The organism is Bacillus cereus group sp. BfR-BA-01347 (genome assembly GCF_022663835.1).
Classification (GTDB): Bacteria; Bacillota; Bacilli; order Bacillales; family Bacillaceae_G; genus Bacillus_A; species Bacillus_A thuringiensis_K.
This window is the reverse complement of sequence record NZ_JAKUGG010000022.1, coordinates 57,672-102,249: the sequence shown is the minus strand read 5'-3', so window position 1 is coordinate 102,249 and position 44,578 is coordinate 57,672. Positions and strand designations below refer to the sequence as shown.

The following is a 44,578-nucleotide window of genomic DNA, read 5'->3' as shown; positions in this document are numbered from 1 at the left end:
CCACAGGAAAAACAAGAAATTCTCGCTAAACAAAAGGCTGAAGAAAAGTTAAAAGCCGAAGAAAAGCAAAAGGATAAAGAGCAAAAAGAGGCTGAAGAAAAGCTAAAAGCCGAAGAGAAACAAAAAGCTAAAGAGCAAAAAGAAGATGAAGAAAAGCTAAAAGCCGAAGAGAAACAAAAAGCTAAAGAACAAAAAGAAGCTGAAGAAAAGTTAAAAGCCGAAGAGAAACAAAAAGCTAAAGAGCAAAAAGAAGATGAAGAAAAGCTAAAAGCCGAAGAGAAACAAAAAGCTAAAGAACAAAAAGAGGCTGAGGAGAAACAAAAAGCTGAAGAGAAGAAATTAGCTGAGGAACAAAAAAAGGCTGAAGAAAAACAAAAAGAATTTACTTCCTATGCCCAAAACATTAGAGGCGGAAATTTTATTAAGGATATGAAACTTAATAATAAAGATGCTGAAATTACATTCCATGATTCATTTGCATCTTATAAATCAGCAAAACCAGATAGCAACGTTACTGAAGAACAATATAAACAATATTTTTCAACAGGGGATGCTATTGAAAAAATGTTTGTAAGCGAACCTGCGAGATTACTAAGACAATTTCCAGATTTGAATGCTGTAAAAATGACTCTTCCATTTGAAGGAAAAACATACAATATCAACTTAGATAGAAAATCATTAAATTCACACTTAGAATTTAAAATTGAGGATTTAAAAGTTGAAGATAAATCTTGGGTCAAGAAATTTAATGATCCATACGTATATAATAAAGCAAAACGTAAAGCGTTCTTTACAAAGTTTGTTATTGTTCAATGATTTTTAAGTTCATGCTATAATTATGAACTTTTCTCTTTCAATATTTAAAGGAGTATTTTTATGTCTGTAGAAAAAATTTATGATTTATTAAAAATTATAGCTCCACTTCTTGTGTTTCTATGTACTGTAATTGGTTTCTTTTATAATATGTATTTTAAAGTAAAAGTTATTAAAGATTATGATAAAATCTTTTTAAAAAAAGATGAAGTTCAAAAAATTAATTTTATGGATTCTCTTTTTAATTATTTTTTATTTGTTATTGGTATGTATGTAGCACCTGCTACAGGAATTAGTATGTATGTTACAGAAAGAACCGAAGATATTTCCCAGCTTTCCAAAAATATTTTACTTTCATTTTTATTTTTATTGCTAATTATATTTATCATTTCCATAGCAATTTACGCCTATATCTTTTTCTTTTCTAATATTCGTAAAAAACTTAAACATAAAAAAAGAAACCTAATAATTACTTTTATAAGTATAATCTCTAGTAGTATTTTATATAGTTCTATGCTTACCACTATATTTTTTGAAAAACAAAGTGAAGAATTCATGCTTAGCATTATATTATGGCCTATTATTTTAAGCCTTGTTTATTCTTCCATACTAAACTTTTATAATAACAAAGCAGTTAACACGTATCTGGTAAGCACAATAGAAAAAAAAGAACTTGATAAATTAAGCTTAATTCAAAGTCACATGCTGGATAATGATAAAATTGTATTATATGAAAGAAATACATCTATAGAAGATACATTTTATATGTGTGACTATTCCTCCGAAGTTTATTTAAAGTACCAGAAGCAAAACATATATAAACCTGACGTAATACGAAAGAACCCCCAAAATAAATTTTAGAAATAGCTCCAGAATGGGGCTTTTCTTTTGTTATTAACTATCTTTACTTCTTATGCCTATATACCTATCGTATAATAAACCATAACAAGGAGGTTTCCACAATGAAAACCGCACTCTACCTAAGAAAATCCCGTGCCGATTTAGAAGCCGAAGCACGTGGCGAAGGCGAAACTTTAGCAAAGCACCGGTCTACCCTACTGAAAATTGCCAAGGAAATGAACCTAAATGTTTTATCTGTTCGTGAGGAAATCGTTTCTGGTGAGAGCTTAGTGAAACGCCCTGAGATGTTAGCGCTACTTGAAGAGATTGAAGATAATAAATATGACGTTGTTCTTTGTATGGATATGGACCGTTTAGGTCGTGGTGGTATGAAAGAGCAAGGAATCATTTTAGAGACGTTTAAACGCTCGAATACGAAGATTATGACACCTAGGAAGACTTATGACCTTAATGATGAGTGGGATGAAGAATATAGCGAATTTGAAGCGTTTATGGCTCGTAAGGAGTTAAAGATTATTACACGACGTATGCAACGAGGTCGTGTCGCTAGTGTAGAGGCTGGGAATTACCTTGGTACACATGCACCATTCGGATATGATATACATCGTTTAAATAAGCGAGAGCGTACTTTAACGATTAATTCAGAAGAAGCTTCTGTTGTAAGGATGATATTTGATTGGTATGCAAATGAGGATATGGGCGCTAACGCAATCCGAAGCAAGTTAAATGATCTTGGTTACAAAAGTAAGTTAGGGAATGAATGGAACCCCTACAGCATCTTAGATATATTAAAAAACAATGTGTACATCGGAAAAGTAACATGGCAAAAGCGAAAAGAAGTAAAACGTCCTGACGCTGTAAAAAGAAGTTGTGCAAGACAAGATAAATCGGATTGGATTATTGCAGATGGCAAACATGAGCCAATCATAACTGAAAGTTTATTTGAACAAGTACAAGAAAAATTAAACTCAAGATATCACGTTCCTTACAATACGAACGGAATTAAAAATCCTCTAGCTGGCATTATTAAATGTAGTAAATGTGGTTATAGCATGGTCCAACGTTATCCAAAGAATCGAAAAGAAACGATGGATTGTAAACACCGTGGCTGTGAAAACAAATCAAGTTATACTGAATTAATTGAGAAGCGTTTACTCGAGGCATTAAAAGAATGGTACATCAATTATAAAGCTGATTTTGAAAAACATAAGCAAGATGACAAATTAAAAGAAACACAAGTCATTCAAATGAATGAAGCTGCATTACGCAAGCTTGAAAAAGAATTAGTGGATGTCCAAAAACAAAAAAATAATTTACATGATTTATTAGAACGTGGCGTTTACACAGTCGATATGTTTTTAGAACGCTCGAATGTAGTTTCTGATCGTATAACTGAAATTACTTTCACTATGGAAAACTTAAAGAAAGAAATTAAAACCGAAATTAAGAAGGAAAAAGTCAAGAAAGATACAATACCTCAAGTGGAGCATGTTCTTGATCTGTACTTTAAAACAGATGATCCAAAAAAGAAAAACAGCCTCCTAAAGTCGGTTTTAGAAAAGGCTGTTTATAAAAAGGAAAAGTGGCAAAGGCTCGATGATTTCGAACTTGTGCTTTACCCTAAGCTCCCTCAAGATGGCGACATATAAGCGTTTATGCTTTGTCGTCACCTTGTTGGTGTAATTAGATTTACCCCATTTAATCCTAAAGCATCATTCGTCGAAACTGCCAATACGACAGGCTTGCCATTTCTTAGCGTCGCTTTTGCTGCCATTAGTACTGGAGAGTCTGTCATTGCATTTGCAAATTTACTCATAGAATTTCCTGTTAAAGGAGCGATTACCATGCAGTCTAATGGAATTTTAGGTCCAAGTGGCTCTGCTCCAACAATTGAATTAATTGCTTTAAAACCTGTTATTTCTTCAATCTTCTTAATCCACTCTGCTCCTTCTCCAAATCTAGTATTTGTTGATTGAACAGTGTATGAAACAACAGGACGTACTTCTGCTCCTTCAGCAATTAATTTTTCTAAATGAGGCATTACTTCTTCGTACGTACAATGTGAACCTGTAAATCCGAAACCAATTCGTTTCCCCTTCAAACTCATTTCTTTTCCTCCTCCTTTGCGATTGCATCTGCTGCTAATAACTGAGAAAGAACATTTGCTAAAATTTGCCCAGCCGTTTTTGGGGCAACAATACCTGGTAATCCAGGTGCTAGCAATGCTTTGACTCCTCTTTTTTCCGCATATCTAAAGTCGGTACCGCCTGGTTTAGAAGCTAAATCAATCACTAGCGTATGAGCTGGCATTTTTGCAATAACATTCGCTGTTACAACGAGGTGCGGAATCGTATTAATTACAATATCGACATTTCCTACTTCTTTCTCTATGTCTTGCATATGAAAAGGAGAAAACATCATTTCTGTAATACGTGCAATATGTTCAGATCGTCTTGCTCCAACTTTGACATGGGCTCCTAATGATTGAAATGCTCTCGCAACACTCATTCCTGTTCTACCAAATCCTAGAACCATTACATTGGACCCATGAATTGTATAGTCGGTATGTTGAATTACCATCATTAATGTACCTTCTACCGTTGGAATAGAATTGTATATTGCTACATCATCACGATCAAATAATTTAACAAGTTTTCGGTTCGTAGTAGATACGAGATTTTCCAAGTAAGGTGTACCAATACCTGAATATATAGTAAAGTGTTCTGGTGTATTTTCAATTTGTTCTTTCGTTATTGAAACTTTTTCATTTGAAAAAATAGTATCTACTTCTCCTTTGGCATTTGTACCTGCAACCGGCAAAATAATTGCGTCTACAGAAGTGAAATCTAAATTTTGTATACTTTCTTTTGCTGCCCCTGTGAAACCATGATCTAACTGATCAAAACCTATCAAAGAAAGTTTCGCATCCAATTCAACTAGCTTACGAATTACTTCTAGCTGCCTTGCATCTCCTCCTATGACAGCAATATGCATCTCAGTCAACATTCCCTAATTCACCTTCTTTTTCTGTCATTTATAAGAAAAGTGCCTACTTTTTCTTTTTCCTCCACATCATATGTAATGTACGAGTTTATGGTGATTGAAAATCCAAATGCACATATGATTTATCAGGTTTCTATGTAGATACAAAAAAAGATGACCAAAATGGCCATCCTTCACTCCGAATTTGAATGATCTATACTATCACAAAGAAGCATATCATGTCCGACTTTCTTTATTTGACTCCATGCCACCCTTACTTCTTGTGGTTCCTTTTTAAAGCCTCCCCACTTCCCTACAGGTATTATAAGTGTTTGTATTTGCCCGTCTTTCTCATTAATCTCTAAATCCATATAACCTAAGACTCCCATTTTTTCCGCTTTTTCTATATCTACAACCTCTTTACCACTTAATTCACTTAATCGCATACACACTCCACTCCCCCTACTGAATTTTTCATTTGCATTGTCTATAATTAGTACCTATTCTATATGTATAAAAAAAATAACCTTCTCTCTTTTAAAAAGAGAGAAGGTTATTTTCAGGTACATTGTAAAAGTTGATTATAGTTTTATTCCTCTTGGAAGTTTTCCGTCTGGACTAATAAGTGCCGCAGAGAACTCGTCAGTAAACATATTGCGAATTAATCCGTCCACATTTTCTTTTGTTACAGTGTTTACACTTTCAATAATCTCATCAAGTGAACGATGTTTACGAAGAAGCAATTCATTTTTACCGTTACGGCTCATACGGCTATTCGTACTTTCTAAACTTAACATTAAGTTTCCTTTTAGTTGCTCTTTACTATTAATAAGCTCTTTTTCTGTAATACCTGTATTTTTCAATGTTTCTAATGTTTCTTGCATTGTTTCATACAGTGTATCTAATTGTTGGCTACCTGTTCCACCATACAGTGTTAACATACCTGTATCTTCATAAGAAGAATGGTAAGAAAATACTGAGTACGCTAACCCACGTTGCTCACGTACTTCTTGGAATAAACGGCTACTCATACTACCGCCTAACACGTTATTTAATACGATTAAGTTATAAATATCTTCGTGTCCCATTTGTAAGCCTTTATATCCTAAACATAAATGAGCTTGTTCTGTTTCCTTTTTACGTGCTACCTTATTAAAATGGAAAATTGGGCTATGTACTTGTTCACGGTTTGTTGTTCCTTCATAACTACCGAAATATTGCTCTACCGTTTGTAAGAAGGCTTCATCAATATTTCCTGCAACTGAAACAACTACATTTTCAGGTGTGTAATGATCCTTAATATATTGGCGTAGTGTATCACCTGTAAACGTATTAAGCGTTTCTTCTGTTCCTAAAATAGGATACCCAAGCGGATGCGTTTCATATGTTGCTTTCGTTAACATATCATGCACAATATCATCTGGAGCATCTTCGTACATTTTAATTTCTTCACATACAACATTCTTCTCTTTTTTCAGTTCTTCTTCATCAAATGTTGAATTAAAGAACATGTCTGCTAATACATCTAAAGCATATTTAGCATGCTCATCTAGCACTTTTGCATAGTAACAAGTGTATTCTTTTGAAGTAAAAGCATTCACTTGCCCACCAATGCTATCAAATGATTCTGCAATTTCGCGTGCACTACGTGTTTCCGTCCCTTTAAAGAACATATGCTCTAAAAAGTGAGAAATCCCGTTATTTTTTTCATTTTCATTTCTTGATCCTGCATGGATCCAAATACCAATCGCAACCGATCTTACAGTTGGTATATTCTCCATAACTATTCTTACACCATTTTTACAAGTATATTTTTTAATCAAAAACTTTCCTCCTACTGCCAGTTTCTCTAAATAAGTGCTATTATTTAATGATAACAAGTTTAAGGATGAATGTCATGCAAATGTATTTAATCCACACGTTTTTCATCCAGTAATTCTGTTATATTCCCTACTTTATATCCTTGTTCCTTTAATTTTGTAATCATTGTATCTAATGCTTCTGTTGTTGACGAAGTAGGATGCATTAATACGATAGCACCAGGATGTATTTTTCTCATTACTCTCTGCAATAGTACATCTGGCTCAGGGCGCTTCCAATCGATTGTATCAACAGTCCACATGATCGTTCCCATTTGGAAATCATCTGCAATTTTCACGACTTCATCTCGAAAACTTCCACTCGGCGGTGCAAACCATCTCACCTTTTGATTCGTAGCTGCTTCAATCATTCTATTTGTTCTTTGTAACTGATCTCGTATTTCATCAGACGATAGCGTTTTCATATTAGGGTGTGTGTACGAGTGATTTCCAACTTCTTGTTTTGCATCGACAATCATTTTTGCAAACCGCAAATTTTCTTTCACCCAACGTCCTTCTAAAAAGAAAGTGGCCTTCACATCATGCTTTTTCAATATCTCTAATATGCGAGGCAAATACTCATTTCCCCATGCCACATTTATTGTTAATCCTACCATCTTTTTATTTGGATGCCCTCTATAAATTGGAGCTGGTGATAAATCTTCTAAATGAACACTTGGTGAGACTTCTTTGAATTCAAGATATTTTTGATCAAATTTCTTTAGCTTCTTCATATTATTATACGATGCTTCAATATCCACTTGTCTTCCATTATATCCAGGTGTTGCCTTCCATATTTTATCAATCATCGCATTTTGAGGTGCAATCTCATACTGTTTTGCATGCTTTTGAATTTCTTCGTGCAAGTTATCTTGTGCAAAAACAGAATAAGAGCCTAAACTGACATATAAAGAAAATATACATATGTATGCCAATATACGAACTTTCATATAAACCCTCCCAAATTAACTATATAAAAACATTTTCTTCTTATCTTTGTTAATTTGAGCGTTATAATGAAAACTATACCTATACCGACATAAAAATATATTGAACAACATGTTTTTTACATAACAAAAAAAGCCAGTTAAACTGGCTTTTACTTATTGCTGCTCTTGTTTGTTTTCTTCTTTAGCAGCTTCTTTTTCTTGCTCTTCTTTTAGCAATACTTTTCTAGATAGATTTACGCGACCTTGCTTGTCAATCTCGATAACTTTAACTGTAATTACATCACCGATTTTCACAACGTCTTCTACTTTACCTACACGCTCAAGTGCAAGTTCAGAAATGTGAACTAATCCATCTTTACCGCTGAATAATTCAACGAAAGCACCGAATTTCTCAACACGTTTCACTTTTCCTTCGTAGATTTCACCTACTTGTACTTCGCGAACGATATCTTCGATAATTTTCTTAGCTTTGTCGTTCATTTCTTGGTTTATTGAAGAAATGAATACTGTGCCATCTTGCTCGATGTCAATTTTAACGCCAGTTTCTTCAATAATTTTATTGATTTGTTTACCGCTCGGTCCGATAACGTCACGGATTTTATCTGGATTAATTGTCATTGTAATAATCTTTGGAGCGTACGCTGATAATTCAGTGCGTGGCTCTGGAATAACAGATAACATATGATTTAGAATGTGCACACGACCAACTTTCGCTTGTTGTAATGCCTCTTCTAAAATTTCACGAGATAGACCATCGATTTTAATGTCCATTTGTAGTGCAGTTACACCTTGTGCTGTACCTGCTACTTTAAAGTCCATATCACCTAAATGATCTTCCATACCTTGAATATCAGATAAAATTGTGTAATGCTCACCAGTTTTAACTAGACCCATTGCAATACCTGCAACTGGAGCTTTAAGTGGAACACCAGCATCCATCATTGCTAAAGTACTACCACAAATACTTGCTTGTGAAGTAGAACCATTTGATTCTAAAACTTCAGATACAAGACGTACTGTGTATGGGAAATCTTTTTCAGATGGAATTACAGGCTCAAGTGCGCGTTCTCCTAGTGCACCGTGACCGATTTCACGACGACCTGGTCCACGCATTGGTCTAGTTTCACCAACACTAAATGATGGGAAATTGTAATGGTGCATAAAGCGTTTTGATTCTTCTACACCAAGACCATCTAAAATTTGCACATCGCCTAATGCACCTAATGTACAAATACTTAATGCTTGTGTTTGTCCACGAGTGAACAAACCAGAACCGTGTGTACGAGATAAAATGCCAACCTCTGATGCTAATGGACGGATTTCGTCACCTTTACGGCCATCTGGGCGGATTTTTTCAACTGTAATAAGACGACGTACTTCTTCTTTTACAATTTTATATAAAATCTCATTTACTTGTCCTAATGTATCAGCGTCAGCTTCCTGCGCTTCGTAATGCTCAATAACACGCTTTTTCACTTCGTTAATTGCATCTTCACGTGCATGTTTCTCATGTACTTGAATTGCTGAATGCATATCTTCTTCAGCCATTTCACGTACAGCTTGGTTAAGATCAGCGTCAACTTCATAAAGTTTCACTTCTGATTTCTCTTTACCTACAGCTTGTACAATCTCTTCTTGGAATGCAATTAGACGTTTAATTTCGTCATGACCAAACATAATTGCTTCTAACATTGTTTCCTCAGGCACTTGATCTGCTCCTGCTTCAACCATGTTAATTGCATCTTTCGTACCAGCTACAACAAGGTGAATATCACTTTGTTCTTGCTGTTCTACTGTTGGGTTGATAACGAATTCGCCGTTAATACGACCAACTGTTGCACCCGCGATTGGACCTTCAAATGGAATATCTGAAATCGATAACGCTAATGAAGAACCAAACATAGCTGCCATTTCAGAAGAACAATCTTGATCAACACTCATTACGATGCTGACAACTTGTACTTCGTTACGGAAACCATCTGCGAAAAGTGGACGGATTGGACGGTCGATTAAACGACTTGCCAAAATTGCTTTTTCACTTGGACGACCTTCACGTTTAATGAAACCGCCAGGAATTTTTCCGACTGCATATAAACGCTCTTCATAGTTTACTGTAAGTGGGAAGAAATCTACATTTTTTGCTTCTTTTGATGCAGTTGCTGTAGATAGAACCGCTGTATCGCCATATCTTACTAATACTGCTCCGTTCGCTTGTTTTGCAAGCTGACCAGTTTCAACTGTTAGCTGGCGACCAGCTAAATCTATCGAGAAGACTTGCTTTTCTTGACTCATTTAAGTACCCCTCTCAATTTAAAGTATTCAATTCTTCTATGTAAATGGATAGTATATCACAATATTCTACCTCTAGTATTGCCTAAAATTAAGTAAGCTATAAAGCGTAGAAGATATATTTTTACCTAACAAAAAAGCGGGAATATTCCCGCTTCTTTGACTATCGACGTAAGCCAAGCTTTGTGATTAATTCACGGTAACGTGTGATATCGCTATTACGAAGGTAAGTTAGTAAGTTACGACGTTTACCAACCATCTTTAATAGACCACGACGTGAATGATGATCTTTCTTGTGAGTACGTAAGTGCTCGTTTAGAGTGTTAATTTGCTCCGTTAGGACAGCAATTTGAACCTCTGGAGAACCAGTATCAGTCTCATGAGTTCTAAATTGTGCAATGATTTCATTTTTACGTTCTTGTGTTAAAGCCATCCTATTTCACCTCCTATTAATTAAACCCCCAATTACCTAGCAAGCGTCGGTGAGTCGCAATGCCAAGCAATGGTTGTCATAAAGTACATAACATAGAATACTACTTTTCATTTGAAAAAGCAAGTATATTCTTTTCGCTCATAAAATATTCTTGTGCTGTCTTCTTATCTTTTGCGATTTGTTCAACTAACTCATCAATACCGTTGAATTTCTTTTCTGCTCTTATACGCATATGCCACTCTACTGTAACATTTTGATCGTATATATCTTTGTTAAATTCAAATAAGTGCACTTCAATTGATAATTGACGCTCATCTTCTTTAAAAGTCGGTTTATATCCAATATTACATACACCATCGTACCATTCATCGTGAACTTTTAATCTCACTGCATAAACACCTACAGGTGGCAATAAATACTCATCACTTAAACCTACATTAGCTGTTGGGAAACCAATTTGACGCCCACGTTTGTCGCCGTGTATAACTGTTCCCGCTACAGTATAGGCTCTACCTAAAATAGATGGAATTTGCTCCATTTCGCCATTTCGAATTAACTTTCGTAATGCTGTAGAACTTACTTTCTCTTCTTGAAATTCAACTTTTTCAATCACAGTCTGTGTAAACTCCCCTCTTGCATGAAATGGTAAAGTCTCCATCTTTCCTTTTCCTAAACGTCCATATGAATAATCAAACCCTGCTACTACATGCTTTACATTTAAACCAATAATATAATCATCTACAAATTGTTGCGGTAATAACCCTGCAAATGATTCATCAAATTTAATCACATATAATATATCGATTCCTAAGCTTTCGACTATTTTTTCTTTATCGCGCATTGGTGTAATATACTCCACATGCGCATCCTTTTTCCCTAAAACAACAGATGGATGAGGATGAAATGTCATAACTGCACTTTTATATCCTCGTTCGTCCGCTATTTTTTTCGCAGTTCGAATTACACATTGATGTCCTAAATGAATGCCATCAAAAAATCCTAATGCCATTACAGTAGGTGGTAATTCTAATTTATTTTGTTCATGTGGATGAGTTAAATGAATAAGTTTCACGCTTGAATTCACCTTTTTCTGTAATAATCCTTCCAATAATTCATTATAGCTTTAGTTCTTGATTATTCACAAGTACTTTCATCGGCTTTAACATGCCAGGATGTTTCGGATGATGTTCATAAATTGCTAAGCAACGATCATTTTTATCAAACACTGTAATAAATGGTGCTGTTATTTCTAATTCATTCTTTAAGAACATACCATTCTTTATTTTCTCTGCTTGCTTTTCATCTACAACCATTTTTGGAAACTTGCTTAATGCTTCATCAATTGAAATGAAGATAGACTCTACTGTTCCATTTTGCACGTTTTCTTCAATTTCTTCAAATGATATGCAATCTTCTAATAAAAATTCACCAGATGCCGTTCTTACAAGGTGAGACATATGTGATGGGAAACCAAGTTTCTCCCCTATCATTACAGCTAACGTTCTTACATATGTTCCTTTACTACACGTTACACGGAAACGGAATGAAATATTTTCTCCTTCAAAAACTTCACGATCATCAAGTAATACGAATTCATGAATTGTAATTGTACGAACTGGACGTTCTACCTCTTGTCCTGCTCTTGCATATTCGTATAATTTTTTCCCGTTTACTTTTACAGCCGAGAACATTGGTGGCATTTGTTCAATCGTGCCTGTTAATTCCGCAAGAACTTTCTCTACTTCCTTACGAGTAATAGTACGATCTACATTTTTCGTTTCAACAACCTCACCAGAAGCATCTTCGGTTGTCGTTGAAAACCCTAATGTTACTTCACCTTCATATGTTTTCGTTTCACTTGTTAAAAATTGTGCAATTTTCGTTGCTCTTCCAACGCAAATTGGTAATACTCCTGTTACATCAGGGTCTAATGTTCCCGTATGACCAATTCTCTTTTCTCGCAATATCTTTCTTAATTTAAATACACAATCATGTGATGTCATGCCTTTTGGCTTATGTAATAATACTACACCTTCCATATATGTTCACCTCATCATAATTCTCTCGTAGTAAATATCCAAAACTTATTTTGCATTGAAAAAATGGATAGACAAATGTCTATCCATTATTCTTCACGTTTACCGTCTTTATTAATTTCATGTAAAAGTGTATCAATTCGATGACCATATCCGATAGACTCATCAAACTCAAAGGTAATTTCTGGTGTTTTACGAAGACGAATACGTTGACCAATTTCTGAACGAATAAAGCCTTTTGCCTTCGCTAAACCTTTTAAAGTATTTTCTTTCTGTTCTTCATCACCTAAAACAGAAATATATACTTTAGCAATTTGTAAATCACCACTCACTTGTACATCAGTTACTGTAACAAATCCAATACGTGGGTCTTTAATTTTACGACTGATAATGTCGCCTAATTCTTTTTTCATTTGCTCGCCCACACGGTTCGCACGTAATTTCATAACTCTTCACCTCATTCAATACCATTCCAAATGTGTTATTGTACGTTCAATTTCAGGAAATGAATCGATGTACTCAAGTACACGATTCATTTCTTTCTCACAGATAACACGATTTGAGGATACGGAAACAATTGCAATTTCTGTACGTTGCCATACATCTTGGTGCCCAACTTCAGAAACAGCTACATTATAGCGCTGTTTTACACGAGTTAACACACGTTGTAAAATTGCACGTTTCTCTTTTAAAGAATGCACATTGTAAATCATACACTCGAATGAGAGTGAAGCGATAATCATCGCTTCACTTCTTCCATAATGTACGCTTCAATGATGTCCCCTTCTTTAAGATCATTATATCTCTCAATTGTAATACCACACTCATAGTTTTGTGCAACTTCTTTTACGTCGTCTTTGAAACGTTTTAACGTATCAAGTTGTCCTTCGAAAATTACTACGCCGTCACGGATAATACGTACGCCACTATCACGCGTAATTTTACCGTCTGTTACGTAACAACCTGCGATTGTTCCAACTTTTGTTACTTTAAACGTTTGACGAACTTCTGCTTGACCGATTACTTTTTCTTCGAATTCTGGATCAAGCATACCTTGCATAGCTGCTTCAATCTCTTCGATTACTTTATAAATAATACGGTGTAAACGAATATCAACGTTCTCTAATTCAGCTGTACGCTTCGCGTTCACATCTGGACGTACGTTAAATCCAATTACAATTGCATTAGATGCAGAAGCTAAAATGATATCAGATTCTGTAATCGCACCTACACCAGTGTGAATGATTTTAACTTTTACGCCTTCAACATCAATTTTACGAAGTGATGCTGCCATCGCTTCAACAGAACCTTGTACGTCTGCTTTTACGATTAAGTTAATTTCTTTTACATCGCCCTCTTGGATTTGTTGGAATAAATCTTCAAGGCTTAATTTAGATTTCTCACCACGTTGTGCAACTAACGCTTCTTGTGCACGTGATTCACCAATTTGACGAGCTTTCTTCTCATCAGCAAATGCCATGAAACGATCTCCAGCCTGTGGTACTTCGTTTAAACCAGTAATTTCAACAGGAGTTGATGGACCAGCAACTTTTACACGACGACCAATATCACTTACCATTGCACGAACACGTCCGAATGAAGTTCCAACAACGATTGGATCTCCAACTCGAAGCGTACCATTTTGAACAAGTAATGTCGCGATAGTTCCTTTACCTTTATCAAGCTGTGCTTCGATTACTGTACCAGTTGCATAGCGGTTTGGATTTGCTTTATATTCTTCTACTTCACTTACAAGAAGGATCATTTCTAGTAAGTTGTCAATGCCTTCGCCTTGAATTGCAGAAATTGGTACGAAAATAGTATCTCCGCCCCAAGCTTCTGGAACTAATTCATATTCAGTTAGTTCTTGCATTACGCGATCAGGGTTTGCAGCTGGTTTATCCATTTTATTCACAGCAACAATAATTGGTACTCCTGCTGCCTTCGCATGGTTAATTGCTTCAACCGTTTGTGGCATAACACCGTCATCCGCTGCAACAACAAGGATTGTAATATCCGTTACTTGTGCCCCACGAGCACGCATCGTTGTAAATGCTGCGTGACCAGGTGTATCTAAGAATGTAATCTTCTTATCGTTTACTTCAACTTGATATGCACCGATATGCTGAGTAATTCCACCCGCTTCGCCTGCAGTTACTTTTGAGTTACGAATAGAATCCAGTAATGTTGTTTTACCATGGTCAACGTGTCCCATGATTGTAACTACAGCTGGACGTTCTTTTAAGTTCTCTTCATCATCTTGCTCATCAATGAATGTTTCAAACTCAGTCTCGCTTACAATTACTTCTTCTTCTACTTCAATACCGTAGTCGTTAGCAATTAACTCAATTGTATCTTTATCCAAGTCTTGGTTAATTGTTGCCATAATTCCAAGCATGAAGAGCTTCTTAATAATTTCAGATGGCTCTTTGCTTAATTTTTTAGCAAGATCTCCTACTGTAAGGCTTCCAGAGAAAGTAATTTTATCTGGTGTTTCTACAATTTGAGTTTGTTGTCTACCAGCAAAGTTCTCTTGACGTTTGTCTTCGTTTCCTTTGCCTTTTTTCTTTTTCTTATTGCTGTTCTTTTTACTGCGAACAACTTTTTCTTCTACTTCAAACTCATCTGCAACAGAAGGTTTTTCAGTTTGATATTCATTATCTAATTTATTTACTACTTCATCGTCTAACATTGTCATATGATTCGAAACCTCGATATTCATTTCTTTTAGTTTTGTCATAAGATCTTTACTTGAGATATTATGTTTTTTTGCATATTCATGCACTCGAATTTTACTCATACCTTCACCCCCGGTAATTTGTATCGAGCATGCTACGCAGCTTTTTCGCAAAGCCTACATCTAACACAGCTACAACGACTCGCTCATCTCTCCCAATCGCATGCCCTAATTGTTGTCGATTTTCGACCTTTCTCATTGGTACGTTGTAGTACGTAGTTTTATCTGTGATGCGTTTTGTAGTATTTACTGACGCATCTTCAGATAGCAATACAAGTTTTGCTTTGCCACTTCGTACTTCTTTTAAAACGAGTTCTTCACCCGAAATAATTTTCCGAGCCCGGTTTGCTAGTCCTAAAAACGATTTCCAATCGGACACTTATTTCGACTCCTTCTCAACAAGCTCAAGAAGCTCTTCATATAAAGAACCGTCGATTTTCGCTTTTAGATGATGTTCCAAAACATTTTTCTTTTGAGCTTGAAGAATGCTCTCCTTGTCCTTCGACAAGTAAGCACCTCGTCCTGATTTTTTCCCAGTTAAATCAATGGACACTTCTCCCTCTTTGGAACGAACAATGCGAACGAGCTCTCGTTTTGATTTCATTTCTTGCGTTGCAACACATTTTCGTAACGGAACTTTTCGATTGCTCATACTCATCACCTCTATTCGATTTCGTCTTCCACTGAATCGAATCCAAATGCGATTACGCTATCTTCTTCTGTTACAATACCAAGTTGTTTCGCATCAGACTCACTCTTAATATCAATTTTCCAGCCTGTTAATTTAGCTGCAAGACGTGCATTTTGTCCACGCTTACCGATAGCTAATGATAATTGGTGGTCTGGAACAACTACTGTTGTCGCTTTTTCTTCTTCATCTACAAGTACTTTAACAACTTGTGATGGGCTTAATGCATTTGCAACATATTCAACTGGATCATTTGACCAGCGGACGATGTCAATTTTTTCACCTTTTAATTCGTCTACAATGCGTTGTACACGTTGCCCTTTTGGTCCTACACAAGAACCAACTGGATCAACATCAGTGTTCTCTGCATATACAGAGATCTTAGAGCGATCGCCAGCTTCACGTGCTACAGAACGAATTTCTACAGTTCCATCATAGATTTCAGGAACTTCCATTTCGAATAAACGTTTTAAAAGACCAGGATGTGTACGTGATACGTAAATTTGTGGTCCTTTTGTCGTTTTTTCTACTTTCGTAATGAATACGCGAATACGATCATGTGGTTTGTATTGCTCATTAGGCATTTGCTCACTTACAGGTAATAAAGCTTCTACTTTCCCTAAGCTTACATAGATGAAACGAGCATCTTGACGTTGTACAATACCTACCATAATATCTTCTTCACGGTCACTAAACTCAGAGTAAATAACACCGCGCTCTGCTTCACGCACTCGTTGTGTGACAACTTGTTTTGCAGTTTGTGCTGCAATACGACCAAAGTCTTTTGGTGTTACTTCAATTTCTAATACGTCACCATCTTGGTAGTTTGGATTAATTTGTCTTGCTTCCTCTACAGAAATTTCAAGACGTGGATCAAACACATTGTCTACTACGTCTTTACGTGCTAAAACTTGAATTGTTCCCACTTCTGGGTTAAAGCTCACACGAACGTTTTGTGCTTGATTAAAATTGCGCTTATAAGCAGAGATTAAAGCTGCTTCAATCGCATCAATAATAATGTCTTTGCTAATGCCTTTTTCAGATTCTAATACGAGCAAAGCATCTAATAACTCAGTGCTCATGAAGATCCCCCTTCTAACTAAAACGTAACAGCAAGTCGCGCATTTGCGACTTTATCCATCGAAATTTGGATTTCTTTTTTACGTGTTTTAATTGTTAATAATAATGTTATTGTTGTACCATCGTAAGAAAGCAGTTTTCCTTCAAACATCTTTTCACCATCAATCGGCTCATATGTTTTAATTGCCACTTGTTTTCCTACCGCTTGCTGGAAGTCTTTTTCTTTCTTTAATGGGCGTTCCGCTCCAGGAGATGATACATCCAAAAAGTAAAGATGAGGAATTGGATCCTCTTTATCTAAAGCTTCGCTTAAACGTTCACTTACCGCACCGCATTCTTCAATGTCGACTCCCTTTTCAGAATCGATGAATACGCGTAAGAACCAGTCTTGTCCTTCTTTCACATACTCTACATCTACAAGTTCAAGATTTAACTCTTCAACGATCGGCTGCGCAAATGCTTCTACAACTTCTGTGACTTTCTTATCCATAAACAGCCTCCTTCCTGCCGTCATGTACCATTTAAAAGAAGAAGACCCCGCCACTTTAAAAACGGTCTATCTTATTCTTTCTCGTTAGCTAACAAAAGCCCCTGCTGTTCAGCAGGGATTATCTGTCTTAGTATTACCAAATTTAAGAAGTAAAACTTGTAACAAAATATGTATATACGACAGAAATCTTTTACCTATCTACGTAGAGAAAACATAGATAGTAACACGAAAGAGTGGGTTTCCCCACTCTTTTCTTTACACAATATACATGACATGGTTATCTCGGTTAATAGTATATCATAGGAAATGTTGATTTGCAAAGACTTTTCCTACCTACTAGAACAGTGATAACTGGTTTTGATCCGGTAAATCTCCTAAACAACCTTGACTATCTAAATACTCAATAATTGTTTTCGAAACCTTACTACGCTGCTGCAAGTCCTCTTTTGATAAGAAGTCTCCATTTTTGCGTGCTTCTACAATACTTAAAGCTGCGTTTGTACCAAGACCAGGTACCGCATTAAATGGAGGGATTAATGAGTCTCCATCAATAATAAAGTCTGTTGCATGCGAACGATACAAATCAACCTTTTGGAATGAGTATCCACGCTCACACATTTCAAGTGTCATTTCTAATACCGTTAATAAACTCTTCTCTTTCGGCGCTGCATCTAAACCTTTTTGCGCAATTTCATCAATTCTTGCACGTATAGATGCTGAACCTTTCGCCATTGCTTCTACGTCAAAGTCATCTGCTCGAACTGTAAAATATGCCGCATAGAATAACAGTGCAAAATGTACTTTAAAGTATGCGATACGTACAGCCATAAGCACGTAAGCAGCCGCATGGGCTTTAGGGAACATATACTTGATTTTCTTACATGAATCAATATACCAACCTGGTACATTATTACTTTTCATGTCGTCTTCCCATTCTTCCGGTACACCTTTACCTTTACGTACCGACTCCATGATTTTGAAGGCTAATGATGGATCTAGACCTTGATAGATTAAATATACCATGATGTCATCACGACAACCGATAACTTCGCTCAGCGTACATGTACCGTTATAAATTAACTCGTTTGCATTACCAAGCCATACGTCCGTACCATGTGATAGTCCAGAAATTTGGACTAACTCTGAGAATGTCGTTGGTTTTGTCTCTTCTAACATCTGTCTTACGAATTTCGTACCGAATTCTGGTATACCAAGTGTACCTGTTTTACAGTTAATTTGTTCTTCCGTTACGCCTAGCGATTCTGGACCTGAGAAAATTTTCATTACTTCTGGATCATCCGTTGGGATTGTTTTCGGATCAATACCACTTAAATCTTGTAACATACGAATAACGGTCGGATCATCGTGTCCGAGTATATCAAGTTTCAATAAATTATCATGAATCGAGTGGAAATCAAAATGCGTTGTTCTCCATTCAGCACCAATTGAATCTGCTGGATACTGTATTGGTGAGAAATCAAAGATATCCATGTAATCTGGCACAACGATAATACCGCCTGGATGCTGTCCAGTTGTACGTTTTACACCGGTACATCCTGCTACTAAGCGATCAATCTCTGCATTTCGAATCGTTAAGTTATGATCATTTGCATAACCTTTTACATATCCGTAAGCAGTTTTTTCCGCAACTGTACCAATCGTTCCTGCACGATATACATAGTCTTCACCGAACAGTACTTTCGTATAGTTATGGGCACGTGGTTGGTACTCCCCGGAGAAGTTCAAATCGATATCGGGTACCTTATCTCCTTTAAATCCAAGGAACGTTTCGAACGGAATGTCATGTCCATCTTTTACATACGGAATATTACAAGCAGGACATTCTTTATCTGGTAAGTCAAAACCAGAACCTACAGAACCATCATTAAAGAATTCTGATTGCTTACACTTCGGACATACATAGTGTGGTGGTAATGGGTTTACTTCTGTAATTTCCATCATCGTTGCAACAAATGATGACCCTACCGATCCACGCGAACCTACTAGATATCCGTCTACTAACGATTTTTTCACAAGCTTATGTGAAATTAAATAAATTACGGCGAATCCATGCCCAATAATACTTTTTAATTCTTTTTCTAAACGTGCTTCTACAATTTCCGGTAGCTCTTCACCATAAATGCTACGCGCCATTTTATAACTCATATCACGCGTTTCATCATCAGCACCTTCAATTTTCGGTGTGTATAGATCGTCTTTTACTGGATGCACATCACCAATTAATGACGCAATCTTTTGTGTATTTGTTACAACAACTTCTTTCGCTTTGTCTTCACCTAAGAATGAAAAACATTCTAACATTTCATCAGTTGTACGGAAATGTACTGGCGGTAATGAATGTCGATTTAACGGATTGGCTCCGCCCTGCGAACTGACTAAAATTTTACGATACATTGCATCCTCAGGGTCTAAATAATGCACGTTTCCTGTAGCAACAACTGGTTTATCTAACGTCTCACCTAGTTTTACTAAGTTAGAAATGATTGTTTTTAATTGACCTTCGTCTCGAACAAGCTCACGTTCTACTAAATGACGTAACACCTCTGGAGGCATTACTTCAATGTAGTCATAGAACTGGGCAATTTCTTCTACCTCTTCAGGTGCCTTTTGCATCATTGCCTCGAACACTTCACCTTTATCACAAGCCGTTCCTACTAAAATTCCTTCACGGTATTTTTTTAATAGTGACCTCGGCACACGTGGTACACGGTAAAAGTAATTAAGGTGAGAATATGAAACAAGTTTATATAAATTTTTCAATCCAACATCTGATGTGGCAAGTAACGTCATATGACTTGGACGGCCACGCTTATACGCATCCCCTTGTCCCATGCTATCATTTAATTGATCGTGATATTCAAATCCCTTTTCAATTACGTCTTTCAACATTTTCACAAGTAAATATCCCGTCGCTTCTGTATCATAAATCGCACGGTGATGTTGTGTTAATTCAATATCAAGTTTTTTACACATCGTATTTAATCGATGATTTTTCATTTCTGGGAATAAGAATCGTGCAAGTTCTAACGTATCAATAACGGGGTTATTCGTTTTTTCTAACCCAGCCTTTTTAAAACCTACGTTAATAAAGCCCATATCGAAGCTCGCGTTATGGGCAACAAGTGTATGATCGCCCATCCATTCCTCAAACTTTTTAAACACTTCGTCCACTTCAGGTGCATCAGTTAACATATCATCTGTAATACCTGTCAATTCAATAATCGTCGCTGATAATGGTTGATGTGGATTTGCGAAAGATTCAAAGCGATCAATAATTTCGCCACCCTTTACTTTTACGGCAGCCAACTCAATGACTGTATCGTATACAGCTGATAAACCTGTCGTCTCAACGTCGAAAACAACATACGTTTCCTCTGCAAGTAAACGATGCGCTTCATTATACGCTATCGGTACACCATCATTAACTAGATTTGCTTCTACACCATATATAACTTTAACTCCAGCCTTTTTCCCCGCAGAATACGCCTCTGGGAAAGACTGAGCCACGGCATGGTCTGTCACCGCAATAGCCTCATGTCCCCATTTACCAGCTTGAGCAACAAGCTTAGAAACTGGAGTGACAGCGTCCATTTGACTCATCGGAGTATGGAGATGAAGCTCTACTCGTTTTTCGCCTTCTGGCGCTTTATCTTTACGAGACGGTCCTGTTATTTCATTAATATCATTTGCAATCATTACTAAATCTCGAACAAATGTATCGTTTTGAACAGAACCACGCGCTTTCACCCACATTCCTTTTTTCAAGGATTGCAGCATTGGAATATCTTCTTTGTCACGCGAGAACATTTTGATCATAATAGAATCCGTATAATCCGTTATTTTTAAAGTTAATAACGTACGTCCACTACGAAGCTCTTTTGTTTCTACATGGAAGACATATCCTTGAACCGTTTTTCTTCTTTCTTCATCTTGAATTTCTCGCATTGGTGTAATCTCTTCATCTGGCTTAATAAGATACCCGAGTGTAATCGGTCCTTCATACACAACGCTGCTTTCTTCAGCTTGCTTCTTCGCCATTTCTTCCATAGCTTGTATAACACGCTCGCGGTCTTCTTGCTGCGTTTGTTCACGAAACTTTTGCATTTCTTCTGTATTTTGCTGTATATGTGTGTCTAACTGAAAACGCGGGAATCCAAAAACTTCGTATTGATCCCCTACTGGTTTCGCAACGTTTTTCTTTAAAGCAGTAGACTCCAGCTCGTTATTCACATTTATTAGCAACTTCACTCCATTCACCTGTGGAAGCTGCTTCTTTAAGTATGCGAACATAGGTGAAAATGTAATTCGTTCCGTACAAAGCGGCCAATACGCCCTCACTTCTTCTTCTGTAAATTGTTTATTCTCTGTTTCTAATGCAAATGTTGTTCTTGCAATATGAGAAAATGATTGCTTAAGCTTTGTTTCTAGCAATTCATATAATTCTGTAGGCAAAATACGTGGCACTTGTAAATCAAAATGCCAACTCTTATTCGCTTTATCAATAACGAGCCTTTCAATACCACCGCCTTGTAAATATTGATTTATAAGGTCGTCTGGTATTTGCAACTGCTGGAGCAAAATTTGAAATCGCTCTTGTTGTTCATTTGTTAAAGACATAAGCACTCTCCTTCCATTTGCTATTATAAATTGAAACGTACCACAAAGAAAGATTTCTCACTTCTTCTTTTACAAAATACGTTTACAAAGAAAGAGAAGGTACCCCATTACGAGGTACCTCTTCTTATTTTAAAATATTTGCAATATATGTTTGAAGTTCTTCTACTTTTACTTCTTCAGACTCACCTGTAGCACGTACTTTCACTTCTACAATACCTTCGTCTGCTTTTTTACCGACTGTAACACGAACTGGAAGACCGAATAAATCTGCATCTGCAAATTTAACACCTGCACGTTCTGCACGATCGTCTAATAACACTTCATAGCCTTGTTCTTGTAATGAGTTGTAGATATTTTCACCCATTTCACGTTGTGCATCAGATTTCATATTTACTGGAATTACATGCACATGGAACGGTGCTACAGCTTTTGGCCAAACTAAGCCGTTCTCATCGTTAAACTGCTCTGCAATTGCTGCAACTGTACGAGATACACCGATACCGTAACAACCCATAATAAGTGGTTGTGTTTTTCCGTTTTCATCTAGGAATGTTGCGTTCATTGCTTCACTATAACGAGTTCCTAATTTGAATACATGACCAACTTCAATTCCGCGTGCGAAAAGAATTGTTCCGTTTCCATCTGGAGATTGGTCTCCTTCTTGAATGAAGCGTAAATCTGTATATTGATTTACTTTAAAGTCACGTTCTGGATTTACATTTACATAATGGAATCCTTCTTCATTCGCTCCTGAACATCCGTTAACAATTGATGCTACAGCATGATCAGCAATAATTTCGATATCACCTGTTACATTAATCGGTCCTAATGAACCAACTTCACAATTTAATAATGCTTTTACTTCTTCATGAGAAGCAAGCTCAACAACTGAAGCGCCGTATACATTTTTCACTTTCACATCGTTTACTTCGTGATCACCACGAACAAGTACAACTACTAATTTCTCATCTACTTTAAATACCATAGACTTAATGCACTTGTCAGCTGCAATGTTTAAGAATGCAGATACTTCTTCAATTGCTTTTTGGTCTGGTGTTGCTACTTTTTTAAGTGCTTTTTCGGCTTCGTCACTCTTCGTATACGTAGCTACAACAGGAGCCATTTCGATGTTTGCTGCATAATCAGATGTGTCAGAGTATGCAATTGTATCTTCACCAACTTCAGATAATACCATAAATTCATGTGTATCTTTTCCGCCCATTGCTCCAGAATCAGCAATAACTGCACGGAAATTCAAGCCACAGCGAGCAAAAATGTTAGAGTATGCTTTATATAAGCGATCGTATACTTCATCTAAGCTCTCTTGTGTAGCATGGAAAGAGTATGCATCTTTCATTAGAAACTCTCTTCCACGTAATAAGCCGAAACGAGGTCTTTGCTCATCACGGAATTTTGTTTGAATTTGGTATAATGTTAACGGTAATTTTTTATATGATTTCACTTCATCACGCACAAGGTCCGTAATTACTTCCTCATGTGTCGCTCCTAATGCGAATTCACGAGCGTTACGATCTTTCATACGCATTAATTCAGATCCGTAAGAATACCAGCGACCTGATTCTTGCCATAATTCTGCAGCTTGCATAGCTGGCATTAATAATTCTACAGCTCCTGCGCGCTCCATTTCTTCTCGAACGATACGTTCTACTTTGTGTAATACTTTTAATCCAAATGGTAGAAAGCTATAAATACCAGAAGCATTTTGACGCATAAAACCTGCACGAAGTAATAGCTGATGACTCTTAATTTCAGCATCAGCTGGAACTTCACGTAATGTAGGACTGAATACCATACTTTGTTTCATTTATTTGCACCTCTTCATTTTACTCTTACACGCAGTAAAACCCCTCACCTCGAGTTAGGTGAGGGATTTTATTCTACGAGCTCTATTTCATTATAAGTTTCACTTTATTTTACAAGAAAAACTTACGAATGTCATTCCAAGTTACAACTAACATAAGTAACATTAATAATGCAAAACCAATAAAGTGAACCATTCCTTCTTTTTGGCGGTCAATTGGTTTCCCTCGTAACGCTTCAATTAAGAAGAAGAATAAACGGCCACCATCTAAAGCAGGAACTGGTAATAAATTAAATAAACCAAGATTAATGCTTAGAACTGCAGCTAAACTTAGTACACGCGTAAACCCATAATCTACAACTTGATCTGTTAGATTATAAATTCCTACTGGACCTGACAACTCATTAATAGAAAATTGACCAGTTACTAATTTAACAAGAGATTCAAAAATTAGTTTCGTCCATTGGTACGTTTGTTCAAATCCTGATTTAATAGAACCCATTACTGTTTTCTCTACAGGAGAATAAACACCGATTCTACCAACTTCGTCTTTTCCTTCTTTATCGAGTGTTGGCGTTACTTTCACATTAAACTGTTCATTATCACGCTTTACTTGTAACGTAATTTCTTTATTTGGGTTTTCACGTACAATAGTAACAACATCTTTCCATGTACTTGTGTTTTTCCCATCAATAGCTTGAATTGTATCATTCTCTTTCAATCCAGCTTGCTGTGCTGCACTGTTATCCATCACTTTTCCGACCATTGGTTTGTCAATAGGAACCCCTTGTACAAATCCAAGAATCACAAAAATAACAAATGCTAAAATGAAGTTCATTGCAGGACCCGCAAAGATTGTTAAAGCGCGTTGCCCTAGTTTTTTCGAGCCAAATTGTCTATTATACGGAGCAATTTGAATTTCTTCCCCCGCAGTAATAATACGAGCCTTTTCATTCACTCGGAACGTTTGAAGCTCTTCCTCGTACTCTTCATAGCCCGAAATTGTTAAATTATGCTCCAAATCAGCTTGTTCGACTTCAATAACACGAACATTTGGATACTTTTCATATCCATCAAAAACTAATTTCACAACTTCGTCTTTTTCATTTAATACAAGGCCAACCTTTTTCCCAGGCTTTAACTCAACTGTGTCCGCATCCTCGCCAGCCATTCTTACATAGCCACCAAGGGGCAGTAATCGAATCGTATACACCGTTTCATTCTTTTCAAATGAGAATATTTTCGGACCAAAACCAATCGCAAACTCGCGGCATAAAATACCTGCTCTTTTTGCGAAATATAGATGCCCTAGCTCATGGAAAAATACGAGTGCACCGAAAATTAATATAAAGGCAATCGCTGTATTCAATTCCATAACCACCTTTGCTAAATTTGTTCCATCACAAACCGTCTTGTGGCCGCATCAATTTCCAAAATTTCCTCTAAGCTCGGTCGTGCAATGACATTGTGATGGTTCATTGCTTTTTCAATGAGGTCTTCCACTGTTAAGAAACCAATTCTCTTTTGTAAAAAGGCTTCAACAGCTACTTCATTCGCTGCGTTCATTACAGCTGGCATACTTCCACCTGCTTTTCCAGCTTCATACGCAAAACGTAAACAACGGAATCGTTCTTGGTCCATTTTCTCAAAATGCAACGTCCCTATTTCCCATAAGTTTAACTGTTTTGTGTCTGAAAGAGGCAATCTATCAGGATATGTAAGTGCGTATTGAATTGGTACTCGCATATCAGGTGAACCAAGCTGCGCCATTACACTACGATCTTCAAATTCAACCATAGAATGGATAATACTTTCTTTATGTAAAACAACATCGATTTGCTCATAAGGGATACCAAAAAGCCAATGTGCTTCAATTACTTCTAGTCCCTTATTCATCATTGTAGCAGAATCAATTGTAATTTTCGAACCCATTGACCAGTTTGGATGTCGAAGCGCATCTTCTACGGTCACATGATGCAATTCATCCCTCGTTTTATCACGGAAACTTCCACCAGAAGCCGTTATAATAAGACGAGAAATTCTTTTTTCATTTTCACCATTCAAGCATTGAAAAATAGCCGAATGTTCACTATCTACTGGAAGTAACGAAACATTATGTTTTCGTGCTGCTTCCATTACAAGATGTCCTGCAGTTACTAACGTTTCTTTATTTGCAATTCCAATTGTTTTTTTCGCCTCGATTGCACGAAGTGTTGGTAACAACCCTACGCTACCTACAACAGCATTTACTACAATCTCCGCATCTGGATGTAATGCTACTTCTAAAAGTCCTTCACTACCATATACAATTTTTGTATTACCAGAAACAGATTGTAATTTTAAAACATCTTCCTCTCTTTGCACAGAGACGATTTGCGGAGAAAATTCTTGAATTACCTTTACTGCGTAGTCAATATTTTTCCCTACAGAAAAAGCAACGAGACGGAATTGGTCTGGGTGCGAGCGTAATACATCTAAAGTTTGTGTACCAATTGATCCGCTTGCACCTAATAAACTAATGTTTTTCATGACTCCAACCCCTCGTTCATTTATTAATTGTATTGTAATAAGAAGTAGAGAATTGGTAAAACGAATAACCAACTATCTGTTCGGTCTAATATACCACCATGCCCAGGTAAAATTGTACCTGAATCTTTTACGCCATAATGACGTTTAAATGCAGATTGTACCAAATCACCAATTTGTCCAAAAATAGAAATGATAATTGTCAGCACAATTAAAATTACTACATTCGATTCGACTGGGAAGAACACATTGTAAACAAGTGCCACAATAATTCCACAAACGATGCCACCTAATGAACCTTCAATCGTTTTATTTGGACTAATTTCTGGCCACAATTTTCTCTTGCCCAATGCTTTTCCTACGAAATATGCGCCTGAATCAGTAGCCCATATAACAAATAATGCGCAAAATACATATTTAATTCCTAATATTCTCGTTTCATTTAAATATAAGAATCCCATTGCCACATATGTCGTTGCCATCAGTAAAAATGAAGCATTATCAAAAGTAAATGTATTCTTAGAAAGGACTGTATATGATAAAAGTAATAAAACAATCACAAATGTGATTTCCAATTTACCTAATCCAATCCATGTAAACAGTTCTGATGCACTACTTGGAATTAAAAGAATCCACAATAATACTGCAGCTAAAACTGTCGGTACTGAAATAAGCGTAAGCTTATTCATACGAATTAATTCATATAAACCTATAGAAGCAAGTGCATACACTAAAACCGTAAAAGGCACGCCACCGTATATTACGATGGGAATGAATAGCGCGGCAGCAACCACTCCAGTAATAATTCTCTGTTTCACTACCAAACCCTCTCTTTCTACACGCCTCCGAATCTGCGCCCTCTATGTTGAAAGTCAGTAATCGCATTTAGCAAATGTTCTTCTTTGAAGTCTGGCCAATACACGTCTGTAAACCAAAACTCCGAATATGCAATTTGCCACAACATGAAATTACTAATACGTAGCTCTCCGCTTGTTCGGATTAACAACTCTGGATCAGGTAAAGAACTCGTCATTAAGTAGGAGGAAAGCATTTCTTCACTTACCTCTTCAGAACGAATTTTTCCTTCCTCATTATCTTTCATCATATGTTGCACAGCAGAAACGATTTCATCTCGACTCCCATAGTTTAACGCGAAATTAAGAATTAATCCCGTATTCTCTTTCGTATCTTCCATGGCTTTCTCCATCGCTCTGCGTGTATGCGTAGGAAGACGATCTTTTTGCCCTATTACTCGGACTTGTACGTTTTCTTCAATCAATTCTGGTAAAAATGTACCTAGAAATTCTTCTGGAAGCTTCATTAAATAATCAACTTCCTTTTTCGGTCTTTTCCAGTTCTCAGTTGAAAAAGCATAGAGAGTTAACACTTTCACATTAAGTTTACTTGCAAATTTTGTAATTTTCTTTACAACTTGCATACCTTCATGATGTCCCGCAATACGAGGCATTGCTCTCCTCTTTGCCCATCTTCCATTCCCATCCATAATGATGGCAATATGTTCTGGGATATATCCTTTTTTCACTTCTTCAACGAGATGATCAAACGATGTGTCCTTTTTACCTTTAAAAAAAGGAAAGTTTTTAAACATCATTCATACCCTCCAGCAAGCAGACGTATGCCTAAAAGTGTAAAAAGACCCCCTTAAGAAGAGGGTCATATTTGCGAAGTTATCGCTATTACACTTCCATGATTTCTTTTTCTTTGTTTTTTGCGATTTCGTCAACTTTTGCAATATATTTATCTGTTTCTTTTTGGATATCTTCAGTATATCCTCTTAAATCATCTTCTGTAATCTCGCCAGCTTTTTCAAGCTTCTTAAGATCATCATTTCCGTCACGACGTACGTTACGAACAGCAACTTTTGCTTCTTCAGCATATTTTTTCACAACTTTTACAAGATCACGACGACGCTCTTCTGTTAATGCAGGGAATGCAATACGAATTACAGTTCCATCATTAGAAGGGTTTAAGCCTAAATCTGCTTTTAAAATTGCTTTTTCAATATCACCGATAGAAGTTTTATCATAAGGTTGAATTACTAGTAAACGCGCTTCTGGAACTGTAATGTTCGCTAATTGCACAACTGGTGTTGGTGCACCATAGTAATCAACTTGTACCTTATCTAATACAGACGCGTTTGCACGGCCAGCACGAACTGTTGCTAATTCACGAGAATAAGCAGCAACTGCTTTTTCCATTTTTTCATTTGAAGACTTCAATACTTGTTGTCCCATATTTATTTCCCCCTTACCACTGTTCCGATATTTTCGCCTAAAACGGCACGTTTAATATTACCTTTTTCCATAACTGAGAATACAATTAATGGAATATCATTATCCATACATAGAGAAGAAGCTGTAGAATCCATTACACCTAAACCTTCTTTTAATACGTCTAAGTAAGTAAGCGTTTCGTATTTCGTAGCTGTTGGATCAATAGATGGATCCGCATTATATACACCATCCACATTGTTTTTCGCCATTAAAATTACATCTGCTTCAATTTCTGCCGCACGTAATGCTGCTGTTGTATCTGTAGAGAAGTATGGGTTACCTGTACCTGCTGCAAAGATAACAACACGTTTTTTCTCTAAGTGACGAACTGCTTTACGACGAATGTAAGGTTCTGCAACTTGACGCATCTCAATTGAAGTTTGTACACGAGTTTGAATTCCGATATTCTCCAAGCTATCTTGAAGAGCTAATGAATTCATAACTGTCGCTAACATGCCCATGTAATCTGCCCCTGCACGATCCATGCCCATTTCACTTCCAATTTTCCCACGCCAAATGTTACCGCCACCAACAACAACAGCAACCTCTACATCAAGTTCTGCAATTTCTTTTACTTGTTCCGCAACTGACTTAATAACAGTTGGGTTAATTCCAAATCCTTGCTCTCCAGCTAAAGCTTCTCCACTTAGCTTTAAAACGACACGATTATATTTCGGTTTACTCATAATGAACCTCCAATTGCTTACATCTTTATTTTAAAAAAGGGAACACAATGTGTTCCCTAATCTGTATTAGTTACTACCTTTTACTTGGTTCATTACTTCTTCAGCAAAGTTGTCTTCGCGTTTTTCGATACCTTCACCAACAGCGTAGCGAACGAATCCTTTTAATGTTCCGCCTTTAGACTCAACGAACTGACGAACTTTCATATCAGGGTTTTTAACGAATGCTTGGTCAAGTAAGCAAATCTCTTCGAAGAATTTGCCTAAACGGCCTTCAACCATTTTCGCAACGATTTTCTCAGGCTTGCCTTCGTTTAATGCTTGTTGTGTTAATACTTGACGCTCATGCTCAACTTCTTCAGCTGTTACAGCATCGCGGTCGATGTATTTAGGGTTAACTGCAGCGATGTGCATTGCAACATCTTTAGCAGCAGCTTCATCAGTAGAACCTTCAAGAACTGTTAATACACCAATACGTCCACCCATGTGTAGGTAAGCGCCGAATGCATCTGCATCAGTTTTTGATACGATTTCGAAACGACGTAGTGTAAGTTTTTCACCAATTTTAGCGATTGCTTCGTTGATGTGCTCTTCAACTTTTTTACCGTTTTCCATTGTTTGAGCCATAGCTTCTTCAACGTTAGCTGGTTTGTTAGTTAATAAGTGAGCAGCTAATTCTTTAATTAGTGTTTGGAAACCTTCGTTTTTCGCAACGAAATCAGTTTCAGAGTTTAATTCTAAGATTAAAGCGTCATTACCGTTTGTTTCGATGAAAGTTAAACCTTCAGCAGCAATGCGGTCTGCTTTTTTAGCAGCTTTCGCAATACCTTTTTCACGTAAGAAGTCAATTGCCTTCTCCATGTCGCCGTTAGTTTCTGTTAAAGCTTTTTTGCAGTCCATCATACCTGCGCCAGTTTTTTCACGTAATTCTTTTACCATTTGAGCAGTGATTGCCATACTTTTCATCCTCCTAAAATATGTATTTATACCTTTTATAAAGGTGTTTATACCTTAAAAAAGGTGATAAAAGGCCGAACCCCTTATCACCTTTCCAACTTTGTTACGCAGTAACAGTTTCTTCACCTTGTTTTGCTTCAAGGATCGCGTCTGCCATTTTAGATGTAAGAAGTTTTACAGCACGAATTGCATCATCGTTTGCTGGGATAACGTGATCGATTTCGTCCGGATCACAGTTTGTATCAACGATACCGATGATTGGAATGTGTAATTTGCGTGCTTCAGCAACTGCAATACGCTCTTTACGAGGGTCTACTACGAATAATGCACTTGGAAGACCTTTCATATCTTTAATACCGCCTAAGAATTTCTCAAGACGCTCTAACTCTTTTTTAAGTTGAACAACTTCTTTCTTAGGAAGTACTTCGAAAGTACCATCTTCTTGCATTCTTTCGATGTCTTTAAGACGCTTGATACGCTTTTGGATTGTTTGGAAGTTTGTTAAAGTTCCGCCTAACCAACGTTGGTTAACGAAGTACATACCAGCACGAGTTGCTTCTTCTTTAATAGCTTCTTGTGCTTGTTTTTTAGTACCTACGAATAAGATGTCTCCGCCTTCAGCAGCGATGTCGCGCATCGTTCTGTAAGCTTCCTCAACTTTTTTCACAGTTTTTTGTAAGTCGATGATGTAGATACCGTTACGCTCTGTGAAAATGTAACGCTTCATTTTTGGGTTCCAACGACGAGTTTGATGTCCGAAATGAACACCAGCTTCAAGCAATTGCTTCATAGAAATTACTGACATAATATAGTTCCTCCTAAATGGTTTTTGATATCCTCCGTTTACTTCATCTCTAAGCGAAACTACAAACGTAGCACCAACACTTAAATCAGTAAACGTGTGTACTTTGTACTGACACCACTGCTTACTATATCATACTGAAATATTTCAATCAAGTCGAAAATGCGAACAATGTAAAACTTTCTTTGTTCATACTCGAATTCTAGTATTACCAACCTTCATTTCTTTTAAGCAAAAAAGTAAATACAATTAATAGTTTTCCCAGAAAACACGCTTATGACACTTTTCACAAGCACCATCTATACATTGCACAAAAAAACTCTCCTCAATCGAGGAGAGTTTTTTATAAATTAGTTTGTTTTTAATTTAGCAAGTTCCTGTAGAAACTTGTCGTTTAGCACTTTAATGTATGTTCCTTTCATACCTAAAGAACGAGACTCAATAACACCAGCACTTTCTAATTTACGTAGTGCATTTACGATTACAGAACGAGTAATTCCTACGCGATCAGCAATTTTACTTGCAACAAGTAAACCTTCTGTTCCATTTAATTCTTCGAAGATGTGCTCAATTGCTTCTAACTCACTGTAAGATAATGAGCTGATCGCCATTTGAACAACAGCTTTACTACGTGCTTCCTCTTCAATTTCTTCTGCTTTTTCACGCAAGATTTCCATACCAACAACAGTTGAGCTGTACTCAGCAAGGATTAAATCATCATCTAAGAACTCTTGACCAAGACGAGCTAATACTAATGTACCTAGACGCTCACCGCCACCAACGATTGGTACGATTGTAGTTAAACCTTGACCAAATAATTCTCTGTTTTCTACTGGGAATGCTGTGTAAGCACTGTTCACATCTAAGTTTGAAGATGTTTCTGTAATGTTGAATAAGCTTTGTGTATATTCTTCTGGGAATTGACGTTCTGCAAGCATTTGCTTCATGCGTTCGTTTTCGATTTGTTGGTGAATTGCATAACCTAGTAATTTACCACGACGGCTAACTACGAATACGTTTGCTTCGATTACTTCACACATTGTGTCAGACATTTCTCTAAAGTTTACAGGCTTCCCTGCTGCGCTCTGTAATAACGCATTTAATTTTCTCGTTTTTGCTAATAATTCCATTTCAAAAGTTCCTCCTACATGTTACTCACATATTTTTTCATCACTTGGAAACTAGGGCGAGTCACCTGATGACACTATTACAAAATAAACTGGCTCACATCTTTATTTTTAGCAATTGTTGCTAATTTCTCCTCAACGTATTGAGGTGTTATCGTTATTTTCTCTAACGTAATTTCAGATGCTTCAAACGATAAATCTTCAAGGAGCTTCTCCATAATCGTATGAAGTCTTCTTGCTCCAATATTATCTGTATCCTGATTAACTTGATAAGCAATCTCAGCAATCTTACGAATAGCTTCGTCTGAAAATTCAATTTCTATACCTTCAGTCGCTAATAATGCCATATATTGTTTAATTAACGCATTGTCAGGCTCGATTAATATTTTAACAAAATCGTCTGTCGATAATTTTGTTAATTCTACTCGAATCGGAAATCTCCCTTGCAATTCCGGAATTAAATCCGACGGTTTAGACATATGGAACGCTCCAGCTGCAACGAATAAAATATAATCCGTTTTTACTGATCCGTATTTTGTCGCAACATTCGATCCTTCTACAATTGGCAAAATGTCACGTTGCACACCTTCACGTGATACATCTACGCTATTCGACTGCTTACCAGCAATTTTGTCAATTTCATCAATAAAAATAATCCCGAGCTGTTCAGCACGATAAACAGCCTCTTGTGTAACTTCATCCATATCAATTAAGCGCTGTGCCTCTTCATTTGTCAAGAGTTTTCTTGCTTCTTTTACAGAAAGTTTACGTTTTTTCGTTTTTTTCGGCATAAAACTTCCTAGCGCATCTTGGAAATTCATTCCCATTTGTTCCATGCCAGTTCCTTGTAACATATCAAACATGGAAGACTGTTGTTCAGTCACTTCAATCGATACAATTTCTTCTTCAAGAAGCCCTGCAGCAAGCTTTCTCTCCACATCTTGACGTTTCTTTTCGATTTCAACATCTTCTTGTGTATCAGACGTTTGATTCGAATTTTGAGCGCCTCCAAAAAGCATCTCTAATGGATTTTTAAATCCAGATTGCTTCTCCGGACTCGGCACTAAAATTTCAACAAGACGTTGATTCGCTTGCTCTTCTGCTTTATCTTGAACTTTCACTACCATTTCTTCTTTTACAATACGAACCGATGTTTCCACCAGGTCACGTACCATCGACTCTACATCTCTACCCACATATCCAACTTCTGTGAATTTTGTAGCCTCAACCTTAATAAAAGGTGCTCCAACGAGTTTCGCCATTCGTCGTGCTACCTCTGTTTTCCCAACACCTGTCGGTCCAATCATTAAGATGTTTTTAGGTGCAATTTCGTCACGTAAATTTTCAGCTAATTTACTGCGACGATATCGATTTCTCAACGCTACAGCAACCGCTTTCTTTGCGTCTTTTTGACCGATGATGTATTGATCTAATTTTTCCACAATTTGGCGCGGAGTAAAATGTAAATGCATATAAAATGCCTCCCTTACGATTCTACAATTCTTCAACAATTATGTTGTGATTCGTATAAACACAAATATCGCCAGCAATCTCTAAACTCGCTTTCGCAATTTGCTTCGCTGTTAAGTGTTCACTTGCATATTGCTTTAAAGCACGACCTGCAGAAAGTGCATAATTCCCACCAGATCCAATTGCTAAAATACCATCATCCGGTTCAATCACTTCTCCTGTACCTGAAACAAGGAGCATAGTTGTTTTATCCATGACAATGAGCATCGCTTCTAGCTGACGTAACATTTTATCGCCACGCCATTGTTTTGCCATTTCAACAGCAGCACGTTGCAAGTTGCCATTATACTCTTCTAATTTCCCTTCAAACATTTCAAAAAGAGTAAATGCGTCAGCAACTGATCCTGCGAAACCAGCTAAAACTTTACCTTGGAAAAGCTTACGAACTTTACGAGCTGTATGTTTCATTACAACAGCATTTCCCATCGTCACTTGGCCATCTCCAGCCATTGCACATTCTCCATTATGATGAACTGCAAATATCGTTGTAGCGTGGAAATTTCCCATAGAAAAAACTCCTTTATTTGTTTTTATAGCTTTTAAAGCAATTTATGCCCGCGGGTGATGCTTCATGTAAACAGAACGCAATCTTTCTTTAGAGACATGCGTATAAATTTGTGTCGTCGACAAATTCTCATGGCCTAATAGCTCCTGTACAGTACGTAAATCTGCCCCTTCATCTAGCATATGTGTAGCAAATGTATGCCTTAACATATGGGGACTTATCCGCATTGTCAGTGAAGCCTTTTTAATGATTTCATTTAAAACATAACGAACTCCACGACTTGTTAGCGGTGTACCTTTCGCATTTAAAAATACCATATGAGAGTCTTCGTCAGTCTTATTAACTAACTGTTTTCTCCCATTCTCTATATAAGTAATTAAAGAATCTTGCGCATAGCTTCCAAATGGAATATACCTTTGTTTTTTTCCTTTTCCCATTACTAAAATTGTTCCCACCGCAAAGTCAATATCGGTAAGTTGTAAATTGACACATTCACTCACACGGATCCCAGTCGCATACATCAACTCTAATAAAGCTTGATTCCTTTGACCTAATGGCGTTTCCGTGTCAGAAACTTCGAATAATTCCTCTAACTCTTCAGCATATAAAAACTTTGGGATTGACAATTCTTTTTTGGGGAGTGACGCAAGTGCAAACGGATTATCCTTTCGATAACCTTCACGCATCAAAAAACGATATAAACTTCGTAAGCTTGATACTTTTCTTGCGACAGATTTACGGGCTAACTTTTCATCGTGCAACGTCGTTAAGTACAAACGAACATCCGCGTATGTAACGTCTAAAAAAGAGGATATGCCTTCTCGTTCCATAAATTGCACAAAATGTTCTAAATCATTTTGATAACTTGCAATTGTATATTTTGAATAATTTCTTTCAATTTGTAAATATCCAACGAATAATTGTAACAATTTCTTCACATTCACACAACTCACCTCAATAAAGGCTACTAAATCGTATCACAACTTAGTAGCCTTTGCAAGAAATTTAACTAAATATTTACAAAATTTCGAATCGTTTCTAAAGCGCGTGCTGCGTACGCTTCATTTCGTTCAGCTTTCTTTTTAATCTTCTTCTCTAACGGTGCAAATAGACCGAAGTTCGCATTCATCGGTTGGAAGTTTTTAGCGTTCGTTGCCGTAATGTAATTTGCCATGCTACCCATTGCAGTTACTGGTGGTAATACAACTGGTTCTTCACCTTGCACAAGACGCGCAGCATTAATCCCTGCTAATAATCCTGATGCTGCTGATTCAACATATCCCTCTACTCCAGTCATTTGACCAGCGAAGAATAAATCATCACGTTGTTTATATTGATATGTTGGACGAAGCAAATTGGGTGAATTAATAAACGTATTACGATGCATTACACCATAACGTACAATCTCTGCATTTTCCAATCCCGGAATTAACTGTAGCACTTCTTTTTGTGGTCCCCACTTTAAATGTGTTTGGAAACCTACGATATTGTATAAAGTTCCCGCTGCATCATCTTGACGTAACTGAACAACAGCATATGGCGTTTTCCCTGTTTTTGGATCTTCCAATCCAACAGGTTTCATAGGTCCAAATACTAACGTCTGTCTCCCTCTACTTGCCATAACTTCTACTGGCATACAACCTTCAAAGAAAATTTCTTTTTCAAACTCCTTTAAAGGCACTGTCTCAGCAGCAATCAGAGCCTCATAAAAACGATCAAACTCTTCTTCTGTCATTGGGCAATTTAAATATGCAGCTTCCCCTTTGTCATAGCGCGATTTTAAATATACTTTATTCATGTCAATGCTGTCTTTTTCTACGATTGGGGCTGCAGCATCATAGAAGTAGAAATAATCTTCTCCTGTTAATTCTTTCAATTTTGCAGAAAGATCAGGAGATGTTAATGGACCTGTAGCAATAATTGTCGGTCCCTCTGGAATATCTGTAATTTCTTCATTCATTACAGTTACATTTGGATGGTTCTTTACGTATTCCGTTACTTTAGCTGCGAACTCATGACGGTCTACAGCTAAAGCACCTCCAGCTGGTACAGAGCACTCATCCGCCGCACGAATAATTACAGAATCCATTAAGCGCATTTCCTCTTTAATAACTCCAACTGCATTTGTTAAAGTGTTTGCACGAAGTGAGTTACTACATACTAATTCAGCGAATTTATCTGTGTGATGAGCTGGCGTTTGCCTTACCGGTCTCATTTCATATAATCTAACTTGGACACCACGTTTTGCAATTTGGTAAGCTGCTTCACTTCCTGCAAGACCTGCGCCAATGACGTTTACTACTTGTGTTGTCATTTATATCACCTTTCCTTTTCTTCCCGAAAAAAATGTGAGCAGTTACGCTCACATTTGTTGTTCTTCTTCATAATCGCACGAAATACATTGTACTTGCACGCCTTTTTTCAACTTTTTCTCTACAAGCATGCCTTCGCACTTCGGACACTTACGACCAATTGGCTTATCCCAAGATACAAAGTCGCATTCCGGATACGTACCGCACCCATAGAAAAGACGTTTCTTTTTATTACTACGGCGTTCAATAATTTGACCCTTATCACACTTTGGACAAGTAACACCGATTTCTTTCACAATCGGCTTTGTATTACGACAATCTGGGAAATTCGAGCAAGCCATAAATTTCCCGTATTTACCCATTTTAAAGACCATTGGGTGATTACATAATTCACAATCTTCCCCAGCTGGTTCATCTTTAATTTCCACTTCACGCATTTCTTTTTCCGCTTTTTCTAAACGCGGTTCAAAACCTACGTAGAAATCATCAACAATTTTTACCCAATTCGCATTTCCTTCTTCTACTTCATCAAGGCTTTGCTCCATATTGGCAGTAAATTCAATGTTAATAATTTCTGGGAAAAACTCTAAAATAAGTTCAATTACTATTTCACCAAGTTCAGTCGGAACGAAGCGTTTATTATCTAAGCCTACATACCCACGCTTTTGAATCGTTTCAAGTGTAGGTACATATGTCGACGGTCTTCCAATTCCAAGTTCTTCAAGTGTTCTTACTAGACGAGCCTCTGTATAGCGCGGAGGAGGTTGTGTAAAATGTTGCTTTGGTTCTAAATCCTTTGAAAATACAGTTTCCCCTACTTCTAAAGGCGGCAACATCTTATCCTTTTCTTCAGCACCATCATCTTTTGACTCTACATACACTTTCATAAATCCTGGGAACTTTACAACCGATCCACTTGCACGGAACTGAACATTGTTATTAATGAGTCTCGCTGTCACAGTATCCATTATAGCAGACGCCATTTGACTTGCAACAAATCGCTCCCAAATCAATTTATATAATCGAAGTTGATCACGACCTAAGAAACTTTTTAGTTCCTCTGGCTTTCTCATTACCGAAGTAGGACGAATTGCCTCATGCGCATCTTGTGCATTTGACTTTTTCGTTTCTTTCTTCTTTTCTGTTCCTATGTATTCCGTACCATACGCTTCAGTGATATAAGTACGAGCCTCTGTTTGAGCTGTTTCTGAGATACGTGTTGAATCAGTTCTCATATACGTAATAAGACCTACAGTTCCTTGTTTTCCAAGATCTATCCCTTCATACAATTGCTGTGCAAGCATCATCGTTTTCTTTGCTCGCATGTTTAACTTACGTGCTGCTTCTTGTTGCAAGGAAGATGTTGTAAACGGTAATGCAGGATTACGTTTTCGCTCTTTGCGCGTTACATTTTCAACTGAAAACGCATTGTCTTTCATCTGTTCAATTATTTCATTCACTTGCGTTTCATTTGTTAATTGAACTTTTTCACCATCTACACCGTAAAAGCTTGCTTCAAATGTGTCTTTTCCTTTTACAAATTCTGTTTTAATTGTCCAGAATTCTTCAGGTTCAAAGTTTTGAATTTCCCTTTCACGCTCGATGATTAAACGAACTGCTACAGATTGTACACGTCCTGCACTTAATCCTTTTTTTACTTTCTTCCATAATAAAGGACTAATATTGTAACCAACAAGACGATCAAGTATACGTCTTGCTTGTTGTGCATCCACTAAATCCATATTAATTGCACGAGGATGTTTAAATGATTCTTTGATTGCATCTTTCGTAATCTCATTAAACACAACTCGACAATCTGATTCAACGTCCACATTTAACGTATTCGCTAAATGCCAAGCAATTGCTTCCCCTTCGCGGTCTGGATCGGCCGCGAGATAGACTTTCTTTGCTTTTTTGGCCGCTGATTTTAAATCTTTTAAGACGGGACCTTTACCACGAATGGTAATATACTTCGGGGTGAAGTTGTTCTTTACTTCTATCCCCATTTGACTTTTTGGCAAATCGCGAACATGTCCCATAGACGCGACAACTTTGTATTTTTTCCCTAAATATTTCTCAATGGTCTTCGCCTTAGAAGGCGACTCCACGATTACGAGGTAATCTGACATGCTAGTGCCTCCTTAAGAGGTGGATTCAAGTCTTCATTAATCTTATTGATTTCTCTTGTTTTTGTCAATCAAGAATGAATATACCATACAGTGCCAATCTACCATTTGTCAATAATTGTTTAATAAAAACATAAAAATATAAGGTTAATTTAAAATCTCTTCCAAGATATCTTCTGCATTTCTTACTAGTTTTGCTCCTTGTTGAATAAGATGATTCGTTCCCGATGCCCCCTCTATAAATATAGGTCCAGGAAGCGCAAACACCTCCCTATTTTGCTCTAACGCAAGGTCTGCAGTAATAAGTGTTCCACTTCTTGATTTCGCTTCTACAACTAAAACACCTTTACTTATGCCACTAATAATCCGGTTCCTTTTTGGAAAATACCATTTTTTCGGTGCATAGTGCGGCGGATACTCTGTCAATAACAATATATATTCCTTCCACATTTCATATAAATGTCTATTTTCTTTCGGATACATAAAAGACAATCCGTGCCCTAATACCGCAATAGTCGGGCAATGATGCCTTACTGTAATCTCATGAGACATTGTATCTATCCCTTTTGCAAACCCACTGACAATAAGCCACTCTCTTTCTAATAAAGGGTGTAAAATAAACTTCAAACTCTCATGACCATATAATGATGGTTCTCTCGTTCCAACAACCGCTAATTTATTTACTTTATTCAGGAAATTTTCCTCTCCTTTTCCATATAAAACGAAGGGGGGGTCTTGTATTTCATGTAATAATTGTGGATAATTTTCATCCCATATCGTTATATAAAAAATACGATTTTTCTCTAAATACGATATATATTGCGGAAGACTTGAACTTTGAAGAAATTTTACTAGTTCTGCAGATTTTTTCGAGGATATTCCAGTGTAGTATTCCATTTGTTTTTCGTTAAAATTATATATGTTCTCTAATTCTGGATCGACATATAGTAGCCTCTCCATCGCTTTCCAATAATCTGCTAGCAAGTAATGAAGATGTAATAATCTCTCTCTTTTCATCTTGATTCTCCTTACCCATAATTTTTATTATGTAAACAGAAAAAGTCTAAAAAGACACCCTCAAGTAAGAAGGTGTCTTTCAACAGATTAATAGTTTTTACAAGTCTCAAATAAACCTTTTTCTTTTAAAACAGAGATTAGCGTTTCTCCCATAACTGCTGGAGTTTCAGCTACTTTAATGCCACAAGCTTCCATTGTTTTAATCTTTTCAGCAGCAGTCCCTTTACCGCCAGAAATGATTGCACCAGCATGGCCCATACGTTTGCCAGCAGGCGCTGTTTGACCACCAATGAACCCTACAACAGGTTTTGTCATATTAGCTTTTACCCATTCAGCTGCCTCTTCTTCTGCTGTACCGCCGATTTCACCAATCATAATTACAGCATGTGTTTCTTCATCTTCATTAAATGCTTTTAAAGCATCAATAAAGTCTGTACCGTTAACAGGGTCTCCGCCGATACCTACAGCAGTAGATTGGCCAATACCTTCTTGTGTTAACTGATGTACAGCTTCATACGTTAATGTACCAGAGCGAGATACGATACCAACATGACCTTTTTTATGAATATATCCTGGCATAATACCAATCTTACATTCATCCGGTGTGATTACACCTGGGCAGTTTGGTCCAAGTAAACGTGTATGTTTACCCGCCATATACCTCTTTACGTTTACCATATCTAATACAGGAATCCCTTCAGTAATACATACTACTAAATCAATTTCTGCATCAACAGCTTCCATAATTGCATCTGCCGCAAAAGCGGGTGGAACGTATACAACTGAAGCGTTTGCGCCTGTTGCTTTCACTGCATCTTCTACTGTATCAAATACTGGTACACCTTCAATATCAGTGCCGCCCTTACCTGGTGTTACACCACCGACAATTTTCGTACCGTATTCAATCATTTGTTTTGTATGGAATAAACCTTGAGAACCTGTAATACCTTGAACAATAACTTTTGTATCTTTATTAACTAATACGCTCATTTTTCTCCCCCGCTTTCTATTAGCCCACTAGTGAAACAATTTTTTGTGCACCGTCTGCCATAGATTCTGCTGCAACAATATTTAAGCCAGACTCATTTAAAATTTTCTTACCTAGTTCTACGTTTGTACCTTCAAGACGTACAACTAAAGGTAACTCAAGACCTACTTGTTTCGTTGCTTCAATAACACCTTCTGCAATAACATCACACTTCATAATGCCACCAAAAATGTTAACGAAGATACCTTTTACATTTTTGTCAGAAAGGATAATTTTGAATGCTTCTGTAACTTTTTCTGCAGTTGCACCGCCACCAACATCTAAGAAGTTAGCTGGGTCACCGTGGTAATGTTTAATGATATCCATTGTAGCCATCGCTAAACCTGCACCATTAACCATACAACCGATATTTCCATCTAAAGGAATGTAGTTTAAGTCGTATTTTGAAGCTTCAATTTCTTTTGAATCCTCTTCATCAAGATCACGAAGCTCTAAAATGTCTTTATGGCGATATAATGCATTAGAATCAAAGTTTAATTTTGCATCTAATGCCATAACTTTACCTTCACCTGTTGTAACAAGTGGGTTAATCTCAGCGATAGAGCAATCTTTTTCGATAAACGCACGATATAAGCCCATCATAAACTTCACAGCTTGTCCTACAAGCTCTTTTGGAATATTGATGTTAAATGCGATTCGGCGCGCTTGGAAACCTTGTAAGCCTACTGCTGGATCAATATATTCTTTAAAGATTTTTTCAGGTGTTTTTTCTGCTACTTCTTCAATTTCTGTTCCGCCTTCTTCAGACGCCATTAAAACAACTTGAGAAGTTGCACGATCTAAAACTAGACCTACATAATATTCTTTTTTAATATCGCAACCTTCTTCGATAAGTAAGCGTTTTACTTCCTTACCTTCAGGACCTGTTTGATGTGTCACAAGTGTAGTTCCTAAAATGCTTTCTGCATATGTACGAACTTCATCTAAATTTTTTGCAACTTTTACTCCGCCAGCTTTGCCGCGTCCACCAGCGTGAATTTGTGCTTTCACTACACATACATCTGTTCCTAATTCTTTCGCTGCTTCTACAGCTTCTTCTACTGTAAATGCAACCTTCCCGTTCGGAACGCTAACCCCATAGCTTCTAAGGACTGCCTTACCTTGGTACTCATGGATATTCATGGTCCCATCCTCCCCTGTTTTCCTGTTTTACTCGAAAAGTTTTTTAATGTTTAAAAAACATTACATTGCCATTGTATAAGATGATTGGCACGCTGTCTACAATAAAGTGTCAGAAAACTGAAATCGCTTTATTCTTTTTCGAAAATAGTAATGTTTATATGCCAAAATAAAAAAATAAGCTGTATATTTACAGCTTATTTTTGAATCATATCTTTAATTGGTGCGAATGACTTGCGGTGTTCATCTAGTACTCCATGCACTTCAATTGCCTCTAAATGTTGCTTTGTGCCATATCCCATATGTTGCTCAAATCCATATTCAGGATACTTCTCTCCCAGTTCTTTCATCATACGATCTCTCGTTACTTTTGCGATAATGGATGCTGCTGAAATCGAAACACTTTTCGCATCACCTTTAATAATTGATGTTTGCGGAATTGGTGTAGGAAGCTTCATCGCATCAATTAATAAATGTTGGGGTGTACAAGATAAATTTGCAACTGCATCTAACATCGCTTGTTTCGTTGCTTGGTAAATATTAATGTCATCAATAACTTGCGGTGATACAATTCCTACTCCAATTGCAATTGCTTGTACTTTTATTTCATCATAAAAACGCTCACGTTTCGCTTCACTCAACTTTTTCGAGTCATTTAACCCTGGAATATAAAAATCCTCAGGAAGAATGACAGCTGCCGTCACAACAGGCCCAGCCAATGGCCCGCGCCCTACTTCATCAATACCCGCAATATATGTGACCCCTTTTTCACGCAAAGCATTTTCATACTTGGACATTTCAAAAAACTTCTCTTTTTCTTTCTGTTCTAACTCTTTTTGTTTATACCACTTCAAAACGAGCTTTTGAACACCTTTTCGATCATCTTTCATTAACAGTTGAAAGCGATCATCTTCTTCATTCATAATTTCTTTCAATACATTTTCCGCTTCTTTTATCGTCATAGTTTGCATTTATACAAGCTCCTTTTTAAACATATCCAAAAAGAAAAGACGCACAAACGCACGTCTTATACTTCTTCTATTTTTTCCACATCTTCTACTTGCTCTGCAAACTCTTCCGGTGTTTCAAACGTCATTTTTCCAAGTTTGCCACCACGAAGCTCACGAAGCACAAGCTCAGATGTCTTATCATAATCAATCATTCCGCCGCCCATTAAGCAGCCTCTATTTTTTCCAATTGCATCGAATAATTCCACGATATCTTCTGGAATCTCATTTAAATTATAGCGTTCTTTCAAGCGTTCTGGATAATGTTTCTCCATAAAACGTAATGCGTAAACAGCTACATCTTGTAAATTTAAAATTGAATCTTTAATTGCACCCGTTGTCGCTAAACGAAGACCCACTAATTGATCTTCAAATTTAGGCCACAGAATACCTGGTGTATCTAACAATTCCATTTCCTTCCCAACTTTAATCCATTGTTGAGCTGTTGTCACACCTGGACGATCTCCTGTTTTAGCAATATTTTTCTTTGCCAATTTATTAATCAATGTAGATTTACCAACATTTGGTATACCTACAATTAATGCACGAATCGCTCTCGGTCTAATACCTTTTGCAACCATTTTATCAAATTTTTCTTTAACAAGCACTTTACAAGCTGCTGCAATTTCCTTCATACCTTGTCCAGCTTGCGCGTTAATCGAAATTGCCATATGGCCTTTTTCTTTAAAATATGCGATCCATTGTTTTGTTAAACGATCATCCGCCATATCCGCTTTATTTAAAACAACAAGCCTTGGCTTATGTGTAATGATTTCATCAATCATTGGGTTTCGAGATGATAATGGTAATCGAGCATCTACAAGTTCAATTACAACATCAATTAATTTTAATTTCTCCGTTACTTGGCGTCTAGCCTTCGCCATATGCCCTGGAAACCATTGAATTACCATGTTGCCACCTTCTTTTTCATTTATTTCACAATACGTGCGTCTTCTAACGGCCAATATAACATATTAGCTTTACCAATTACTTGATCCATTGAAATCGTACCGATTGAACGGCTATCTTTACTAAAACGACGATTATCACCTAAAACAAATAATTGATCTTTTGGAACGGTTTTCTTGCCTGTCATTTCTTCAAGATTAAAATCATATGTAAGCGGTCCGTCAGCAATTTGCTTTTTCTGCTTGTCTAAATACGGCTCCTCATAAGCCTTTCCGTTAACATACAGTTTATCATTACGATACTCTATTTCATCGCCTGGCAGGCCTATAATACGCTTAATGTAATCTTTATCTTCTGTTGCTCGAAATACGATAATATCAAAGCGTTTTGGATCTCCAATGTGATAACCAATTTTATTCACAATCATTCGATCACGATCATGTAAAGTAGGTGCCATCGATACCCCGTCTACGAGAATTGGCGCAAAGAAAAACTGTCTAATAACACCAGCTAATACAACAGCAATCAAAATTGCTTTAATCCATTCCCAAAGTGAACTCTTCTCTTTTTTCATGCATTTCCCCTCCACGGTTATGTAAACTGCTCGTATTATACCAAAATTTCATATAGATTGGAAAAAGGGAGCTTGTGCATTTACAAGCTCCCATACATGTCTTATCGAATTTCTTTAATACGTGCTTTTTTACCGCGAAGGTTACGTAAGTAGTATAACTTAGCACGACGTACTTTACCACGGCGAAGTACTTCGATTTTCGCGATTCTTGGCGTGTGAACTGGGAATGTACGCTCAACACCTACACCGTAAGAAATCTTACGAACTGTGAATGTTTCACTGATTCCGCCACCACGACGTTTAATTACAACACCTTCGAAAAGCTGAATTCTTTCACGAGTTCCCTCAACAACTTTTACGTGTA

At 37.0% G+C, this 44,578-nt stretch carries 41 protein-coding genes and 1 pseudogene (1 of these 42 running past the window's edge); 3 read left to right on the top strand and 39 right to left on the bottom strand.

The features are described from left to right. The 3 genes from MR143_RS25625 to MR143_RS25615 all read left to right on the top strand — a co-directional run. Positions 1 to 816, top strand: an 816-nt coding sequence (locus MR143_RS25625; protein WP_242281070.1) for a hypothetical protein, incomplete at its 5' end; no start/stop codon positions are given. Positions 817 to 876: 60 nt separating this feature from the next. Beyond that, the gene (locus tag MR143_RS25620) at positions 877 to 1,674 is read left to right on the top strand and encodes a hypothetical protein (protein ID WP_097826048.1); all 798 of its coding nucleotides are present in this window, start codon (positions 877 to 879) and stop codon (positions 1,672 to 1,674) included. Between the two features lie 101 nt (positions 1,675 to 1,775). Then, positions 1,776 to 3,323 (top strand): recombinase family protein, encoded by a 1,548-nt coding sequence (locus MR143_RS25615; protein ID WP_242281069.1) that lies wholly within the window; start codon positions 1,776 to 1,778, stop codon positions 3,321 to 3,323. 32 nt (positions 3,324 to 3,355) lie between these two features. On the opposite strand, the pseudogene dpaB reads toward MR143_RS25615, so the two are convergent. The 39 genes and pseudogenes from dpaB to rplS all read right to left on the bottom strand — a co-directional run. Next, positions 3,356 to 3,781 (bottom strand): annotated as a pseudogene (gene dpaB / locus MR143_RS25610) (dipicolinate synthase subunit B); the annotation flags it as partial. After that, positions 3,778 to 4,680, bottom strand: coding sequence for a dipicolinic acid synthetase subunit A (gene dpaA, locus MR143_RS25605; RefSeq protein WP_000954738.1), 903 nt, complete (start codon positions 4,678 to 4,680; stop codon positions 3,778 to 3,780). The pseudogene dpaB and the gene dpaA, both read right to left, overlap by 4 nt. A 170-nt stretch (positions 4,681 to 4,850) precedes the next feature. Next, entirely contained in the window at positions 4,851 to 5,102 is a 252-nt protein-coding gene (locus MR143_RS25600) for a YlmC/YmxH family sporulation protein (RefSeq protein WP_001239758.1), read from the bottom strand. A gap of 135 nt (positions 5,103 to 5,237) precedes the next feature. Continuing rightward, positions 5,238 to 6,479 (bottom strand): M16 family metallopeptidase, encoded by a 1,242-nt coding sequence (locus MR143_RS25595; RefSeq protein ID WP_000593000.1) that lies wholly within the window; start codon positions 6,477 to 6,479, stop codon positions 5,238 to 5,240. A gap of 86 nt (positions 6,480 to 6,565) precedes the next feature. Further along, entirely contained in the window at positions 6,566 to 7,465 is a 900-nt protein-coding gene (locus MR143_RS25590; RefSeq protein WP_000868228.1) for a polysaccharide deacetylase family protein, read from the bottom strand. Positions 7,466 to 7,618: 153 nt separating this feature from the next. Then, complete coding sequence (pnp, locus tag MR143_RS25585; RefSeq protein ID WP_242281068.1) at positions 7,619 to 9,757, bottom strand: polyribonucleotide nucleotidyltransferase; 2,139 nt, start codon at positions 9,755 to 9,757, stop codon at positions 7,619 to 7,621. A 160-nt stretch (positions 9,758 to 9,917) separates the two neighbouring features. After that, the gene (gene rpsO / locus MR143_RS25580) at positions 9,918 to 10,187 is read right to left on the bottom strand and encodes a 30S ribosomal protein S15 (protein ID WP_001229392.1); all 270 of its coding nucleotides are present in this window, start codon (positions 10,185 to 10,187) and stop codon (positions 9,918 to 9,920) included. Between the two features lie 100 nt (positions 10,188 to 10,287). After that, the gene (gene ribF / locus MR143_RS25575; protein ID WP_000766706.1) at positions 10,288 to 11,259 is read right to left on the bottom strand and encodes a bifunctional riboflavin kinase/FAD synthetase; all 972 of its coding nucleotides are present in this window, start codon (positions 11,257 to 11,259) and stop codon (positions 10,288 to 10,290) included. A gap of 43 nt (positions 11,260 to 11,302) precedes the next feature. Then, positions 11,303 to 12,226: a tRNA pseudouridine(55) synthase TruB gene (gene truB / locus MR143_RS25570; RefSeq protein ID WP_000399349.1), complete on the bottom strand. Its 924-nt coding sequence runs from the start codon at positions 12,224 to 12,226 to the stop codon at positions 11,303 to 11,305. A gap of 86 nt (positions 12,227 to 12,312) precedes the next feature. After that, complete coding sequence (rbfA, locus tag MR143_RS25565) at positions 12,313 to 12,669, bottom strand: 30S ribosome-binding factor RbfA (RefSeq protein ID WP_000776437.1); 357 nt, start codon at positions 12,667 to 12,669, stop codon at positions 12,313 to 12,315. Positions 12,670 to 12,684: 15 nt separating this feature from the next. Beyond that, the gene (locus MR143_RS25560) at positions 12,685 to 12,966 is read right to left on the bottom strand and encodes a DUF503 domain-containing protein (RefSeq protein WP_000582368.1); all 282 of its coding nucleotides are present in this window, start codon (positions 12,964 to 12,966) and stop codon (positions 12,685 to 12,687) included. Next, complete coding sequence (infB, locus tag MR143_RS25555; RefSeq protein ID WP_000036343.1) at positions 12,963 to 15,023, bottom strand: translation initiation factor IF-2; 2,061 nt, start codon at positions 15,021 to 15,023, stop codon at positions 12,963 to 12,965. The genes MR143_RS25560 and infB overlap by 4 nt, the downstream gene beginning before the upstream one ends. A 4-nt stretch (positions 15,024 to 15,027) precedes the next feature. Then, positions 15,028 to 15,339, bottom strand: coding sequence for a YlxQ family RNA-binding protein (locus MR143_RS25550; protein WP_001286524.1), 312 nt, complete (start codon positions 15,337 to 15,339; stop codon positions 15,028 to 15,030). Then, positions 15,340 to 15,612, bottom strand: coding sequence for an RNase P modulator RnpM (rnpM, locus tag MR143_RS25545; protein WP_000071127.1), 273 nt, complete (start codon positions 15,610 to 15,612; stop codon positions 15,340 to 15,342). An 11-nt stretch (positions 15,613 to 15,623) separates the two neighbouring features. Further along, complete coding sequence (nusA, locus tag MR143_RS25540) at positions 15,624 to 16,730, bottom strand: transcription termination factor NusA (RefSeq protein ID WP_000102604.1); 1,107 nt, start codon at positions 16,728 to 16,730, stop codon at positions 15,624 to 15,626. A 17-nt stretch (positions 16,731 to 16,747) separates the two neighbouring features. Next, positions 16,748 to 17,218 (bottom strand): ribosome maturation factor RimP, encoded by a 471-nt coding sequence (gene rimP, locus MR143_RS25535; RefSeq protein ID WP_000359096.1) that lies wholly within the window; start codon positions 17,216 to 17,218, stop codon positions 16,748 to 16,750. Between the two features lie 336 nt (positions 17,219 to 17,554). Next, complete coding sequence (locus MR143_RS25530; protein WP_000060003.1) at positions 17,555 to 21,856, bottom strand: PolC-type DNA polymerase III; 4,302 nt, start codon at positions 21,854 to 21,856, stop codon at positions 17,555 to 17,557. 124 nt (positions 21,857 to 21,980) lie between these two features. Then, entirely contained in the window at positions 21,981 to 23,681 is a 1,701-nt protein-coding gene (locus MR143_RS25525) for a proline--tRNA ligase (RefSeq protein ID WP_000814326.1), read from the bottom strand. 109 nt (positions 23,682 to 23,790) lie between these two features. After that, complete coding sequence (gene rseP / locus MR143_RS25520; protein WP_001090243.1) at positions 23,791 to 25,047, bottom strand: RIP metalloprotease RseP; 1,257 nt, start codon at positions 25,045 to 25,047, stop codon at positions 23,791 to 23,793. A 17-nt stretch (positions 25,048 to 25,064) separates the two neighbouring features. Continuing rightward, on the bottom strand, positions 25,065 to 26,207 hold the full coding sequence (dxr, locus tag MR143_RS25515; RefSeq protein ID WP_000790373.1) for a 1-deoxy-D-xylulose-5-phosphate reductoisomerase: 1,143 nt from the start codon (positions 26,205 to 26,207) through the stop codon (positions 25,065 to 25,067). Positions 26,208 to 26,230: 23 nt separating this feature from the next. Further along, positions 26,231 to 27,022, bottom strand: coding sequence for a phosphatidate cytidylyltransferase (cdsA, locus tag MR143_RS25510; protein WP_000813592.1), 792 nt, complete (start codon positions 27,020 to 27,022; stop codon positions 26,231 to 26,233). 17 nt (positions 27,023 to 27,039) lie between these two features. Next, positions 27,040 to 27,816, bottom strand: coding sequence for an isoprenyl transferase (uppS, locus tag MR143_RS25505; RefSeq protein WP_000971296.1), 777 nt, complete (start codon positions 27,814 to 27,816; stop codon positions 27,040 to 27,042). Between the two features lie 85 nt (positions 27,817 to 27,901). Continuing rightward, positions 27,902 to 28,459: a ribosome recycling factor gene (gene frr, locus MR143_RS25500; protein ID WP_000531501.1), complete on the bottom strand. Its 558-nt coding sequence runs from the start codon at positions 28,457 to 28,459 to the stop codon at positions 27,902 to 27,904. Positions 28,460 to 28,461: 2 nt separating this feature from the next. Beyond that, the gene (gene pyrH / locus MR143_RS25495) at positions 28,462 to 29,184 is read right to left on the bottom strand and encodes a UMP kinase (RefSeq protein WP_000042668.1); all 723 of its coding nucleotides are present in this window, start codon (positions 29,182 to 29,184) and stop codon (positions 28,462 to 28,464) included. A 66-nt stretch (positions 29,185 to 29,250) separates the two neighbouring features. Then, entirely contained in the window at positions 29,251 to 30,138 is an 888-nt protein-coding gene (gene tsf / locus MR143_RS25490) for a translation elongation factor Ts (protein ID WP_001018578.1), read from the bottom strand. Positions 30,139 to 30,241: 103 nt separating this feature from the next. Then, positions 30,242 to 30,943: a 30S ribosomal protein S2 gene (gene rpsB / locus MR143_RS25485; RefSeq protein ID WP_000111485.1), complete on the bottom strand. Its 702-nt coding sequence runs from the start codon at positions 30,941 to 30,943 to the stop codon at positions 30,242 to 30,244. Between the two features lie 347 nt (positions 30,944 to 31,290). Beyond that, on the bottom strand, positions 31,291 to 32,070 hold the full coding sequence (gene codY / locus MR143_RS25480) for a GTP-sensing pleiotropic transcriptional regulator CodY (protein ID WP_000421290.1): 780 nt from the start codon (positions 32,068 to 32,070) through the stop codon (positions 31,291 to 31,293). Between the two features lie 77 nt (positions 32,071 to 32,147). Beyond that, complete coding sequence (hslU, locus tag MR143_RS25475) at positions 32,148 to 33,539, bottom strand: ATP-dependent protease ATPase subunit HslU (protein ID WP_000550078.1); 1,392 nt, start codon at positions 33,537 to 33,539, stop codon at positions 32,148 to 32,150. Between the two features lie 22 nt (positions 33,540 to 33,561). Next, on the bottom strand, positions 33,562 to 34,104 hold the full coding sequence (hslV, locus tag MR143_RS25470; protein ID WP_000526272.1) for an ATP-dependent protease proteolytic subunit HslV: 543 nt from the start codon (positions 34,102 to 34,104) through the stop codon (positions 33,562 to 33,564). A gap of 42 nt (positions 34,105 to 34,146) precedes the next feature. Beyond that, the gene (gene xerC, locus MR143_RS25465) at positions 34,147 to 35,046 is read right to left on the bottom strand and encodes a tyrosine recombinase XerC (RefSeq protein ID WP_001101242.1); all 900 of its coding nucleotides are present in this window, start codon (positions 35,044 to 35,046) and stop codon (positions 34,147 to 34,149) included. Positions 35,047 to 35,111: 65 nt separating this feature from the next. After that, positions 35,112 to 36,416, bottom strand: a complete 1,305-nt coding sequence (gene trmFO, locus MR143_RS25460) for an FADH(2)-oxidizing methylenetetrahydrofolate--tRNA-(uracil(54)-C(5))-methyltransferase TrmFO (protein ID WP_000213002.1) — start codon at positions 36,414 to 36,416, stop codon at positions 35,112 to 35,114. 48 nt (positions 36,417 to 36,464) lie between these two features. Next, on the bottom strand, positions 36,465 to 38,543 hold the full coding sequence (gene topA, locus MR143_RS25455; protein WP_001286963.1) for a type I DNA topoisomerase: 2,079 nt from the start codon (positions 38,541 to 38,543) through the stop codon (positions 36,465 to 36,467). A gap of 144 nt (positions 38,544 to 38,687) precedes the next feature. After that, positions 38,688 to 39,557, bottom strand: a complete 870-nt coding sequence (gene dprA / locus MR143_RS25450) for a DNA-processing protein DprA (RefSeq protein WP_000818040.1) — start codon at positions 39,555 to 39,557, stop codon at positions 38,688 to 38,690. An 87-nt stretch (positions 39,558 to 39,644) separates the two neighbouring features. Beyond that, the gene (gene sucD / locus MR143_RS25445) at positions 39,645 to 40,547 is read right to left on the bottom strand and encodes a succinate--CoA ligase subunit alpha (RefSeq protein WP_000115178.1); all 903 of its coding nucleotides are present in this window, start codon (positions 40,545 to 40,547) and stop codon (positions 39,645 to 39,647) included. Between the two features lie 19 nt (positions 40,548 to 40,566). Continuing rightward, positions 40,567 to 41,727, bottom strand: coding sequence for an ADP-forming succinate--CoA ligase subunit beta (sucC, locus tag MR143_RS25440; RefSeq protein ID WP_001020791.1), 1,161 nt, complete (start codon positions 41,725 to 41,727; stop codon positions 40,567 to 40,569). A gap of 194 nt (positions 41,728 to 41,921) precedes the next feature. Continuing rightward, positions 41,922 to 42,695 (bottom strand): ribonuclease HII, encoded by a 774-nt coding sequence (locus tag MR143_RS25435; RefSeq protein ID WP_001194261.1) that lies wholly within the window; start codon positions 42,693 to 42,695, stop codon positions 41,922 to 41,924. Positions 42,696 to 42,751: 56 nt separating this feature from the next. Next, on the bottom strand, positions 42,752 to 43,642 hold the full coding sequence (gene ylqF, locus MR143_RS25430) for a ribosome biogenesis GTPase YlqF (protein ID WP_000236702.1): 891 nt from the start codon (positions 43,640 to 43,642) through the stop codon (positions 42,752 to 42,754). A 20-nt stretch (positions 43,643 to 43,662) separates the two neighbouring features. Further along, on the bottom strand, positions 43,663 to 44,214 hold the full coding sequence (lepB, locus tag MR143_RS25425) for a signal peptidase I (RefSeq protein WP_000711853.1): 552 nt from the start codon (positions 44,212 to 44,214) through the stop codon (positions 43,663 to 43,665). Positions 44,215 to 44,315: 101 nt separating this feature from the next. Further along, positions 44,316 to 44,578, bottom strand: the 3' portion of a protein-coding gene (rplS, locus tag MR143_RS25420) for a 50S ribosomal protein L19 (RefSeq protein ID WP_001186516.1). It continues 82 nt past the right edge of the window; 263 of the gene's 345 nt are visible here — the last part of the coding sequence; the start codon falls outside the window, past its right edge; its stop codon occupies positions 44,316 to 44,318.

Excerpts from the sequence above, each read along its gene's own strand:
- MR143_RS25620 (WP_097826048.1), top strand. The coding sequence starts at position 877 with ATGTCTGTAGAAAAAATTTATGATTTATTAAAAATTATAGCTCCACTT.
- MR143_RS25615 (WP_242281069.1), top strand. The coding sequence starts at position 1,776 with ATGAAAACCGCACTCTACCTAAGAAAATCCCGTGCCGATTTAGAAGCC.
- dpaA (WP_000954738.1), bottom strand. The coding sequence starts at position 4,680 with ATGTTGACTGAGATGCATATTGCTGTCATAGGAGGAGATGCAAGGCAG.
- MR143_RS25600 (WP_001239758.1), bottom strand. The coding sequence starts at position 5,102 with ATGCGATTAAGTGAATTAAGTGGTAAAGAGGTTGTAGATATAGAAAAA.
- MR143_RS25590 (WP_000868228.1), bottom strand. The coding sequence starts at position 7,465 with ATGAAAGTTCGTATATTGGCATACATATGTATATTTTCTTTATATGTC.
- pnp (WP_242281068.1), bottom strand. The coding sequence starts at position 9,757 with ATGAGTCAAGAAAAGCAAGTCTTCTCGATAGATTTAGCTGGTCGCCAG.
- rpsO (WP_001229392.1), bottom strand. The coding sequence starts at position 10,187 with ATGGCTTTAACACAAGAACGTAAAAATGAAATCATTGCACAATTTAGA.
- truB (WP_000399349.1), bottom strand. The coding sequence starts at position 12,226 with ATGGAAGGTGTAGTATTATTACATAAGCCAAAAGGCATGACATCACAT.
- rbfA (WP_000776437.1), bottom strand. The coding sequence starts at position 12,669 with ATGAAATTACGTGCGAACCGTGTGGGCGAGCAAATGAAAAAAGAATTA.
- MR143_RS25560 (WP_000582368.1), bottom strand. The coding sequence starts at position 12,966 with ATGATTATCGCTTCACTCTCATTCGAGTGTATGATTTACAATGTGCAT.
- infB (WP_000036343.1), bottom strand. The coding sequence starts at position 15,023 with ATGAGTAAAATTCGAGTGCATGAATATGCAAAAAAACATAATATCTCA.
- rnpM (WP_000071127.1), bottom strand. The coding sequence starts at position 15,612 with ATGAGCAATCGAAAAGTTCCGTTACGAAAATGTGTTGCAACGCAAGAA.
- nusA (WP_000102604.1), bottom strand. The coding sequence starts at position 16,730 with ATGAGCACTGAGTTATTAGATGCTTTGCTCGTATTAGAATCTGAAAAA.
- rimP (WP_000359096.1), bottom strand. The coding sequence starts at position 17,218 with ATGGATAAGAAAGTCACAGAAGTTGTAGAAGCATTTGCGCAGCCGATC.
- MR143_RS25530 (WP_000060003.1), bottom strand. The coding sequence starts at position 21,856 with ATGTCTTTAACAAATGAACAACAAGAGCGATTTCAAATTTTGCTCCAG.
- MR143_RS25525 (WP_000814326.1), bottom strand. The coding sequence starts at position 23,681 with ATGAAACAAAGTATGGTATTCAGTCCTACATTACGTGAAGTTCCAGCT.
- dxr (WP_000790373.1), bottom strand. The coding sequence starts at position 26,207 with ATGAAAAACATTAGTTTATTAGGTGCAAGCGGATCAATTGGTACACAA.
- uppS (WP_000971296.1), bottom strand. The coding sequence starts at position 27,816 with ATGATGTTTAAAAACTTTCCTTTTTTTAAAGGTAAAAAGGACACATCG.
- frr (WP_000531501.1), bottom strand. The coding sequence starts at position 28,459 with ATGGGACAACAAGTATTGAAGTCTTCAAATGAAAAAATGGAAAAAGCA.
- pyrH (WP_000042668.1), bottom strand. The coding sequence starts at position 29,184 with ATGAGTAAACCGAAATATAATCGTGTCGTTTTAAAGCTAAGTGGAGAA.
- tsf (WP_001018578.1), bottom strand. The coding sequence starts at position 30,138 with ATGGCAATCACTGCTCAAATGGTAAAAGAATTACGTGAAAAAACTGGC.
- rpsB (WP_000111485.1), bottom strand. The coding sequence starts at position 30,943 with ATGTCAGTAATTTCTATGAAGCAATTGCTTGAAGCTGGTGTTCATTTC.
- codY (WP_000421290.1), bottom strand. The coding sequence starts at position 32,070 with ATGGAATTATTAGCAAAAACGAGAAAATTAAATGCGTTATTACAGAGC.
- hslU (WP_000550078.1), bottom strand. The coding sequence starts at position 33,539 with ATGCATTTACATTTTACTCCGCGCCAAATTGTGGAAAAATTAGATCAA.
- hslV (WP_000526272.1), bottom strand. The coding sequence starts at position 34,104 with ATGGGAAATTTCCACGCTACAACGATATTTGCAGTTCATCATAATGGA.
- trmFO (WP_000213002.1), bottom strand. The coding sequence starts at position 36,416 with ATGACAACACAAGTAGTAAACGTCATTGGCGCAGGTCTTGCAGGAAGT.
- topA (WP_001286963.1), bottom strand. The coding sequence starts at position 38,543 with ATGTCAGATTACCTCGTAATCGTGGAGTCGCCTTCTAAGGCGAAGACC.
- dprA (WP_000818040.1), bottom strand. The coding sequence starts at position 39,557 with ATGAAAAGAGAGAGATTATTACATCTTCATTACTTGCTAGCAGATTAT.
- sucD (WP_000115178.1), bottom strand. The coding sequence starts at position 40,547 with ATGAGCGTATTAGTTAATAAAGATACAAAAGTTATTGTTCAAGGTATT.
- sucC (WP_001020791.1), bottom strand. The coding sequence starts at position 41,727 with ATGAATATCCATGAGTACCAAGGTAAGGCAGTCCTTAGAAGCTATGGG.
- MR143_RS25435 (WP_001194261.1), bottom strand. The coding sequence starts at position 42,695 with ATGCAAACTATGACGATAAAAGAAGCGGAAAATGTATTGAAAGAAATT.
- ylqF (WP_000236702.1), bottom strand. The coding sequence starts at position 43,642 with ATGGTAATTCAATGGTTTCCAGGGCATATGGCGAAGGCTAGACGCCAA.
- lepB (WP_000711853.1), bottom strand. The coding sequence starts at position 44,214 with ATGAAAAAAGAGAAGAGTTCACTTTGGGAATGGATTAAAGCAATTTTG.